The organism is Lactobacillus sp. B4007, assembly GCF_026535895.1.
In the GTDB taxonomy this organism is placed as follows: Bacteria; Bacillota; Bacilli; order Lactobacillales; family Lactobacillaceae; genus Lactobacillus; species Lactobacillus panisapium.
Genome location: NZ_JAFNPA010000003.1, coordinates 1 through 57671, shown reverse-complemented (window position 1 = coordinate 57671; position 57671 = coordinate 1). Strand labels below are relative to the sequence as shown.

51 protein-coding genes, 7 tRNA genes, 1 pseudogene and 1 riboswitch (1 of these 60 running past the window's edge) are annotated in these 57671 nt (G+C 37.4%); of the genes and pseudogenes, 13 read left to right on the top strand and 46 right to left on the bottom strand.

Translation table 11 applies throughout. The features are described from left to right. The 8 genes from polA to J3U54_RS05485 form a co-directional block, all read right to left on the bottom strand. Positions 1–1667, bottom strand: the 5' portion of a protein-coding gene (gene polA / locus J3U54_RS05520; RefSeq protein WP_267385386.1) for a DNA polymerase I. The gene continues 1009 nt to the left of window position 1, outside the view; the window shows 1667 of its 2676 coding nt (coding positions 1–1667); the start codon lies at positions 1665–1667; the stop codon falls past the left edge of the window. Positions 1668–1875: 208 nt separating this feature from the next. Further along, positions 1876–3147 (bottom strand): SLAP domain-containing protein, encoded by a 1272-nt coding sequence (locus J3U54_RS05515; RefSeq protein WP_267385385.1) that lies wholly within the window; start codon positions 3145–3147, stop codon positions 1876–1878. Positions 3148–3480: 333 nt separating this feature from the next. Next, positions 3481–4791, bottom strand: a complete 1311-nt coding sequence (gene murC / locus J3U54_RS05510; RefSeq protein WP_267385383.1) for a UDP-N-acetylmuramate--L-alanine ligase — start codon at positions 4789–4791, stop codon at positions 3481–3483. A gap of 332 nt (positions 4792–5123) precedes the next feature. Further along, a complete protein-coding gene (gene ytpR, locus J3U54_RS05505; RefSeq protein WP_267385381.1) occupies positions 5124–5771 on the bottom strand; it encodes a YtpR family tRNA-binding protein in 648 nt (215 codons plus the stop codon). A gap of 20 nt (positions 5772–5791) precedes the next feature. Continuing rightward, positions 5792–6112 carry a thioredoxin family protein gene (locus tag J3U54_RS05500; protein WP_103751889.1) on the bottom strand — a complete coding sequence of 107 codons (321 nt, stop codon included), beginning with the start codon at positions 6110–6112 and terminating at the stop codon, positions 5792–5794. A 32-nt stretch (positions 6113–6144) separates the two neighbouring features. After that, entirely contained in the window at positions 6145–6804 is a 660-nt protein-coding gene (gene trmB / locus J3U54_RS05495; protein ID WP_220232139.1) for a tRNA (guanosine(46)-N7)-methyltransferase TrmB, read from the bottom strand. A gap of 3 nt (positions 6805–6807) precedes the next feature. Further along, complete coding sequence (locus J3U54_RS05490; protein ID WP_267385380.1) at positions 6808–8007, bottom strand: ABC transporter permease; 1200 nt, start codon at positions 8005–8007, stop codon at positions 6808–6810. Beyond that, positions 8000–8740, bottom strand: a complete 741-nt coding sequence (locus tag J3U54_RS05485; RefSeq protein ID WP_103751892.1) for an ABC transporter ATP-binding protein — start codon at positions 8738–8740, stop codon at positions 8000–8002. Before J3U54_RS05485 ends, J3U54_RS05490 begins: the two co-directional genes overlap by 8 nt. Positions 8741–8830: 90 nt before the next feature. Between J3U54_RS05485 and J3U54_RS05480 the strand changes: the two genes are divergently transcribed. The 3 genes from J3U54_RS05480 to J3U54_RS05470 all read left to right on the top strand — a co-directional run bounded on the left by J3U54_RS05480 (position 8831) and on the right by J3U54_RS05470 (position 10639). Continuing rightward, the gene (locus J3U54_RS05480) at positions 8831–9262 is read left to right on the top strand and encodes an HIT family protein (protein ID WP_103751893.1); all 432 of its coding nucleotides are present in this window, start codon (positions 8831–8833) and stop codon (positions 9260–9262) included. Positions 9263–9271: 9 nt separating this feature from the next. Continuing rightward, entirely contained in the window at positions 9272–9613 is a 342-nt protein-coding gene (locus J3U54_RS05475; protein WP_103751894.1) for a hypothetical protein, read from the top strand. Between the two features lie 126 nt (positions 9614–9739). Beyond that, complete coding sequence (locus J3U54_RS05470) at positions 9740–10639, top strand: peptidylprolyl isomerase PrsA (RefSeq protein ID WP_220219939.1); 900 nt, start codon at positions 9740–9742, stop codon at positions 10637–10639. A gap of 49 nt (positions 10640–10688) precedes the next feature. Here J3U54_RS05470 and J3U54_RS05465 read toward each other — a convergent pair whose 3' ends face one another. Genes J3U54_RS05465 through J3U54_RS05445 form a run of 5 tightly spaced genes read right to left on the bottom strand, consistent with a single transcriptional unit; the run spans position 10689 to position 17791 of the window. Continuing rightward, positions 10689–11666, bottom strand: coding sequence for a 3'-5' exoribonuclease YhaM family protein (locus J3U54_RS05465; RefSeq protein ID WP_220219940.1), 978 nt, complete (start codon positions 11664–11666; stop codon positions 10689–10691). Continuing rightward, complete coding sequence (locus J3U54_RS05460; protein ID WP_267385378.1) at positions 11659–14160, bottom strand: AAA family ATPase; 2502 nt, start codon at positions 14158–14160, stop codon at positions 11659–11661. The genes J3U54_RS05465 and J3U54_RS05460 overlap by 8 nt, the downstream gene beginning before the upstream one ends. Next, positions 14141–15358, bottom strand: a complete 1218-nt coding sequence (locus J3U54_RS05455) for a metallophosphoesterase family protein (protein ID WP_267385377.1) — start codon at positions 15356–15358, stop codon at positions 14141–14143. Before J3U54_RS05455 ends, J3U54_RS05460 begins: the two co-directional genes overlap by 20 nt. Before the next feature lie 8 nt (positions 15359–15366). Continuing rightward, positions 15367–15717, bottom strand: a complete 351-nt coding sequence (locus tag J3U54_RS05450; protein WP_103751899.1) for a YlbF family regulator — start codon at positions 15715–15717, stop codon at positions 15367–15369. Positions 15718–15733: 16 nt separating this feature from the next. Then, positions 15734–17791, bottom strand: a complete 2058-nt coding sequence (locus J3U54_RS05445; protein WP_220219943.1) for a PBP1A family penicillin-binding protein — start codon at positions 17789–17791, stop codon at positions 15734–15736. Positions 17792–17876: 85 nt separating this feature from the next. Between J3U54_RS05445 and J3U54_RS05440 the strand changes: the two genes are divergently transcribed. Continuing rightward, positions 17877–18746 (top strand): RluA family pseudouridine synthase, encoded by an 870-nt coding sequence (locus J3U54_RS05440; protein ID WP_267385376.1) that lies wholly within the window; start codon positions 17877–17879, stop codon positions 18744–18746. A gap of 77 nt (positions 18747–18823) precedes the next feature. On the opposite strand, the gene J3U54_RS05435 is transcribed toward J3U54_RS05440, so the two are convergent. Together J3U54_RS05435 and J3U54_RS05430 are read right to left on the bottom strand one after the other, a co-directional pair. Beyond that, positions 18824–19738, bottom strand: coding sequence for a proline-specific peptidase family protein (locus tag J3U54_RS05435; RefSeq protein WP_103751902.1), 915 nt, complete (start codon positions 19736–19738; stop codon positions 18824–18826). Positions 19739–19774: 36 nt separating this feature from the next. After that, positions 19775–21544, bottom strand: coding sequence for an oligopeptide ABC transporter substrate-binding protein (locus J3U54_RS05430; RefSeq protein WP_267385375.1), 1770 nt, complete (start codon positions 21542–21544; stop codon positions 19775–19777). A gap of 187 nt (positions 21545–21731) precedes the next feature. On the opposite strand from J3U54_RS05430, the gene J3U54_RS05425 reads away from it, so the two are divergent. Next, positions 21732–23102, top strand: a complete 1371-nt coding sequence (locus J3U54_RS05425; protein ID WP_103751904.1) for a serine hydrolase domain-containing protein — start codon at positions 21732–21734, stop codon at positions 23100–23102. Positions 23103–23176: 74 nt separating this feature from the next. On the opposite strand, the gene J3U54_RS09075 is transcribed toward J3U54_RS05425, so the two are convergent. Together J3U54_RS09075 and J3U54_RS09070 are read right to left on the bottom strand one after the other, a co-directional pair. Next, positions 23177–23737, bottom strand: coding sequence for an FMN-binding protein (locus J3U54_RS09075; RefSeq protein WP_323848303.1), 561 nt, complete (start codon positions 23735–23737; stop codon positions 23177–23179). Positions 23738–23827: 90 nt separating this feature from the next. Beyond that, complete coding sequence (locus tag J3U54_RS09070; RefSeq protein ID WP_323848302.1) at positions 23828–25003, bottom strand: FAD-binding protein; 1176 nt, start codon at positions 25001–25003, stop codon at positions 23828–23830. A gap of 119 nt (positions 25004–25122) precedes the next feature. Here J3U54_RS09070 and J3U54_RS05415 point away from each other — a divergent pair, with 119 nt between their 5' ends. Beyond that, positions 25123–26043, top strand: coding sequence for a LysR family transcriptional regulator (locus J3U54_RS05415; protein WP_267385374.1), 921 nt, complete (start codon positions 25123–25125; stop codon positions 26041–26043). An 88-nt stretch (positions 26044–26131) separates the two neighbouring features. On the opposite strand, the gene J3U54_RS05410 is transcribed toward J3U54_RS05415, so the two are convergent. The 3 genes from J3U54_RS05410 to J3U54_RS05400 form a co-directional block, all read right to left on the bottom strand. Then, positions 26132–26908 (bottom strand): alpha/beta hydrolase family protein, encoded by a 777-nt coding sequence (locus J3U54_RS05410; RefSeq protein WP_267385373.1) that lies wholly within the window; start codon positions 26906–26908, stop codon positions 26132–26134. Positions 26909–27143: 235 nt separating this feature from the next. Continuing rightward, positions 27144–28007: an aldo/keto reductase gene (locus J3U54_RS05405; RefSeq protein WP_267385372.1), complete on the bottom strand. Its 864-nt coding sequence runs from the start codon at positions 28005–28007 to the stop codon at positions 27144–27146. A 301-nt stretch (positions 28008–28308) separates the two neighbouring features. Then, positions 28309–28836: an NAD(P)H-dependent oxidoreductase gene (locus J3U54_RS05400; protein ID WP_103751909.1), complete on the bottom strand. Its 528-nt coding sequence runs from the start codon at positions 28834–28836 to the stop codon at positions 28309–28311. A gap of 189 nt (positions 28837–29025) precedes the next feature. On the opposite strand from J3U54_RS05400, the gene J3U54_RS05395 reads away from it, so the two are divergent. Next, positions 29026–29595, top strand: coding sequence for a histidine phosphatase family protein (locus J3U54_RS05395; protein ID WP_267385371.1), 570 nt, complete (start codon positions 29026–29028; stop codon positions 29593–29595). A gap of 97 nt (positions 29596–29692) precedes the next feature. On the opposite strand, the gene fba is transcribed toward J3U54_RS05395, so the two are convergent. The 6 genes from fba to J3U54_RS05365 form a co-directional block, all read right to left on the bottom strand. Further along, a complete protein-coding gene (gene fba, locus J3U54_RS05390; protein ID WP_103751911.1) occupies positions 29693–30607 on the bottom strand; it encodes a class II fructose-1,6-bisphosphate aldolase in 915 nt (304 codons plus the stop codon). A 101-nt stretch (positions 30608–30708) separates the two neighbouring features. Continuing rightward, entirely contained in the window at positions 30709–32394 is a 1686-nt protein-coding gene (argS, locus tag J3U54_RS05385) for an arginine--tRNA ligase (protein ID WP_267385369.1), read from the bottom strand. Between the two features lie 258 nt (positions 32395–32652). Then, positions 32653–33297 carry a L,D-transpeptidase gene (locus J3U54_RS05380; RefSeq protein ID WP_103751913.1) on the bottom strand — a complete coding sequence of 215 codons (645 nt, stop codon included), beginning with the start codon at positions 33295–33297 and terminating at the stop codon, positions 32653–32655. Positions 33298–33364: 67 nt separating this feature from the next. Next, positions 33365–34207: an NAD(P)H-hydrate dehydratase gene (locus J3U54_RS05375; protein WP_267385368.1), complete on the bottom strand. Its 843-nt coding sequence runs from the start codon at positions 34205–34207 to the stop codon at positions 33365–33367. 2 nt (positions 34208–34209) lie between these two features. Further along, complete coding sequence (locus J3U54_RS05370) at positions 34210–35520, bottom strand: serine hydrolase (RefSeq protein WP_267385367.1); 1311 nt, start codon at positions 35518–35520, stop codon at positions 34210–34212. Positions 35521–35561: 41 nt separating this feature from the next. After that, entirely contained in the window at positions 35562–36287 is a 726-nt protein-coding gene (locus J3U54_RS05365) for a LysR family transcriptional regulator (RefSeq protein ID WP_267385366.1), read from the bottom strand. Positions 36288–36396: 109 nt separating this feature from the next. On the opposite strand from J3U54_RS05365, the gene gap reads away from it, so the two are divergent. From gap to J3U54_RS05350, 3 genes are all read left to right on the top strand, one after another. After that, entirely contained in the window at positions 36397–37416 is a 1020-nt protein-coding gene (gene gap / locus J3U54_RS05360; protein ID WP_267385364.1) for a type I glyceraldehyde-3-phosphate dehydrogenase, read from the top strand. A gap of 160 nt (positions 37417–37576) precedes the next feature. Next, a tRNA-Leu gene (locus J3U54_RS05355) sits at positions 37577–37660 on the top strand. Positions 37661–37730: 70 nt separating this feature from the next. Further along, a complete protein-coding gene (locus tag J3U54_RS05350) occupies positions 37731–37952 on the top strand; it encodes a PspC domain-containing protein (RefSeq protein WP_103751918.1) in 222 nt (73 codons plus the stop codon). A gap of 169 nt (positions 37953–38121) precedes the next feature. Here J3U54_RS05350 and J3U54_RS05345 read toward each other — a convergent pair whose 3' ends face one another. The 3 genes from J3U54_RS05345 to leuS all read right to left on the bottom strand — a co-directional run bounded on the left by J3U54_RS05345 (position 38122) and on the right by leuS (position 42764). Then, positions 38122–38469, bottom strand: coding sequence for a hypothetical protein (locus J3U54_RS05345; protein ID WP_267385362.1), 348 nt, complete (start codon positions 38467–38469; stop codon positions 38122–38124). Between the two features lie 142 nt (positions 38470–38611). Continuing rightward, complete coding sequence (locus J3U54_RS05340) at positions 38612–40255, bottom strand: putative polysaccharide biosynthesis protein (protein ID WP_374106519.1); 1644 nt, start codon at positions 40253–40255, stop codon at positions 38612–38614. A gap of 94 nt (positions 40256–40349) precedes the next feature. Further along, entirely contained in the window at positions 40350–42764 is a 2415-nt protein-coding gene (leuS, locus tag J3U54_RS05335) for a leucine--tRNA ligase (RefSeq protein ID WP_267385361.1), read from the bottom strand. Positions 42765–43023: 259 nt separating this feature from the next. On the opposite strand from leuS, the gene J3U54_RS05330 reads away from it, so the two are divergent. Further along, positions 43024–43692, top strand: a complete 669-nt coding sequence (locus J3U54_RS05330) for a phosphatase PAP2 family protein (RefSeq protein ID WP_103751943.1) — start codon at positions 43024–43026, stop codon at positions 43690–43692. A 65-nt stretch (positions 43693–43757) separates the two neighbouring features. Here J3U54_RS05330 and J3U54_RS05325 read toward each other — a convergent pair whose 3' ends face one another. The 15 genes and pseudogenes from J3U54_RS05325 to J3U54_RS05255 all read right to left on the bottom strand — a co-directional run bounded on the left by J3U54_RS05325 (position 43758) and on the right by J3U54_RS05255 (position 56296). Beyond that, positions 43758–44519: an NAD(P)H-dependent oxidoreductase gene (locus J3U54_RS05325; protein WP_220234699.1), complete on the bottom strand. Its 762-nt coding sequence runs from the start codon at positions 44517–44519 to the stop codon at positions 43758–43760. A 63-nt stretch (positions 44520–44582) separates the two neighbouring features. Continuing rightward, positions 44583–45859: pseudogene (locus J3U54_RS05320) on the bottom strand (MDR family MFS transporter). 637 nt (positions 45860–46496) lie between these two features. After that, positions 46497–47948 carry an MDR family MFS transporter gene (locus tag J3U54_RS05315; RefSeq protein ID WP_103751923.1) on the bottom strand — a complete coding sequence of 484 codons (1452 nt, stop codon included), beginning with the start codon at positions 47946–47948 and terminating at the stop codon, positions 46497–46499. Between the two features lie 18 nt (positions 47949–47966). Further along, positions 47967–49166, bottom strand: coding sequence for a methionine adenosyltransferase (gene metK / locus J3U54_RS05310; protein WP_103751924.1), 1200 nt, complete (start codon positions 49164–49166; stop codon positions 47967–47969). Beyond that, positions 49164–49247, bottom strand: a riboswitch (SMK box riboswitch). Its footprint overlaps the gene before it by 3 nt. 58 nt (positions 49248–49305) lie before the next feature. Next, positions 49306–49378: transfer RNA gene (locus tag J3U54_RS05305), tRNA-Val, on the bottom strand. A 4-nt stretch (positions 49379–49382) separates the two neighbouring features. Beyond that, positions 49383–49454, bottom strand: a tRNA-Glu gene (locus J3U54_RS05300). Between the two features lie 151 nt (positions 49455–49605). Continuing rightward, the gene (locus tag J3U54_RS05295; protein ID WP_267385359.1) at positions 49606–50898 is read right to left on the bottom strand and encodes a PTS sugar transporter subunit IIC; all 1293 of its coding nucleotides are present in this window, start codon (positions 50896–50898) and stop codon (positions 49606–49608) included. 6 nt (positions 50899–50904) lie between these two features. Continuing rightward, positions 50905–52320: a 6-phospho-beta-glucosidase gene (locus J3U54_RS05290; RefSeq protein WP_267385358.1), complete on the bottom strand. Its 1416-nt coding sequence runs from the start codon at positions 52318–52320 to the stop codon at positions 50905–50907. A gap of 3 nt (positions 52321–52323) precedes the next feature. Further along, positions 52324–53163, bottom strand: a complete 840-nt coding sequence (locus J3U54_RS05285; RefSeq protein ID WP_267385357.1) for a MurR/RpiR family transcriptional regulator — start codon at positions 53161–53163, stop codon at positions 52324–52326. Between the two features lie 217 nt (positions 53164–53380). Next, a tRNA-Val gene (locus tag J3U54_RS05280) sits at positions 53381–53453 on the bottom strand. A 308-nt stretch (positions 53454–53761) separates the two neighbouring features. Further along, positions 53762–53834 (bottom strand) — tRNA-Val (locus tag J3U54_RS05275). A 9-nt stretch (positions 53835–53843) separates the two neighbouring features. Next, positions 53844–53975 carry a hypothetical protein gene (locus tag J3U54_RS05270; protein WP_267385356.1) on the bottom strand — a complete coding sequence of 44 codons (132 nt, stop codon included), beginning with the start codon at positions 53973–53975 and terminating at the stop codon, positions 53844–53846. A 621-nt stretch (positions 53976–54596) separates the two neighbouring features. Then, complete coding sequence (locus tag J3U54_RS05265) at positions 54597–55370, bottom strand: GH25 family lysozyme (protein ID WP_267385355.1); 774 nt, start codon at positions 55368–55370, stop codon at positions 54597–54599. Positions 55371–55605: 235 nt separating this feature from the next. Next, complete coding sequence (locus J3U54_RS05260; protein ID WP_267385354.1) at positions 55606–55812, bottom strand: hypothetical protein; 207 nt, start codon at positions 55810–55812, stop codon at positions 55606–55608. Between the two features lie 226 nt (positions 55813–56038). After that, entirely contained in the window at positions 56039–56296 is a 258-nt protein-coding gene (locus J3U54_RS05255; RefSeq protein WP_267385353.1) for a hypothetical protein, read from the bottom strand. 255 nt (positions 56297–56551) lie between these two features. Between J3U54_RS05255 and J3U54_RS05250 the strand changes: the two genes are divergently transcribed. Both J3U54_RS05250 and J3U54_RS05245 read left to right on the top strand, forming a co-directional pair. Continuing rightward, entirely contained in the window at positions 56552–56899 is a 348-nt protein-coding gene (locus J3U54_RS05250) for a helix-turn-helix domain-containing protein (RefSeq protein WP_103751928.1), read from the top strand. Next, positions 56883–57290, top strand: a complete 408-nt coding sequence (locus J3U54_RS05245; protein WP_220219969.1) for a M56 family metallopeptidase — start codon at positions 56883–56885, stop codon at positions 57288–57290. The genes J3U54_RS05250 and J3U54_RS05245 overlap by 17 nt, the downstream gene beginning before the upstream one ends. A gap of 117 nt (positions 57291–57407) precedes the next feature. Here the strand turns inward: J3U54_RS05245 and J3U54_RS05240 are convergent. Both J3U54_RS05240 and J3U54_RS05235 read right to left on the bottom strand, forming a co-directional pair. Then, positions 57408–57499 (bottom strand) — tRNA-Ser (locus tag J3U54_RS05240). Between the two features lie 6 nt (positions 57500–57505). Next, positions 57506–57578: transfer RNA gene (locus tag J3U54_RS05235), tRNA-Asn, on the bottom strand. Positions 57579–57671 lie beyond the last annotated feature (93 nt).

Sequence of the window (57671 nt, the reverse complement as noted above, 5' to 3'; positions counted from 1 at the left end):
TTTTCAAACAGAATATGACCAAGTTGTTTCGGCGAATTAATATTAAATTCTTCACCAGCCTCATCATAAATCTGCTTTTCCATCTTTTTAAGTTCAACAGCAAATTCATCTTGCAGCTCAGTTAAAGTATCAGCCTGAACCTTGATTCCATTTATTTCCATAATCGCTAAAACGCGTGCCACTGGAATTTCGATACTTGCAAACAAATCATCCTGTTCATGCTCTTTTAGTTTGGCAAGCAGCTTTTCTTTCAAGGTTTCAATTGCTTCGACTTTGGTGGCTAAATGATTATACAGCACATCGTCATCAGTAGGAATCTTTTCACTTTTACCTTTGCCATAAACGTCAAGATCACTTCTGACAGTGTCATTCCCATACATCCGGCAGACTTCGGCCATGTCATCCGAATTATTTTCATTATTAATCAAATAAGAAGCTAGCAGCATATCATATTCAATCCCATGTGCGTGGATTCCCAAACGATTGAGCCCCACAGTTGTCCGCTTAAGGTCAAAAACATCTTTGCTAATTTTCTTATCTTCTAAAATCTGTTTTAGCTTGGCATCCTGTAATAGCGTTACGTCGCGACTTAGAAAAATCTGTTTGCTAATCTTAAAGGCAAAACCGACGAACTCGGCCAAATGATAATTTGGTCCCAGCATCCCTAAGTAAAAAATGACCTCATCGCCTTCATTAACCGTAATTTTAGCCAAGTTGTTCTTGGTTAACTCGGTGTATTCCATTTTGACATGCGAATCTTGGGATGTCTCATTTTTACTAGAATCACCGTCAGGAGTTAATTCACTCAAAAACTTGCGGAAATTCATTTTCTCGTAAAAACGCCGCAACTTTTGGTAATCAACCGGCCGTCTTTTAATATCATCAATTCCAATGGTTACTGGCGTATCACAGTTGATCGTAGCCAATTTTTTACCTAACAAGGCTTTATCCTTATCATTAAGCAAATTTTCTTTTAGCTTTGATGCTTTCATGTCATCAATATGATCATATAAGTTTTCAACTGAACCATATTCTTGAATTAACTGCGATGCTTTCTTTGGTCCTACTTTGGTGACACCCGGATAATTGTCCGAGTTATCTCCCATCAAGGCCTTCATATCAATAAATTCAGTTGGGGTAACACCATTAACTTCCTTCATATGTTCAGGCGTATAGGACTCAAGGTTCATCACACCTGACTTGGTTACCATCACCGTAGTGTGCTCAGAAGCAAGCTGCGTTAAATCCTTATCCCCAGTTACGACGGTTACATCAAAACCATTTTTTTCACCAATTTTTGCAAAGGTTCCGATAATATCATCGGCTTCATAGTTTTCTAATTCATAAGTCGAGATGCCTAAATCGTGCAATAGTTCTTGCACATATGGTAGCTGCTCAGAAAGTTCACCTGGGGTTTTTTGTCTGCCACCCTTGTAATCAGCATACATCTTATTTCTAAAAGTAGTTTTACCCGCATCAAAAGCAACTAAAACATGATCTGGCTGAACATTGTTTAAAACAACATCAAGCATATTCTTAAAAGTATAAATGGCATTTGTATGCAATCCTTCAGGGTTTCTGAAATTTTCAAGTTGACGATAAAGTGCATAAAACGCACGAAAGGCAACAGAATTACCATCAATTAAAAGTAATTTTTGATTAGCCATTAGATCTCCTCACAATTATCACTGGTCTTTAATTCAACTACCATTTTACCAGTTTTTACGGCATTCTGGCATAATACTGTTTTTATTCAGATTTGCTATACATTTTGGCCAATTAACTTCAATTCAAAAGCCAAATTTTAAATTTAGAACCCGTTTTTTGGCTAATAAAAAGCATTGAAAACTTAATTTCAATGCTCTAACTCGCTATTTATTGAATAAAATTCTGACGCTCTAACAAATATGGCGTACTGGTTCCTAACAACTGATCGCCTTTTTCTTGTTTTGGTGTGCAATTCAACACGTTACTATGAGCTTTTTGCAAAATTGCAGTCGCTTCTTTTACCTCGGCAATTGTGGCCTTTTCAGATTTTAAGGTATTTTGTGCTAATTGCAACGCATAACCAAATCTAAAACCACAAAGGGTAAAATTATTGTCTTTTTGGTATGGTGTAATCAATTCTTGATCAACTAAAGTCTGTAATTTTTGTTTATCTTCTTTAGTAGCAATTTTAGCATCCGCTTGCGCTTGTTCTGGAGTATTATTTGGTTTCAAGTATGGGCCTGAAATGTAATTTGTTCCCTCAACCTTAACATAAGTTAAACTTGGCGTAGCTGCTGGCTGATAATTTGCTAGCGAATAAAAACGTGGTTTAGCCCATGAATCTTTTAACAGGTAAAATAATTCAGCCTTCTTTTCACTAGAATTCCATAAATAAGTAAGTTTTTCAACTGGATACATGTCACCAGTGTTAAAAGTCGAATTTGCACTTTCAGTCGGAAGTGCTGTTGCGGTGATGTCATAAGTCCCAGCCGTTTTTAAAAAGCAGACATATGTAGCTTGCGTATACAGTTTCAAATTCTGCCGGGGGGTTACAGCCAAATCTTTCTTAGGAATAAAAGCTTCGATCGTTCCGCTAATTCTGTAATTAACTACAGGCTTAGAATCGGTCGTTAATGCAGCAATACTGTCTACTCGATAAGTTTTTCCGGGCTTGATAACCGTCTTATCTTTACCAATTCCTGCTGTATAAGGTTTTACCTTTTTAGCGATTTTGACCTTTGCCTCATGAGTATAAAGTGGCTTATTGTTAACTTGACCAACATTTACTGCCTTAACAAAGCCGCCTGAACCCAAGCTGTAAAAGTATTCTCCACCAATTTTATGGTAAGGCAACCATGATTGATGATAATTATCATCATTTAAAAGATAAAACTGTTTGTCATTATGCTCAATCGGTTCGATTTTACCGACGAAAGGTACACTTAAGCCCTTTTTTAAATGCGCCTTTTGCTTGCTTCCTTGAAACTTGCTTAAACGCTTACCGTGTTTATTATAAACATAGGCGTTATGTGCTAGTGTTATTTCATTAGTTTCTTCGGTTGCCTCGATTGGCTGGGCACCCAAACTTAAATTAGCTACCAAGCCAAGAGCAAACATACTGACTACTGAACCAATTGCTGCTTTTTGCTTTAATTTCATATAATATCTCTACCTGTTTTAGATTTTAGTATTAATTTTATAACAAAATCGAAATTAATAAAGAAAAAACTCACATAAAATTAAAAGCGAATAAGCGAATAAAGTATATGACTAGAAATCGAAACCATATTTTGACTAAACTATTTAAACAATAAACATTACTAGATTGACGGAACATAAAGTTATAACAACTTAAATAACAGACTGAGGGAGGGTATTTTAAAGCTATGACCAGCCAGCAACTTTGTTATGACAACATTAAACAAGAAAAATGGAGTTTACGTTAATTAAACATAAACTCCACTTAAACTATTAACAAAATTTTAGATACAATTACAGCAATTTTTCTAAAGCATCTTCATATTTCTGAATATCGCCTGCACCCATAAAAACAATAACACTATCTTGGTTTTGAGCTAAGTCAGCAATATTATCTAGATTAATAACTTCGGAACCAGGGATGTTAGCAACTAAATCATTACTGGAAATATCTCCACTTGCTTCACGAGCGGAGGCATATATCGGCGTAATGTATGCCTTATCAACACCGCCTAGAATTTCTTCAAAATCTTTTGCATATTTCTTTGTCCGGGTGAATGTATGAGGTTGAAAAACAACTACTAATCGCTTGTTAGGAAACTTTTGACGTGCTGCTTGAATTGTTGCTCGCATCTCAGTAGGATGATGAGCATAATCATCAATCACATTAATGTCACCAAAATCTTTTTCTGAAAAGCGTCTTTTGGCCCCTGTATATGACAATAACCCCTTTTTAATGTCATCTAATGGAATTTTTTCAGTGTAAGCAACAGCAATAACGGCGGTAGCATTTAAAATATTATGGTCACCAAATAGATGAATGGTGAACCTACCAATTTCCTTACCATGTGTAATAACAGTAAATTCAGCCCCCGCAGTCGTTCTGTTGACATCAACAGCCTGAAAGTCATCATTGTCCTCAAAACCATAAGTATATTTAGGGATCTTAGCTTCTAATGCCTGCAAACGCTCATTGCCTCCCCAAACAAACAAAGCCTTTTTAGTCTGATTAGCAGCAGTTTGAAAGGCTGAAGTATAGTCATCTTGGTCTTTGAAATAATCCGGGTGATCAAAATCAATGTTGGTCATAATTTGATAATCAGGATGATACGCCAAGAAGTGTCTACGATATTCATCAGCTTCATAAACAAAAAAGCGCGAATCTTTCACTCCCTTACCTTCCCCATCACCAATTAAATATGAGGTTGGAGCAGCTTCACCCATGACACGGGCAAGAATACCAGTTGTAGAAGTTTTCCCATGCGTTCCGGAAACACCAATACTTGTATGCATTTGAACGATTTCTTCAACAGTATCCGGATAACTTTGCCAGGCAATCTGCTTATCTTCACAAGCTTTAACCTCGACATTATCATTCTTAAAAGCATTACCTTTAACAATCACTTGACCTGAATCTTTAATGTTATCTGGCGAAAATTGTGTTACCGGTATGCCAGCTTTTTCTAGTGGTACCTGCGTAAAAGTATATTTTGCAATATCACTACCAGCTACATCATAACCTAAATCCTTAAGCAATAAGGCTAATGAAGCCATTCCGGTACCTTTAATTCCGATAAACCAAATTTGTTTATTTTTATCTAACATTTTCTAAGCTCCAAAATTCTATTTAACATCGTTTCTTATTTTACCATTACTACAATAAAAAGAGCTTAAACTCCCGAAAAACTGCCGGAAAAATTTTGACAGTTTAAGATCATAATTGTTCGCAAACGATAGTTAATTAGTACCATTGCGGTACATTAATTATACTTAGCTCTAAGTAAAACATCCGTTGTTAAATTTCAACTTTACCACCAAGACGGTAGTGGTCCAATTAGCTTTAGCACAAGCCAGTTAACTTGGAAATTTTTTTAACTATTACTACCACTAACTTTTTTCAAGCAAAAAAGGCCCCACATTGATGGAGTCTTTTTACTTTATAAACTAATTTTGCCGCTGGCAAGCAATTCATCACATTTCTCAGCGTCAAATGCATCCCCAACGGAGAAATCATCAGGTACAACCATGATGCCACGCTTTTGTGGTGCATGTTCTAAGCCTAATTCACGAGCAGAACAAATCATGCCATATGAATCAACTGACCGTAAATTACCTGGCCAAATCATCTGACCATTTGGCATTAATGTCCCTGGAAGGGCCACAACTACTTTTTGCCCTTGAGCAATATTGGGCGCACCACAAACTATTTGATGCTCCTCACCATTACCAACATCGATGGTTGTAACATGCAGGTGATCAGAATCAGGATGTTTTTCACAAGTTTTCACATAGCCGTAAACTAGTGTCGGCTTACCATAAGCAAGCTTATCATCAAAACCTGCATCGGCAAGTTTTTGATTTAAAGCAGCTAAATCCTTTTCAGAAAGTTTAACCTCACCATTTGGTAACTTGTCATAATCAATTACTTGGTCAACGTTAAAGAAATTGTAGCCTGTGACATTACCTTTTTCGTCAGTAATACGCGTAATATCTTCTTTTTCTTCGTATTCACTTTTACCTTGGCCTTGACCTAAAATCACAATCAAGGTATTAGGATAACTTTGTTTATTAATACTAGTAATCATTTACAATAATCCTCTTTCACTTAGTCAAGTGACCGCAAAAAGTCTTCGACTTCTTCCTTGGTTTTGCGATCCTTATTAACTAGTCTACCAATTTCTTGACCATCTTGGTAGACAACAAAAGAAGGAATTCCCATAATATTTAACTCTTTAGCGACATCTACTGCGCCATCACGGTCAATTTGATAAAATTTGCTATCAGCAAAATCACTTTCAATTTCCGGCATTAATGGGTCTAAAAAGCGGCAATCTGGGCACCAATCAGCTGAAAACTCAAGAACTACTCGACCAGTTTTGGTAATTTCAGCTAATTTTGCATCATCAAATTTTTTTATTTGTTCCATTTGTAAACCTCTCAATTCAAATCGCTTCTCAACTATTTTACTCCAAAGTCTGCATGGAGGGCATAAATTGGATTACCCTTAGCTGCAAATTTATGTTCATATTCAGTTTCAATATTTCGCGTCACAATTTCTTCATTTTCATGATGTAAATCAACGGAGACAAAGTCAAAGTGCATGCCAAAATTGTTCATGCTCAAAACAGAATAAGCATAAAGACCAGCATTATCTGTTTTAAATTCTAAATGGCCGTGTGGCGCCAAAATTGCTTGGTATTTTGCCAAAAAAGTCTTATAAGTTAAGCGCCGCTTTTCATGACGACTCTTTGGCCATGGATCACTAAAATTTAAGTAAATCGTTTCGGCGCTATGCGGGCTAAAAAATGAATCTAAATTAGCTGCATCAGCGCAAAGAATCTGTAAGTTATCGAGCTTCTTTTCCAGTTTTGTTCGTAAAATAATTCCTGCCGCCGTGATTTGCAATTCCACAGCAACAAAGTTCTTTTCAGGATGTTGTTCAGCCAGTGTTGTAATAAAGCGCCCTTTACCTGAGCCAACTTCAATTTCAAGCGGCCTAGAAATATCTGTAAATCTTTTTGACCAGTCGATTTTACTTGCCGGATCTGGTCGATCTAAGACGCTTTCTGGGTGTTCACCGACCAATTTAACAGCCCAAGGCTTATTTCGTAACCTCATTAATTATATCTTCCTTTTCTTGATTTTTGCGGGTAAATAAATCTGTCCGATTAGTAAGCTAAAGATGAGCAAGGCAACGCACGCTTCTAATAGGTTTAAATTAATTGGCAGCAATAGCAACCAAAACAGACTAATGATTAACCATTGTAAAACTAAAGCTAGTGCCAAAACGATTACTAAGTCTTTCCCACGATTATTTCGCTGTATTGGATATATCCGATACATAATATTATTATCAAATTCATTGGCCATTGGCAGCAATTGGTAAACCGTCAAGAAGATTACTAAGCATGACAGTCCAAGCGCCCATAACCAATTTTGCACAAGCCAGGAGACTAAAACGGCAAAAGCAGTCATCCGCACCAATAAGCTGATATTTTCGGGATTTCGTAGAAGCGATCTCCGATACAAAAAACGGTTAGGATTTTCACGTGCAAGTGATTTAGGCAATAAAAAGTCCAAGTACTTACGCCGCTTGATTGTCACTCTTTTTTCTTTTACATCGGTAAACATGCTAAAAGCACTGTAAACCCTGCTTTTGCGTTTTTGCTCTAATTCAACCGCATATTGCCAATCAAAAAGTGCATCATGACGCGGTTTAAAAATCAGTAGCCCGACACAAATTACCAATAAAAAGAGTACGACATAAAAAATTTTGACCGAAGTCAGACCTAAAATAAAAGCTAATAATAGCACTAGATTGACAGCTAGTAAGGATATTTTGCGATTAAAGAACAGATTATGCTCCATTATTTTCAACTGTAAAATTTTAGCAATAAAAACACCAAAAACAGCTAGAATGTATTCTAACGGTGCTATCTTTGCCTTAATAGTCGCAAATGGAAACAAAATTCCAGCCAGCAAAATAAGAATAATCCCAGGTACAACCAAACTATAATTAAACATTGGCTTTAAATAGTCATCTATCTGCTCATCTTGCGGCAGTAAAAACTGTAAATCAGCCGGTTTCAGCATCGTAACCAGTTTTCCAACCAATAGTGGCAGCCATAAAATTGCCCCAACCAAAGGACGATAAAACCAGCGCTGGCTTGGCATTGCTTTCATTGCCTGCGCATACCAAAACATTATGGCACCGAACAAAAAGATTAATGCCAAAATAAAAAAGTCATTAAATACTAAAACCAGATATTTGAGTGATTGTTGTAAATTGGATTGCAGTCTTTTTTGAGCTAATTTACGCATGTCTTTGCTCCTCATTCAAGATTTGGTAGATCTTGTCAAAGGAATCGGATTCATTCAAGCCATAATGCTTTCTAATGTCTGTTAAACTTCCAATTACCTCAATCTTGCCATTGTTCAAGACAGCATAGTTAGAAATTGCTTGTTCGGCGTCTGCCAATATATGCGTTGACATTAGTATCATCTTTTTCTGCGCCACCGCTTTTTTAATTAAATCAATCAGGTTGCTAACAGCAAGTGGGTCAAGGCCAGTAAAAGGCTCATCAATTACCAGCAAATCAGTATCTGCCAAAAAAGCAGTCACAATCATCACTTTTTGTTTCATTCCCTTTGAAAAATAGATTGGCATCCAATCTAGCTTATCATCAAGCCTAAACATTTTTAGCAGTTCATTGGCCCGCTTCCAAGCTTTCTTTTCATCTAATTGATAACTCATCATGGTGAGTTCTAAATGTTCTTTCAAAGTTAATTCTTCATACAAAACCGGAACTTCCGGAATGTATGCAATTTGCCGTTTAAATTCAGTCGGCTGTTTAATCAATTCAACCGAATTTAATACAATTTTGCCTTTTTGTGGTCTTAGTAAACCAAGAATGTGCTTAATTGTAGTTGATTTGCCCGCACCATTTAGGCCGATAATTCCTAATGCTTCACCTGGCTGAATTTCTAAATTAATATCTTTAATGACTGGTATACCAGTATATCCACCAGTCAAATGCTCTATTTTGAGAACCATATTTCCTATCTTTCTTTTAATGAATTTCCTCATTTAATATGATAGCATGATATTAATGGAAACTACATTTCAAAGTTAAGAGGTTTAAAGATGGCTGAATTAGATAAAGATTGTTTATTCTGTAAAATTATTCGTGGTGAAGTTCCTAGCTACACTATTTTTGAAAATGATGATGTCAAGGCATTCTTAGATTTGTCGCAAGTAAACCCTGGTCATACTTTGATGGTCCCAAAAAAGCACATTGCTAACTTTTTTGATTACACAGCTGACGATGCGCAGAGATTCTTAAAATATATTCCTGCGATTGCTAATGCAATCAAAAATTATGACCCTAAAATTACAGGGATGAATATTAGCACCAATAATGGCGCTAGCGCAAATCAGGTGGTAATGCATTCACATATTCATTTTGTTCCTCGTTTCGAAGGTGATGGTCTAAAAATCGTTACCAGAAACAACGAAGCAAACTATACTGAAGCAGATTACCAAAAAATTGCAGAGCAAATTAAGGCCCAGTTTTAAGGAGAAATTATGAAGAAATTTAGTCTTGGACTAGCAGTCGGTGCCGGATTTGGCATGGTTTTATCATTATTTAGAGACAAAAACGGTCGACGTCTTGGTCAACCAATTCAAGATCAATTTCAGGGTACAAAGGAAGATATCAGCGATTTAACGAACGCAATTGGGAGCTTGCAAGAAGCTCGCCAAGAACTAAATGCCTCGTTACCTCCTGTTAAAAAGAATCTTACTGAATTGGAAAAAGATATTCAATATTATCAAATGAGCATTTCGCGGATAATCGCCCAATTGCAGAAACAGACACAAAAAATTAGTGAAGATATTACACAAAATCTGCCAAAGAAATCGGAATAATGCTAAAAAATTATAAAGAAAGTTTGTTTTTTTAGTGAAAACGATAAAATTAAAAACTAGAGCTGCCAGTTTATGTTATATTAATTGACGGTGACTTAATTTATTAAGGATGTGGAGAATTACTTTATGAAAAAATATTTTAAGAAAATTGCTGCAGTAGCCGCTGTAGCCGGAATTGCTTTATCAACTGCTGCTTGTTCTAATGATGGCAAGACAGTTGCCTCCTACAAGGGTGGTAAAATTACCCAAAAAGACTACTACGATGAAATGAAGAAATCGCAAGCTGGTCAAACCGCTCTTGCTAACATGATTATTAACCATGTTTTGGAACAACAATATGGTAATAAAGTTTCCAAGAGTGAAGTTAACAAGCAATTTGATAATTACAAAAAGCAATATGGTTCCCAATTTAACGCTGTATTGCAACAAAACGGTATGACTGTTTCAGGCTTTAAGCAAAACCTTAAGACTAACTTACTTAGTGAGGCAGCTTTAAAAGACGTTAAGAAGATTTCTAAGAGTCAAGAAGACAAGGCTTGGAAATCATATCAACCAAAAGTTACCGTTCAACATATTTTAGTTGCCAAGAAATCACAAGCTGAGGATATCATTAAGCAATTAAAAGATGGTAAGAGCTTCAAGAGCTTAGTTAAAAAATACTCACTTGATACTGGTACTAAATCCAACGAAGGAAAATTACCTGCCTTTGATTCAACCGATTCAACTTTAGACCCAGCATTTAAGAATGCGGCATTCAAGTTAAAGACCGGTGAAACCACCAGCAGCCCAGTTAAATCACAATCTGGTTACCATGTAATTAGAATGATTAAACACCCTGGTAAAGGCACATTTGCTTCACACAAGAAGGAAATTGATGATCAGATTTACCGTTCAATGTCACAAGATCAAGAAACAATGCGTAGCGTAATTTCGACTGTATTGAAAAAAGCCGATGTTAATATTAAAGATAACGATCTTAAGAACGTCTTATCTTCATACATTTCTACTTCAGATGCAAAGAAATAAGCTTAGTTTAATCGCAAATAAAAAAGAAGTTCATTTGAACTTCTTTTTTTTACTCTAATTTTCTAGCTTTAGTTAACGGTTCATCCTTTTTTGGCCGATAAAATTTCCTGCCACCTTGGCTCATAATATTATCAGTAAAATTACCCGGCCGCGTATTTTGCAAGGCGTTGGTAATTGCATAAACAGCAGCATCCAAATCATCTATGCGGTGTAACAATTCGGCTTCCAATAACGCTGGTAATTTAGGTGAGCCATACTCAAATTTACCATGGTGCGATAAGACCATGTGCCGTAACAACAAAATATCCTCGGCTTCTAAATCGAAATTAAGTTCCTTAGCCGCCAGCATAATTTGTTCATCTATTAATACTAAATGCCCAACCAAATTGCCTTCAGTGGTATATTGCGTTGCGGCTGGGCCAGTTAATTCAAGAACTTTACCCATGTCATGCAAAATACAGCCAGCATATAAAAGCGACCTGTCTACCTGCGGATAGTTGTCGGCAATTGCCTTAGCATCCCGCAGCATTGACAGCGTATGATAGGCTAAGCCGCCTCTAACCGCATGATGATTGCTTTTTCCAGCGGGATAATCATAGAAACGCTCACCCCATTTTTTCAGTAAAAAACGAACTATGCGATTCCATGTCGGATTTAAGATTTCAAATACATACTGATTAATTTCCTCTTTCATGACAGAAATTTTTTCAGGTGCCGACTTAATAAATTGCTTAAGATCATAGCCTTCTTCAGGACCAACAACTCGTAAACTATAAATCTTGATCTGTGGTTGTCCTTGGTATTCCTCACGTTTGCCATCTAATTCAACAATGGTGCCAGCACTAAAAGTCGCAGCATCCTGATTATTGGCATCCCAAAAGTTACCACGAATTTCACCTGACGAATCGCCAAAAGACATTGCTAAATATAGCTTGCCCTTTTTCGTATGTCGCAGTTGTGAATTTTTAATTAATACAACTGCCTCCAATTCTTCACCATCATTATAATCCAGCAAACGTTTATACATTCTCGGTTCCTTTCCTAAAAGTTAGTGGCTGAATATGCAATTTTTCAACTAAAGTGGATTGCGCAGTAAAAATCAACACCTGAGTGTTTTGCGCTACTTGATCCAATAGTTGCTTAATCTGGTCAACTCGTTGATCATCAAAATTGACAAAGGAATCATCAATTAAAATTGGTAAGTTGATTTGATCTTTTATTTGCTGAACAAATGCTAGTTTTAATGCAAAGTACAGTTGTTCAGAAGTACCACGAGACAAATACTGTACCTTGATCTTCTTGCCATCATAACGAGTAACTGTTAGTTTCTTGTCAATTTCAATACTATTATACCGATTATTTGTTAATAGTCGCAAATATTCTTTTGCCAGTACTAACATTTTAGGAAAGCGTTCATTTGAAGCTAAATCTAGTGCCCGCGCAATCCATTTTGATACGGCTAAATCTGCTAAATATTCAGTACTTAAGTTCTGAAACTTAGTTTTTAGGTTAGCTAAATCTTGCTTAGCTGAAAAGACAGCGTTTGAATTAGCTAGGTTGGTCATCTTAACACTCAACTCAGCCTTTGTCGCTTGTAATTGGCGGATCTTTTCTTGCTGATTGGCAATTTGCTGTAATAAATCTTGAAGCTTGGATTGCAAAGCAGTATCTTGCTGAATTAATTTTAACTCAGCCATATCTTGCTTAAGATTTGTCGCTAAAACATTAATTTCAGCCTGGAGTTGTTCCTGCTTTAATTTAGCTGATTTAAGCGCCGTATAGCCCGCCATGTCAGTTACATTAGCAGCAGCAAAAAGTGCATTTAATTTTAAATCGAGCTCCTTAATACGAGAATCATTATCAGCAATTGTACTTTGCAAACTAGCTTTTTCTTCGCTACTCTGACGGGCAAGATTTTCCTGCGTTTCTAACTGGTCTAAAGCGATAAGAATACTCTCAAAGTCTGGCTGGACTTCTTGGTGAAGAAGTTGACTAATCTTATCAGCAAGTTTGCTAGACTGTAAAAGTAAATCTTCTTCTTGACTTTCAACTGCTTTTTCTTTTTGAATTTGTAATTGATATTGCCGCCACGCGTTAAGCAAATTCGGTAGATCCAACTGGTCCGGTTCTAATTCATACTTACTGGTAAAAGCGGCCCGCTGTTTTTGAGCTAAATCTTTTTGCTCTTCCTGCTGGGCCTTGACCTCCCTAGCCTGCTTTTGTTTAGTGAAACCACACATTCCACAGACAATGCCGCCAAGTAGCGCGGCTCCACCAAAAAGCGGTGAATTGATTACCAACAGGATTAAACCAAGAATGATGATTAAGCCAGAACCAATCAGCCAATATCTTCCATCAGTTTGAGTGTTTTGCCTTGAAGAGTCATCTTTTAAAGACAAGTTTTGGTAATCTGTTTGCAACGTAACCATTTGATCTTGACTAAAATCGGCTATTTTTGCCAATGCTGGGTTAAGAGTAACTAACTGTTCTTTTTCACTGGCAATTTGCTTCTGCTTTTGTAAACAAGAGCGATATTCTGAGCGCCATTGCAAAACTTCAGGCTTTTTTTGAACCAATTCATGCTCATTTTGGAGCGAATTATCTTGACCAGCAACTTTGGCAAGTCGTTTTTGCAAATTTTCCGTCTGTTTCTGCAAATTTTGCTTTTCTATCAGCAAATTTTGCGCTTTTTGATATTGTTGTTCATCAAAGGAAACAGTTTTTACTTCTTGCTTTAACTTGGTAAGTTTTTGGTAGCTCGGCAGTAATCTTTGCAATTGTTCAGCGTGCTTTTGTTTATCTTGCAACTTGGTTAAAAGTGCTTCCTGTTCAGTTAATTGTGCTTGCTGATCACTGAACTGCTTTTGCAATTCTTGGTAGTCGGAAAATTCTTCCTCTGCTTCATCGACCTTGATTTTCTGCTCTTTTAACTGCTTAAGCAACTGATTAAGCGGCGGATTAGTCCCACCTTTTTTAAATAATGTACTTGCTTTTTTGGCAAAATCGTCGCGCAGATCAATCAGCTTGTCACTATTAGCAGCGCCTAAATAATAAATGCGTTCAAGCAAATCTGTCTGTCCAATAGTGCCAACTTTAGCTAACATGTCTTGATTAAAGATAAAGCTGTCCGAATAAAATTCACCGTCAATATTTTTTAACTGATCAAAAAAAATATTTTCCGGAACAACCTGTCCATTACGCTTAACAGTTAGCGTACCAACTTTAGAGCCCTTGCCCGGTGCATACAGGCGTTCCAATTCAAATGTATTAGCCCGCTCATCCGTAAAAAACAATGATCCACCCATTGGGCTGACCCTTGCTAAAGGTTTATAATCTTCAAAAAAAGCAGAAGTATGCTTGGCTAGGTGAAATCCAAATAGAACTTGTTTAATAAAAGCAACAATCGTACTTTTACCAGCTTCATTAGCACCAAAAAAAACCGTGAGATTAGATTCCGGCAGTTCAAACGTAAAATCAGAGAATTGGCCAAAATTGACAACCTTAATCTTCGTTAATTTCATCGCTAATTCCTTTCAATTTACTATTCAGTTTGACCTCAGCAAGTTGTTGCACTTGCTCTTCGAAAAGCGTACTTTGGGCAAGTTCGGCCGCAAAATCATCTTTTTTAGCCCAATCATTACTGAAAGACTGAAACTCTTGCTGGTCAAAAACCTCTTTTTCAGCTTGCTTGAAATAAACCTGATCATTTTCGGCAATTTCTAGGTGACTGTTGCTGGCCAGCCGCACATCCACTAATTGTGATTCACAATCTAGTTGCTGCGAGATCATGTGCCAGAAATCACTTTCCTGGATCATTTCACGTTCTTTGGCACTCAGATACTCGGCACAAATAATTTTTAGGCAGTAATAAGTCGTTACCGAAGAAGTGAGATTATCGCAAATTAAAGTCTGCAAATCAGCTTGGGACAGTGGTTTTTGCAATTTGATAGCAACTTTTTGCCAGACAATAGGACAAGTAGGAATAAATTGAATTTTTGTTTCTTTTGTTTGCTCATTTATTTCGCCCAGATAACAGCCTTTTTCGTCTGTTTCATTGATATGACGCCCTTGCAAATTGCCGGGATAAACAATCCAAGGAGTAGTTGATAAAACTTGTCGCAAATGAATGTGCCCTAAAGCAAAGTAATCATAGTTTAACTCTTTTAGTTCGGTTAAATTAAATGGAGCATAAACATTTTGACTACTTTGGCCTGACTTTTCTTGTGCGTGCATTAAGCCAAAAGTATAATGTCTGCCTTTAGCTGGAAATTCACTAATCTTATTGGTAGTGATGTGATTTTTTAAGTAAGAAAAACCCGTGATCTCGTACTCAAAGCCATTAGCTGTTTGATAACTGACGGTTTCAACCGTTTCGCCATCACCTAATAATTTAAAATAGGGGCTTGCTGAAATTAATAAGTCTTCTTTTTTCATATGATCATGGTTTCCAAAAATCATGACCACTTGAATCTTGGCATCGGTTAGCCTAGCAATTTGTTGTGCAAAAAAGATTTGACTACTGGGATTAGGTCGAGCACTATCAAACGTATCCCCTGCGATCAACACAAGATCAACATTTTCTTGCAAGGCCAAATCAACGACTTTTGTTAATGACTGGTTAGGAGCGTCATGAATGGATGAAGAACTCCTAGATGGCAAAAAAGATAGCCCCAAAAAAGGACTATCTAAGTGCGCATCAGCAAAATGAATAAATTTCATTGTTGTATCTAGTTTCTAAGACCCTTGTATAGATCATTAATTGGTTGGGTAATTACTTTTTGAACTTCTTCAACTGTATTATAAAGGCCTTGTTCTGCCTCTAACAGCTTCAAAATTTGGGGATCTTTTTGAACTTGTTCATTTAAGTTCTTATATTCTTCCTGCATTTCTTGTGTCAATTCTTGACCTTGTGATTGAACGTTCATAATTGTATTTTGCATCTTGTCCATCTTCTTAAACAAATCTGAACTTTCTGCATTATTTTTAACTCCGTCAATTGCAACTTGTAAAGTCTTAAATTCATCAATTTCTTGCAAATCAGAAGCTAATTGATTGGTTGCGTCATAAATATTTACCATGATTAAATCCTCCTAATTATCGGTCAAAAAGACCCTTCAAATCATTATACCATTCATTAAGCTTTTCTCCCGCAGATCCTAAACCTTTTTGTATTTTTTCATTCAAGCCATTAGTCCAATCCGAATTAGAACCGTTGTTTTGAATAATTTGTTTAGGAGCCTGCTCAGTAAATTGATTTTGTGCAGTATAAGGAAGAATCCCTTCCATTTCTGCTTTGTATAATCTGGTAATCTCCGTTTCAGATACACCATGCATAAAGTGCTGTTTATTAGTGCGATCATAGCCAACCCAAGTAGCAACGACTACATCAGGCGTATAACCTACAATCCACTGGTCTTTGGTACCAAACCCATATGAATTTGGTACTTCCGTTGAGCCCGTCTTACCAGCAACGCGGTAACCGGCTGGTTGAGCCGATGTACCTGTACCACCAGCAAAAACGCCTAAAAGCATTGTGGTCATTTCTTTTGCTGTGCTTTCTGAAATAATCCGGTGTTTTCCAATATCGTGATTTTCGCCAATTACGTTGCCGCTAGCATCGGTAATTTTAGTAATGAAGTAGGAATTATTGGGAAGATTTCCCTTATTGGCAAAAGCAGAATATGCTCGCGCCATTTGCATAGGAGAAACTCCAGTTGATAACCCCCCTAGGGCCAAAGCAAGGTTTTGATCCTCTTTGGCTACTTTAATACCGAAATTATTGGCCGATTGGACACCCTTAGACACACCAATCCGGTCAAGTAACCAAACGGCTGGCACGTTTTTACTTTGTGCTAATGCCACATACATTGGGATCTTATTAGAATAACCGTTATCAACGTTATGCGGCTGATAGCCATTTTTACCAAAGCGCTGCAGTTTATTCGACAGCTGTGAATCATAATGATAGCCCTGCTGGAGAGCTGGTGCATAAGACACAATTGGTTTAATTGATGAGCCCGGCTGCCGTTTCATTTGGGTTGCACGATTATAACCGCGAAAGACGTGCTTTCCTCGTCCACCAATGACGGCACGAACAGCTCCAGTACTTGGATCCATCACCACACTGGCTCCTTGAGTCTTTGTTCCGTCAGAAGACCCCTGCGGAAATAGCCAGTCTTGAGCAAATTTTTCCTGAAGTTGCTGCTGATAATTTTGGTTTAACGTCGTATAAATACGAAGCCCCTTATTCATCACGTCTTCTTCTTTTAGACCGTAGCGATTAATCGCCTCATCGACCACAGCATCAAAAAAGTAGGGATAACGATAACCATCCTGATTATGATAGGTATCACGCAAAGTTAAACTTTGTCTTTGAGCTATTTGTGCTTGCTGTTTGGTTAGCTTATCATTCGAAACCATCAAGTCCAAAACCAAATTACGTCTTGAAAGCGAATAATTCAGATGATCGATTGGATTATATTTACTTGGATTCCGCAAAATTCCAGCTAAACAAGCTCCTTCGCCCACCGTTAACTGGCTAGCATCTTTACCAAAATATTTCCTGCTGGCATCCTGCACGCCCCAAACACCGTTACCAAAGTAAGCCTTGTTCAGATACATAGTTAAAATATCTTTTTTGGAGTAAACGTGCGTAATCTCAATCGCAAAAAATAGTTCTTCTACTTTACGTGAGATAGTTTGACGCTGTGTTAATAAAGCATTTTTGGCTAATTGCTGCGTTAAAGTTGAACCACCACCAGAAATTTGTCCTCGATGAATCACTAACCCTAAAGCTGCTCTAGCCATCCCCTTAATACTAAAGCCAGGATTAGTCCAAAAAGTTCGATCTTCAGTTGAAATTACGGCATTTTTGACGTTAGGTGAAATTTTATTGTATTCAACAAAAGTCCCCTTTTGCGAGTATAAAGAACCCGCCTTTTGATTTTTATGATCATAAATAGCCGTGGTTGTCGACAGGGATGCTTTTAAATTTGAGATGTTTGAAGTTTTTACTTTGACGGTATAATAAGTACAAACCAAAAAAGTGAAGGTTAGCAGGATCAAGATAATCCAGCGCCCGATATAAAAACGGTGATCAAACCGGTGCCACAAGCCACCAAGTCCGTTTCTCTTTGGTTCATTATTTTCCATTTTATCTGCTCCTTTTAGAAACAACTAAAATTGTATCATATCAGAAAGTATTACCTTTATTTTCAAAAAGATTTAATAAATATTTATGAGCTATTATTTTACACTTAATTACCCCAAAAATCTTAAACCATGTTCTGTCAGTGACTTGTTGCGGCAGCTTTTACTTCCGCGAAAATGGCGCCATTATCTGCGAATCAACCGTAAGGTTTTAATTAACGGCCAATACCGTTATTTTAATCAGCTTGTTTATCCAGACGAAAAAATTGACCTAATTCTTGATCATGTTGAGTCTGAACAAGGGATTTATTTACCAAGTGGAAAATTTCCTGACCCAATCTACGAGGATCACGACTTGCTAATTATTAATAAGCCAGCGGGTCAAAAGACTCATCCCAATCAGGGAGAAACCAATACGGCTTTAAATGATTGTGCCACTTATTTAAAATACACTCCCTACATTGTACACCGTTTAGATATGCTAACGAGTGGATTGCTTTTAGTGGCTAAAAATCCGGCCGTTGTTCCCATTCTTAATCGTGAATTAACAACTAAAATCTTTCACAGAGAGTACTTAGCCGTCGTCAATCAAACACGTAGCTTACCAGAAAAAGGCACAATTAACTTGCCGATTGGCCATGATCCAATGGATAAACGCAAAAGAATGATTCGCTCAGATGGTCTAAAATCCTGTACCCATTATCAAGTTTTACAAAAATGCTCCGATCAGACAGCACTTGTTAAACTGTCGCTTGAAACCGGTCGAACTCATCAGATTAGAGTTCATTTAGCCGCAATTGGCTGCCCAATTGTCGGTGATCCATTATATAATCCTCAGTGCAATCCAAATGACTTTTTACACCTAACAGCATTTCAGATGTCCTTGGTAAAGCCGTTTAGTTTCAATCAAATCAAAGTCAAATTGCCAAAAGAAAAAATTATTTTACTAAACCAATAAAAAAGCCATGAGAAATAGCTCATGGCTTTTTTTGACTTTAAAACACTAGTCACTTTTTTTATTTACACTGCAGTTAACTATTCACCTTTAAAGGTGCCAGCTTCAACTTCTCGAATAAAGTCCGCCACATGCTTATAGTAAACATCAGGGTTGTCAACCATGTGGTGATGTCCCGCATTTGGGGTAGTTACTAAACGTGAATTAGGAATTTCTTTTTGCATAATTCGAGCAGTTTCTAGTGGCATGGTATCTTCTTCGCCAAAGGTCAGTAGTGTTGGCATTTTAATTTCTTTGAGATACTTTCTGAAATGCCAATCCTTTAACTTACCAGTAACGACAAACTCATTATCACCTTGAAAAGCATGGTAGACAGGTAAACCACCGATTCGTTTAATATGGTAAAGCTTGCACGGCTGACGACGATCAAGAAAGTTAATGTTCAAAATCTGAACATCTTCTTGGTAACGCTTATTGTCATAGTCATTATTTTCTTCACATTCGCGCATAAAATCAATTTCCGTTTGTGGGAAAATCTCTTGTCTACGCCGGTTAATTGAAGCGATATAGTCATCGGTGTCATCAACCATTGAAGAAATAATTGTTCCTTTAAGGTGTTGACCATATTTAACGGCGTATTCTTGCGCCAAAAGTCCACCCCAACTTTGACCAATTAAATAGCAGTTATCAAGACCAAGCTTATCTCTAACTTCATCTACTTCATCAAGGAAATATTCATAGGTCAAATACTTTGCAGCAATTTCTGGATCATCATAATCTGGTTGATCAGAGTAAAGCGAACCAAGTTGATCATACATCGTAACTTGGACATTTAATCCCTGCTTTTTTAATTGATCAGCAGCGTCTTCCCAATATTCATGGTTACCACCGGGTCCACCATGCAATGCTAACAAGTGGATGTCACCTTCGCCTTGCGTACTCGTCCACAAATGGTAGCCGTTATCTAAAGTGATAATTTTTGATCCTGTTCTCATTATTTAGTCTAGTCCCCTTCTAGTCTTTTAATAAAATTATTTTGCGTAGCCAACTTTGTACCATAATGGGTGGCCGTTGTTGCCTTCTGAAGGCTTGAGTGAATACCCCGTAAGCTTATTATTGATAGCTGTAATTTGGTAAGAATTATCGATTGGAATGACATAAGCTTCGTCATTCATGTATTGTTGCCATTCGTGGAATTTTTGTACGCGGTACTTATGGTTAAATGCCTTCTGCGAATTCATTTCTGTCAGCAATTTATTATTTTTAGCAGTTACAAAACGGGCCATGTTAAATGGAGCTGATTCACTGTAGTAAGGATGTGGCGATGGTTCAGTTGGTGTTGACCAGCCACCGATATACATATCAATGCCCTTATCATCGTTTTGCAATTTGTCGTAAAACGAGTTGTGCTCAATTAAGCGTCCCGTGGCCAGCTGAACGTTTAAGCCAACCTTGTGCCATTGTTGAATATAGTTCTGAATGATTGGTTCCTTAGTTGCATCCCCACTCATTGCGGCTACATTAATTTTCAGTGGTTTGCCATCAGGCTGTACACGCCACTTGCCCTTCTTCTTATAGCCGGCCTTGTCGAGAATTTCATTTGCTTTCTTAAGGTTATAATCAAAGCCTTTGGCACTCTTATCGTAGTAATCACCAAAGATTTCTGGAATTAAAGTTTTCACCCTAAAGGTCAAAGAATATGTATAACGTTTATTCACGGCATCAACGTTCATTGCATAACCAATAGCTTGCCGCAAAGCCTTGTTATTCATCTTAGACTTTGGATTTTCAACGTTTTTGCTGAGTTTTTTATCCCATTTACCAACTTTAAAACCAAGGTAATGGTAAGCAATTGGAATTTGTGCCACAAAGTTAACGTCCTTGGTATCTTTTACTTGAGGCCATTGAGTGTTAATCACTGGAATCACATCAAATTTATGACTCTTGATAGCCTGTGAAGCTGAATTAGGGGAAACAACAGAAACGACGATTTTATCTAATTTTGGCTTGCCACGCCAGTAATATTCATTAGGAACCCAAGTGGCTGATTGTCCACGAACCAACTTTTCCATTTTATATGGACCAAAGAACAATGGGTTCTTTCTAATTTTATCAGAAGATTTTAATTTAGCGAAAGGAACATCTTTAAGGTAGTGATAAGGTTCAACCGCTTCCCAAAGCGACCGGCTACCTGCGTTAGACATACTTGGACTTAATTCCGTGAAATGAAGAACTAATTTACGACCATTTTCGCCATCAGGCATTTCAATACCAGAAATCGTTTTTGCCTTGCCTTCGTGATATTCTTTCAGACCTTTTAAAACTTCAAACTGGCTACTATATCGAGGACAAGCCGTATCCTTGTTTGCTAAGATTTCATAAGCATATTCATAATCTTTAGCTACGACTTGTTTACCGTCGGACCATTTAACACCTTTTTTAATATTAATGGTAATGGTTTTGTTCTTTTGATCCAATCTGCGTGTTGCTGCACCCTTATCAGTAACTTTGAAATGATCATCACTATCAAACAAAGTCTCTTGACCAGGAGAAGCCACCATTGAATCAACATCCTCAGAAGATAATTCCTGCGAAAAAATACCTGAAAATGGTGTATCTGTTTCGACTGCAATCTTAACCGTTCCACCTTGTTTGACTGCTTTTTTCGGAGTCTCAATTGGGAATTTAGAAACATTTTTAGTTTCGTCATTATTAGCATTATTCTTCTTACCACAACCAACTAAAGCAATTGCAGAAAGACTTAAAACACCAATTGAAGTTAACAACTTATTCTTTTTCATATCTTTTCTCATTTCCGTATAAATTAATTTTATTATGTTAATAAATATATCATACTAGTCAAATAAATACATCATAATTATGAAAAGAATATTTAATTTTGTCCCTAAAAAGAGTAAAATGGACTATAAAAGACTGTAATTTTACTATCCGCTTATGTTGGATTAGTAATTTACAAAAGGAGTAGTAATGGATAAACAAAAAATAAATGACTTTGCTGAAAAAGTAAGAGATACATTCAATTTGCCAAGTTTAGGCTTTGGAATCTATCACAAAAATGAGAGCTATAGCCATGTTTACGGCGATGCGAACGAAGATAGCTTGTATCCTTTAGCCTCAATTTCTAAATCCTTTTTGGCAACGGCAATTTGTCAATTAGCTGATGAAGGTAGAATCAGCCTAGATGATCCTTTAAAAAAATATTGGCCTGACTTTCAACTCGTTGATAAATATGCTCAAGATCATTTAACCTTTAGAGATGCACTAAGTCACCAAAGCGGACTACCTGCTCACGATTTAATGCGTTTTACTAACATGAATAAGCATGATCTAACTTTAAAAGAAAAAGCTGAACATGTCGGCTACTTAGAGCCTAACCACGAATTACGGGTTAAGATGCAATATAGTAATCTGGTTTATGCCGTGGCAACCTACGTAATGGAACAAGCAATCGGTCAGGATTACGGCTCATACGAACGTGAACACCTACTTAAGCCACTTCACATGAATAATACTTTCATTAATCATCATGAAGCGCCACGTGACAGAATTCCTAAGCCTTATATTAGAGATAATGATGTAACGCAAGAAGTTCCATTTATTGCACCTGGCAAGGTTGGCGGAGCCAGCAGCATGTTAGCAACAATTGCCGACTTGCTTACTTGGGGTGAATTCCAGCTAAAAACCCAAAAATCAACTTCAACTGAGGTTACTGCTCAACGTTATCAGCCACAATCAATCATGCCTCCTAGCCGAGCATACGGTGGTGCTAACTTCGGTGCTTATGGTTTAGGAATGATGATGGAAGACTACCGTGGTCACAAGTACTTTTATCACAGTGGTTCGTATATTGGATATTGTTCTTTCCTAGGCTTCGTTCCTGATCTTGACTTGGCATTTGTTGTGACTACCAACATGGATTCTACCGATTCAATTTTCGCTTTGGCTTATCAAACAATTGACGAGGCCTTAGGAATTCATGACACAGACTGGGCCGACAAAGTAAGTAAAATTATGGCAAAGAAAAACCAGGCAAGAGAAGATAATATTGCCAAGCTTAAAGGTAATGACTGCCATGCAGTTAAAGCAAAAGCAGAATTACTTGGTGATTACGAAAATCCAGGCTATGGTTTGGTTACTCTTTGTGACGAAAATGGCGAGCTTAAAGCAACTATCGGTAAATGGAATAATCCAATACTTGAAGGTGCAAATGGCAAAATGTACATTGAAGCTCGGCTTTACCAACATGAACTGATTCCGATTGAATTAGGTACTGATAAAATTTACTTACAATCAGATCCTGCACTTAAGAAGGCAACCGAGTTTGTTAAGGTAAACTAGATTCACAAATAAAAAACAGCGTGCGACAACACGCTGTTTTTTTGTCCAAACAAGTTTAGTTAACTTATTTTTATTTATTTAACTTTACTAAGTGAATCCTTGACGGCTTCTTTAATTGCCCTACTAGTTTGCGAAGCACCGGAAACCGCATCAACATTGTACGTATTTTTCGCCACAATCTTTTTCGGTAGTTCCTTAATAGCCTTTAGACCATAATCATCACTTTCGGTCTGCTTTAAAATTCCAACGTTCTCAATGTTTCCTTCATCACTAACCGTTGTTCGCACAACAACGCCGTCACCCATGCCCTTATTACTATATCCGAGATACTGATTCTTACCTAAGGTATAGTGGTTATGGTCTTCATCACTTTCGGCTTGGAAGTCAGGATTAATTTTAGCGTCAGTAAAATTACCACTACCAGACACTGGTAAATCCTGTTTAAGGGTTGCAGCGTTCTCACCTACAATTTTTCCAGAGATCAGACAATCGGCAATATTGCCACCAGTTGTATATTTATTAACAAATGGTGAGCCTAATTCACCCGCTTCATACAGATGTGGAATTGGATTGCCATTCGGATCGACGACCTGACAATGACCGTTTCTTCGTCCACCGCCTTGCGTATTCAGCATATTTTGTCTAAGCGCAATTGCATAGTAAGGACCAGTAGAACTAAATTTGCGCAAAGTTTTTGGATTACGGTGAAAAGCATAATCTTTGCCTTACTCCGCCATAAAGTTAAATTCAGCAATCGTTTCTTCTAGTATTGCCGGATTTTTAGTAATTTTTTGAGCTAATTCTTCGATTGAATCTGCTTTAATTGCTTTATCCAAATAGCCTGGAACCTTTAAACCATCATCAGGTTCATTCTGTAATTCATCATATTTTTTCTGATCAAAAATCATATAAGGATGAGCCTGATTGAGTGGAACTACCCAATCGCCGTGATTATAAATGTGACCGTGACGGTTCATTTCGGCTTCGTTAAAGTACCTTGTACCATCATCACCAACTACAATTACACTACCAGTTGAACTTTCTTGCCAGAAGACATTAAGTGCATAAGTAGAACGGACACCTTTATTTTGTTTTAAAGACAATCCGTGGAATTGACCCAGTGATTCGAATGAGCGCATATTCCATAATTGCGCGTTTACTTCCTCAAGCATTTTAATTCCGTCACCTTGATTATATAAAGAACCAATTGGTGCAAGATATGGTGCTTGCAGGAAGGTCTGAATCATCTCTTGGTTGTTTTCAAAACCACCAACAGCTAAAACGACACCATTGTTAACTTTGATGTTGCGTAAAACATGTTTAAGTTCAATTTGAACCCCAATAACAGTTTTACTTACCCCATCTTGAATTAAGTGTTTAGCAGGAGAAGCATACCAAATATCAATTAAGTTAGAGCGGTCTAAAACTTTTTGCCGCAAAATTTTCCATAAAGCCGCATCATCTACTCCTTGATGCACTAAGTAATCATCATAAGAATCAGCATCAGGCAGTTCCGGATATTCCGTCACATAAGCGGTTGAAGGTGTACCCGCCAGCATTTTTTTCATGCTAACTGGCTCGACATCTAGGTATTTTCTGAAGTAGTCACCCATATTGGCCATTCCTTCAATTAGGTTAGTAAAGGCTGCTTGATCTGGCTTAAGAGGTGCGGCTAAATGCTCGTGGTAATTTTTTAATGCCTCATAGTCCTTGCCAGCACCAACCATCTGACCAGCATACCGGGTGTTGCCACCCTCATGGCCTTCTGGCGCACTATCAACCAATAGAACTTTAGCACCGTTATCTGCGGCAAACCGGGCAGCTGTCGCTCCTGCTCCACCAAAGCCCAGAACAGCAACGTCATATACAGCATCCCACTGAAAATCTTGATTATGACTCATGATTTTGATCTCCTTATTAATATTTTTGTTGTTTACGCTTTCATTAAACACTATAATATTAACTATGTGAAATACTTAATTATTGAAATTACTATTACAAAACAGTTATAGGATCAAGAATGAATAATCGCTTACTAATTTTTTTAGAAACACTTGAAAACAGTAGCTCTATTTCTGAAGCCGCCAAGAAGCTTTATCTTACGCAACCTTATCTGAGTCGAATCATTAAGAAATATGAACAAAAATATCATGTTTTACTCGTTAGCCGTGAGTCACATCCAATCCAGTTAACGCCTGCTGGGCAATTACTCATGAGTTATTTGCGCGAAAGTTTACAATTAGAAAATCAATTAAACCAAGAAATGAAAAGATTTACTAAAAACGAGTTTCCTACTTTAATAATGGGTATTACCCCACCTCTTGGCGAAAATTTTAATTTAACTATTTTACCGAAGCTGCTAGCTAAGTTTCCTACCTTAAAAACCGAAACATTAGAATTAAGCACGGCGGATGCCGAAAAAGCATTCAAAGACGAGCAGATTGATTTATTTGTCGGAAATGAGCTGCAACTGCCTAACGTCAAAAGCCAAAAGCTGCATCGTGATACTCAAGTCTTGGTACTAGGGAAAAATTCCAAACTATACCAACCAAATAAACAAGAAGTTCATATTTCTGGGACTAAATTACAAACGCTCAATCAGGAAAACTTTATTGTCGTTGATGGAGAAAGACGTTACCAAGAAATTATTAACACGTATTTTAGCAATAATGGTATTCAAATTTATCCCCAAATTCATGTCAGAGATTCACTAACAGCACTAAAACTAGCCGCACAAGGGTTAGGTAATATGACGACGAGTATTGCTGCAGTCAAAACTAAAAAATACCAACATATCAATTACGTTAAATTGCCTCAAGATGAGGTTAAAATCAACTTTACCGTTTCTACTTTAAAAAATGACAACTATTTAATGGCGGAAATAGCAGAAGTGATTTCTATTTTAAAACAAACATTTACGACTAAAATTTTAGTTAGCTGAAAACGAGTATTCAGATCAACAAAAATAGGTAGATTAAGTCTTAAACTACCTGTTTTGTTCATTTTGCTTGCGGAGAACGTGGCTTTAATTAAATGTGCTCTTTTAGCCAAGGCACAACCTTACCAATAACTTCATTTAACTTTGTAAAGTCACCTGATTCTACGTTATAAGTATGATCTGAATTATCGACAGTAAAATAATCAACATTCTCCATGCCACTATTTTTGATGAAATTCAAGCTAATCTCTGGGTTCAAAGTTGGATCAGTAGTCGCTACACCAACTAAAATTGGATTAGTAAATTTTTCAATATTGTTATTAAGAGTTGCTTTAATGTCTGCATCAAAACGAGGATATAATAATTCAACTCTGCCATCGGCTGTATGGATAATACTATAACCCAGATTTTGCATTTGCTTTTGATCATAACCAACATTAATTGGTTCTTGCGTATTAATTGCGCCATTCAACGAAATTATTACTTTAGCTGGCAAAGTCGAGCAGGTGAAAGCTAAGCGTCCACCCAGACTGTGGCCTAATAGACCAACGCGCTTACTGTCTACTTCTCTTAGGGATTGGAGATAATCAAAGCTAGCTTTAACTTCTTCAATCATAACTTTCATTCCATATTGTTCTCTTGAGCAAAGATTTTCACCCATGCTGCATAAATCTATTCTAGCAGCTACTATTCCTGAAGCAGTGATACTTTGGCTAATTCTTTGTAACATGTGGTTATCATTGCTCTTACCTGACATGAATCCATGAATTAATAAAATCGCAGGAAATTGATTACCACTGTCGGGGACATCGATTAACATTGGCACTTCATGATCTTGACACTTTACGAATTCTAGTCTTTCTTTCAATTTGGAAACCTCCTTATTTTTATAACAAGTAAAAAATTGTTGCTATTTATTCATAAAATATATGATAGCACCAAAAAATCACGTTAAATGATTCAATTATTCTATGATTTATTAAGTTTCTGCCACACTCCTGCCAGAAAAAGCAACTAGGAATTTAATAAATATTGCGGTGATTGTTGCTAATAAGACCAAACAAAAACCACTTTGTCAGTTTTAGTAACAAAGTGGTTAATTCTTAAAGCTTTCCGCCAAATACTGGAAAATGACCTGCTTCCCCATAATCAATTGCATTAATTTTTTGCAGGGTTTGCATATCTTCGGTACTTATTTCAAAAGCAATTTCCGTATTTTGCTTAATGTGATCAGCTCGCGCCGCTTTAGGCAACACTACCGTATTTAGCTGCCAATCATATCTAATACAGAGTTGGGCCGCTGATACATGATACTTATCGGCCATTTGGGTTATTACCGGATTATTCAAGGCTGCTCCATGGGCAACGGGTGAAAATGATTCAACAACAATTCCCTGTTTTTGTGAAAAAGCAAGCAAATCTTTCGGTGTTGCACCAATGTGACACAAAATTTGGTTTACCATCGGTTTAGTCGCACCATTTTTAATTAAATTAGTTAAGTCATCCGGCTCAAAGCTCGACACACCAATTGCACGCAACTTGCCTTCCTTCATTGCATCCTCTAATGCACGCCAAGTTGCCAAATTACCTTCAAAATGGCGATCAGCTGATTGATTAACTTCGTTCCAAGGCTGCGGATTGTGAATAATCATCATATCTAAATAATCAAGTCCCATTTTCGCCAAAGATTCATCAATTGACTTCTTGGCATCGGCGTAATTTTTGATTTCGGCGGCAACTTTTGAATTAACAAAAATTTGTTCACGCGGAATACCAGAATTTTTTATTCCTAATCCCACTCCGGCTTCGTTACCATATGCTTGCGCAGTATCAATGTGCCGGTATCCAAGTTGAATAGCTGTTTCGACCACTTGGGCAACCTGATTATTATTAATTTCCCACGTACCTAATGCTAATTTAGGAATTTTGACTCCATTGTTTAAGGTTAATGTCTCATCTAAAATCATCTTATTCCTCCTTGTTTAGGATTAATTTTCAATTAGAAGTATAGGACTTAAAGTACGCTTTAAGTCAAGATTTTTTTGGAAATCATTATCTAATGCTTAGAAATATGCTTCTATTTATTTGCAGAGTATGGATTGGCAAAATCAGGATTATTTGAATATGCTAATTCAAATGCTTGCTCATTTCGAATAAGCAATAATCAGTTTCAACTCTTTATATGAAAAGCAATTTCTTTTTTTGTGCAGCAATTACCTTGTTTATTCCATTTTTACCGGCTTTAAACTTAACTCGGTAAAAAAATGCCTACTTCGTTATTGTTTCGATGTACTCTTGTGCACGTTTAGCCAATTGAACATCATCTAAATGCTGCATGACACCTTTGGTGACAAAAGGAGGCATGAATATAGTCCCAATTAAGTTGCTAGTTGCTTTAAAAGGAGATAATAATTCTGCCATTGTCACGTGAAATGCACCATCTGACTGATAGTTTTCTGCTGGCGCTCCAGCAGAAACAACTAACTGCAATTCTTTGCCATGCAGTTTATCACCATTAGTTCCATAGGCCCACCCATGTTCTAAAACGACATCTTCCCATTTTTTCAAAAGGGCGGGGCTACTATACCAGTAAAACGGAAATTGCAAAACGATGCGGTCACTTTGCTCTAACAGCTGTTGTTCCTGACTAACCTCAATTTGGCCCTGAGGATACAATTGGTATTCATCATAGATAGCTACATTTGGCAAAGATTTCTCTTGCAATTGTTTGATGAAAAAAGCGTTAACGCGCGACTGAGCAAGATGTGGATGGAAAACTAAAACTGTTACTTTCATAAACTCTTATCTCCTTATATAAAGATATTAACAATTATTTTTTAGTTTAAGCCGTTCATCAAAGCATGTAAAATACTTATCTTTCATCATTTGGTATGCGCAAAACGCATAAGTGAAAAATAGCATAACTTTTTACTTAGTCTTCAGGTAAAATAGAAAATAGCTGTTTACTAGGAGAAGAGGAAAAATATGAAATCATTATATTTAGTAAGACACGGGCAAACATTATTTAACGTTCAACACAAAATTCAAGGCTTTTGTGATTCACCACTCACACCATTGGGAATTCAGGAAGCAAAAGCTACTAAAAAGGAGTATTTTGAAAAAGAGCATGTCCAACTGGAGGAAGCTCATTCTTCTACCTCTGAACGAGCAATTGATACACTCAAAATAATTACTGATTTGCCATTTGAAACAAATAAAAACTTGCGTGAATGGAATTTTGGCACTTATGAAGGTGAAGGCGAGCATTTAAATCCGCCACTTCCCTACAATGATTTTTTCGTTCAATTTGGCGGCGAATCGCAGAAGGAATTAACAGCTCGCATTAACCAAGAAATTACAAAAATTGTGCGCCAATCACCTAATAAGCATATTTTAATTGTGTCACATGGTGCTGCCATCGCTAATTTTTATAAAGTCTGGGAAAAGTACAATACATTCAAAAGGACTGAAAGAATTAAGAATTGTTCCGTCTTAAAATATGACTTTGACGATGATATTTTTCGGTTAAAAACAATGTTTAATCCAGATTGTTAGCTTGCAATGTCATTGCAATTTAGTCGTTTATTTTTTAATAAAAAAAAGCTAGCTCCATTCAGGAGTTAGCCTTTTTAATTTCATTACAACTCGGTAATTATTCTAAGTTTAATGAGCTCTTGTCAAAAGCAGCTGACTTAATCTTGTCGTCAATTGAAGGAGTACCAAGCCAAGTGATCATTTCCTTCATTGCATCAGTGATTGCTTCAGTACCAGGAAGTAAAAGCTTACGTGGGTCATAACCCTTGTTAGCCTTGTCTTCATCCTTGTGAGCTTCGAAGTATTCACGAGTTGCTTTTTGGAATGCTAATTGGAATTCAGTGTTGATGTTAACCTTTGAAATTCCAAGTGAGATAGCCTTCTTAACTTGTTCTTCAGGAATACCTGAACCACCGTGCAATACAAGTGGAACAGAAACTGCATCAGCAATTTCCTTCAAACGATCGAAGTTAAGACCCTTCCAGTCAGCTGGGTAAACGCCGTGGATGTTACCGATACCACAAGCAAGCTTGTCAACACCAGCAGCAACGAAAGCTTTAGCATCTTCAACAGAAGCTAATTCTCCACCTTCAGCACCTTGGTTTTCACCAATCTTACCGATTTCAGCTTCAACGGAAATTCCACGTTCATGAGCCAATTTGACGATTTCCTTAGTCTTAGCTAAGTTTTCGTCAGTTGGTAATGCGTGACCGTCAAACATAACTGATGAGTAGCCAAGTGCAATACATTCCTTAGCAGCTTCAAAGTCACCGTGATCCAAGTTCAATACGACTGGAACTGAAATGTCCATTGCGTCCATTGAATCTTCAACGATATCCTTAGCAATCTTGTAGCCACCCATGTACTTAGCAGCACCCATTGAAACTTGGATTAAAACTGGGGTTCTAGTTTCCTCAGCTGCTTGCAAAATTGCACGTGTCCATTCCAAGTTGTTAGTGTTATAAGCACCGACTGCATAATGGTTTTTACGAGCATCTTTAAAGATTTGGTTACCATTATCTAAATAAGCCATTAATAAATTACCTCCTATTAATCTTACAGTCACATTGTACCGTAATAACGAAGTCTTGAGCAATCTTTTAATCGATGTAAGCGTTATTTTTTAAATTTTTTTTACATTTCTTTAGGAGCGTTAACACCAAGTAGTCTGAGGGCCTCAGTCAGGACAATTGAGGTCGCCTGAACTAACGCCAATCTCGTGTTAATTTGCTCATCTTCGATCAAGATTTTAACATTAGCATAGTATTTATTAAACTTCTTAGCTAAATCCAAAGCATACTTGGCAATAACAGATGGTTCAAATTTATCACTGCTGCGCGCAATGATTCTTGGGAAATCGGCTAATGCTTTGGCAACGCTAAATGACCAATCATCCTTAACTGGTGCAGCATCAAGTTTAGGCTCTTGACCTAACTTCGCAGCTTTACGTAATACACTCTGTGCCCGCGCATTGGTGTATTGAACATAAGGACCAGTGTCGCCTTCAAAGCGAACAACTTCATCTAAGTCAAAGTCAAAGTTTTCTACCCGATCATTTTTAAGATCATGGAACACAACGGCTCCTACACCAACATCATGAGCTACTTGTTCTTTGTTAGCTAAAGCAGGATTTTTCTCATCAATTTGCTTACGAGCTAAGTTAACGGCATCCTTTAATACTTGGTCAAGGAAAACGACGTTACCCTTACGGGTTGATAGTTTTTTACCATTTTGCGTGATTAAGCCAAATGGTACGTGGTAAATTTCATCTGCCCAATCATAACCCATTTTCTTCAAAACCGTTTTAAGTTCAACAAAATGGTGAGCTTGCTCATTACCGACAACATACAGCATTTTAACGAAATGGTAAGTATTCATTCGGTAAATAGCGGCAGCCAAATCACGGGTTAAGTAAATACTGCTACCGTCAGATTTCACAATCATAGCTGGGCTTTCGTCTTCGCCCATATCAACTACCTGTGCCCCGCGTGATTCGTGAAGCAAACCTTTTTCCTTTAATTCATCGATAACAGGTTGCATCTTATCGTTAAAGAATGCTTCACCCTTGTATGAATCAAATTCGACGCCCAATTCTTTGTAAATCCGCTTAAAGTCCTTTAAGGAAACGTCACGGAACCATTGCCATAATTTAACTGCTTCAGGATCACCATCCTCAAGTTTTTTAAACCATGCACGACCCTCATCCTCAAGCTCAGGGTGCTTTTCAGCCTCCTCATGAAACTTAACGTAATACTTAAAGAGGTTCATGATTGGATCTTTTTTGACATCTTCCTCATTACCCCAATGTTTATAAGCAGAAATCAGCTTACCAAACTGGGTGCCATAATCACCTAGGTGGTTAATCTTAATTGGAGTATAGCCAACTTTTTTCAATGTTTCCGCAATTGAATTACCGATTACAGTTGAACGCAAGTGTCCCATTGACATTGGCTTAGCAATGTTGGGACTTGACATGTCAATAGGAACATTTCCTTGCCCTAATTTTTGATCACCATAGTGCTGTTTTTCTGTCAAAACTTCATGCAAAGCTTGCGTAATTAATTTTTCGTGGTTAATTGCGAAGTTAACATACGGACCAACAGCTTGAATACTGGTAAAATCGCTGCTTTCAAGATTGGCTGCAATTTCTTGAGCAATCTCAGCCGGATTTATATGCATAACTTTAGCCAGAGTAAATGCAGGGAAGGCATAATCACCCATCTTTTCGTTCTTTGGCCGTTCAATAAGTTGGTTGATTTTTTCTTTAGGCAAATCTACTTGACTGGCAACAAGATCAACTACTTTACTTTTAAAGTCCATTTTTACCTCCAAATTCCAATAAAAAAGCCTCTTCCTTTAATTCCAAAGGAAGAGACGAGTTTTTACCCGCGGTACCACTCTATTTGATACAAAGTATCCGCTTATTATTTTTGTTAAATTACTGGTCAGGCACGCCTTCAGTCATCCTCCTAACCCGACTCTCATCAACTCGGACTCGCTTACTAGGATAAATGCTTACTACTCCTAACCTCTCTCAAAAATTGATTATAACAGGAAATGACATTCAAGCCAACACTTTTAATTATTTTTGACGATTACCTTTGTGCCAGTGGGAATATTTTTCATTATCCACCGTGCATCTGAAATACTCAACCTGATACAGCCATGAGACGCGGATTTAACACCCAATTTTTTGGCCTCTTTGCGATTATACTTTCCATTGCTTTTAGTTGGAACCGTATGAAAGAGGTAGACATTATCTTTATCCCAGCTAGTCCAATAATTAGCACCCTCATTTAATTCTGGATTATAAAAAGAATCTCCCCGATTATCCTGAATCTTAAAAGTCCCTGTGGGCGTTGTCGATTTGCCCTTTTTAAAGAGCCCTCCACTTGCCAGCATCGTGTACACTACCTGATTTTCACGCAAAATATAAACGCGATTGCCCCGAAGAGAAACACGAATGGTTAGATCATTTTCAAGCGGCTTAATTTTAGGATAAGCTTTTGTTTCGCTGGGTTGATGCCAGTCATAAGGCACCCGCAGATCTTGCGGATCCTTATAGGGACGAAAAGATGCTGCCGTCTTCTTAACCTGCATTTTCTGATTTTCCTTAGGCTTTTCTTCCTTCGGACTTGACGGCATCGAAACACGAGCTAGACTGATTGCACAGATTAGTAGAACAAATAGGCCTGTTAGCGGCTTTAATAGGCTATTTTTCATACTAAATCAACCTCCTCGAGAATTATTTATACTCTATTTTACAATATTTGCTAGTTTAGCCAAAAACTTAATCTACAAACTTAAGCATAAGTTTAGGTAAAAGCGCACTAATTTTGGTTGGTTGTACAACATATTCATCTTTAGCAATTAGATCACCAGCGAGTGAGTGCAAATACACAGCTGCCAAAACGGAATCAATATTGCCACCAAATTGCGCAGTAAAGCCACCAATTATGCCGGCTAAGGTGTCGCCCATGCCGCCACAAGCCATCCCTGGGTTACCAAGAGGATTAACGAAAACATCCTTATTTGACGTATAAACTTTGGTATGATTGGACTTTAAAACTAAAATAGCATTTTGCCCTGGAAACAGCTTATTTAATGCCGTCAAATTAGCTGCATCCGTTTGATAAGGTATCCTAATTTGACTAAGTCTCTGCCATTCCATTTGATGAGGAGTCAAGATTACTAACTTCGCATTTTGCGGGGCCAGCGACCGATTTTGACTAATCAAATCCAGCGCACTAGCGTCTAAAATAAGCGTTTGCTGGTTAGTCACTACTTGACCTAGCTGCAAAAGAAGCTTTTGCGCAAATGGGGTAGCCCCTAATCCTGGTCCACAAACAATGACATCCATGTTTTTTATTAATTGCGGCAGATCACTGCTGCGCCAATCAACATACATCACTTCCGGATCGCGCGCATGTAGAGCATTTAAATTAATTGAATGGCAAGCAACAGAAACTAGACCAGCGCCAGATTTCAGTGCACCTTCTGCGGCCATAATAATTGCACCACCGTAATTTTCACTTCCACCTATTAATAAAATTCGTCCGTAGTTTCCCTTATGGGTGTTGCTTTTTCTTTTGGCTATAACCTTGGTTATAATAGATTGCTTAATTTCTGTCATTGTTATCCTCCAAAAAGCCGGTGCCAAAAACGAAGCAAGAAATTAACCTGTTTAGTGGATTGTAACGCTTTTGCCGGTAGTTTAATTCCGTCAGGTTCTTGGATAGAAATTAGTTTAGTTGACCCCGATTTAAAGCTATATGAACCAACCGTTTGATTTTGGGTTACCGGAGCTTCTATGGTGTCCTTAGTTAAATTAACCGTTAATTTTTGGCCATTTTTTGGTCCCCAGATTACTCGTCTTTGCTTCATGCCGATATCAACTTGCTTGTTAGCGCCATTATGAACATTAATCTTGCTGGTACCCATAATCACTTCATTTTGATTAAAAACAATGGGTTGATAATTACGGTAAACATACCGCAGCAACCTGCCAGTTTGCTCAAAACGTGCTGGGTCAAGACTATTAGCATGCCTTGCTCCCATTACCACGGTAATTAGTCTTGCATCACTATCTTTTGCCGTTCCAATAAAACAAGCACCAGCGGCATCAGTAGTTCCCGTTTTTAGACCATCAACTTTTAGATCTTGCTGGTATTGGGACAAGCCTTTAAGCATCCAATTAAAGTTAGTCATGAGTGTTTGGCTTCCTTGATCATTGAAGTTTAAATGAGCAATTCTTGTTGTTTCAATTATTTCGGGGAAGTCAGTCAACAAGTGCTGACCAACGATTGCTATGTCTTTAGCTGACATCTCATTTTCTGCGTCTTTATCAGCTCCTGGGTAGGCATCCGTCCCAACACTTTTATTGGGCAAACCGCAAACAGTATAGATCTGGGCGTCATTAATGCCCCATTTTTTTAATTGCTGACGCATCTGCCGAACAAACGCAACTTGCGAGCCACTGACGGCCTGAGCAAGCAACATTGCCGCTCCATTAGCAGATTCGATTAGGGTCGCTTGGTATAGCTGCCTGATTGTATAAGAGTGCCCCATTTTTAGTGGCACATTAGAAAACTGCTTATTATTGGCAACCTTGACAATCTGCTTAGTTGGCTTTACTTCAGTATCCCAACTAAGTTTTTGCTCTTTAATTGCTTGTAAGGTTAAATAAGTCGTTACTAATTTGGTCATTGAAGCAATTGGCAATACCTGGTTAATATTCTTGCCATAAAGCAGTTGCCCCGTTTTACTATCAATTGCAATTGCCGATTTAACATTGAGATTTAATTGCTCAGACTGATAATTATTTCTGACTTGAACTGATTTAGGTTGAGCTGGCGGTTCACTACTAGGACCTGTTCCACACGCAGATAGTGTCACAATAGCCAATAAGCTGACCACAACTGTTTTTAAATTTCGCCTTAGGTTCATAAGTTCTCCTTTGAAGTGAAAAAATTTTAGCAAGTTCTAGATTAAATTTGATACTGATAACAATAATAGGGAATATTAAAATTATGATCATTAACCTTTTGATAATCATTGTCAATCAAATATTGTGGTAATAATGCAACTGCCTCTCCCCTTTTTACCAATTGCATAATTGTTTCAAGCGAATCAATTTCTAACAATCTCGCTTTGTCAGGACATAACTTCAGGGTTAGTTTTCTAAACGGACAAGTTAAATCACTATTGATTGCAATCGGACAGGTCGATCCATCTTCTTGTTTTCCTTTCAAAAAGCACGCTGGTAAATTAGCTGTTTGCTTTAACCGATAATTAGGCAAGTCGAATTGGTTAAAGGTCACCACTACATCGTAGTATCTTTGCATTAGTTCCGATTCCAATTGGTTACTTTTCTTAATGGTAACTGCATAATCAGTAATAAAAAATTTCTTCTTAGCGATTAAAAAGTTAACTAGTAATTCCGATGATAAAATCGTTTTTCGAATAACTAACGTATCTTGCAGTTTTTGCCAATTTCGGAGCGCTTTAACAGCAAAACGATATACTTTGTCTCCGTTATCCGTCGGAGCCACACCTTGATTTGAGCGAACAAATAAAGTTGAATTCAATTCATGTTCAATTGCCTTTAAGCGTGCTGTCAAATTAGATTGTGCATAGCCTAATTCTTTAGCAGCTTTATTGATAGATTTAGTTTCATAAATTGTCTTATAAATATTTAAGTCATTAAAATTCATCTTGTCACATTATCACTAAAAGTGATAGCCCTATTAACTTTTCGGCTTATGCAAAGCCATTTTCATTCATTATACTATTTTTTGTAATCAAAGAAGGGAGAAAAATCTTATGACTACAAAAATTGGTATTAATGGTTTTGGCAGAATTGGTCGTTTATCATTACGGCGTATTTATGACATTAAAGATAATAGTTTAGAAATTGTTGCGATCAACGATTTAACTTCACCAGCAATGTTGGCTCATTTATTGAAGTATGACACGGCTCATGGTCAATTTAATCATGAAGTTGCCGCAACAGAAAATGCAATCGTAATTGATGGCCAAAAAATTCCTGTTTACGCTGAAAAAAGCGCAAGTGATATTCCTTGGGTTAAAAATGACGGGGTTGAGCTTGTACTAGAGTGTACTGGCTTTTACACCTCAAAGGAAAAGTCCAGCAGTCACTTAAAAGCCGGCGTCAAAAAAGTATTGATCTCAGCACCTGCCGGTGACATGAAGACAATCGTTTATAACGTTAATGACGATACCTTAAATGCGGATGATCAAATTATTTCTGCTGGTTCATGTACTACTAACTGCTTGGCTCCGTTAGCCAAGGCTATTAACGATGAATTTCAGATCAAAGCTGGAACAATGACAACCTTACATGCATATACTAGTTCACAAATGCTGCAAGATAGTCCCGATCGTCACAGTGATGTTCGTAATGCACGTGCCGCTGGCGCAAATATTATTCCCCATTCAACTGGTGCTTCTAAAGCAATTGGCCTAGTAATCCCGGAATTAAAAGGTAAGCTAACAGGAATCGCTCTCCGTGTTCCTGTGATCACTGGTTCAATAACAGAATTAGCGGTTACCCTTGCTAAGAACGTTACTGTTAATGAATTCAATGCCGGAGTCAAAAAGCACACAATTAACAATGCATCATTTGGCTGCAATGAGGATAAGATCGTTTCATCTGATATTATCGGCAAGGAATTTGGTTCTGTTTTTGATCCGACAATTACCCAAATTGCTACGGGCACCGATTATTCACAAGTTATTAAGGCTTATGCGTGGTACGATAACGAATCAGGGTTTGTAGCTCAAATGATCAGAACATTGCAAAAAATAGCTAAATTAGGCTAAATCGTTCTAATTAGAATCTTTTTTACCTTTTTACTGAAAATTGATATAAAAAGCCATTTCTTAGTTAGTTTAAGAAAATGGCTTTTTTGTCTTCTAAACTTTAAATTTTAATGACATCCCCGCGAAAATTTGGTATTATAATTAATGTATTTTAAAAGAGGCCCCGATGGCGGAATTGGCAGACGCGCAGCGTTCAGGTCGCTGTTTAGGTAACTAAGTGAAAGTTCGAATCTTTTTCGGGGCATTAAAAGAAAAGCTAATCATTCGATTAGCTTTTTTTGTAAAAAATTTATTAATATTAAGGAGGAATTGGCATGCAAAAGCGTTTAACCAAATCAAGAGATAAAATTTTAACTGGTGTATTAGGCGGAATCGCTGAATATTTTGGCTGGGATAAAGCTTGGACTAGAATCGGCGGCGCAATGGTTATTTGTTTTACCGGCTTTGGGTTAATCGCCTATATTGCCGCAGCAATTGCTATGCCGGACAAAACGCGTGCTGATGACATTCCTTCTGGTGAATATCGTCAATACTAATTGCGTTTACCTATTACTCTTGTTAAAATGAAGTTCCTTGGCAGGGGCACAAGCAAAAACATCATAAGTTAGTTTTTGCTGGCTACAAGAATTTTAGTAATACTAATATTTCTGCATCAAAGAGCATGAGTTCTCAATTATTGAACCCATGCTCTTTTTTGAATTTGACTCATAATTTAATTTCTTTAATTCGCCAAAAAAGCAGAATTTCTCGTTGCATATAGATTCCCACTCCCTTGCCGTTAATATCAGCGACATAGTAGCCAATATTTTCTGAGCCACCTTGAAAATCAGTCACACTGTCACAATGAGTGTCTTTTTTTAAATGTAATAAATATGACCTAGTTTTCTTATTCGCTGCAACTTGGCGCATCCTCTTAGTATCATGACTTTGCAGCATTTGGTTAACCTCAAATTTTGCCGAAAGCGGAACCCACGAGTTTTGGTAAAAAAACCAGTAGAAGAAAGCACCAAAAATAAAAATAAAGATAAAAATTCCTTTTTTTCTGATATTCATGATTTTTTCTTTTTCCATCAATTAAAACAGTATTTGTTAAATATTATTGCAGTAGTTAACTGATCTGTTAATCGAATCACCTTAAACTTAGTAAAAAATAAAAAAGCATTGAGTAATATTCACTCAATGCTAATTATTAATTTTATGCTTTTATATGTAGCTTAGCCAAAAGCGGCACAATTTTATCGCCTAAGATCTTTTGCGCTAAGTTCGATTTAATCGCCGCAGCGGCGTAGAAGATTCCCCCAACTAGCACTGCAACAACGACAATAATTGGAGCTTGAAGGCGACTAGCAGGACTCAAGAAGAGCTCAAGCACTTTTTCAACGCCAAGAACGATCAGGAACATAATCAACGAAAAACCGGTAATTCCAATAAAACGTCTGCTTGTGCGTCCTTGGTTGAAATCATAGACTACTTCTAGGTGTTTAAGAGCCAAAAAGATAATCACAAACATCCCTAAATTAGTGGCTACAAGTGGTCCAAACACTTTAAACACGTAAATCATCGGATATTGCACAATCAGTTTAATGATTAGACCTAACACTAGATACTTAATTGCCAGGCCATTCTCTGATAATCCCTGCAGAATTGCCATTAATACCGTAAACATCCCCAATGTAATCGAGGTAAAGGCAGACAAATAAAGAATATTAGAGCCCAACTGATCAAAACCATAAAAAATGGTGTAAATTGGCGTAGCAATGGCTGCCATACCAAACGCAGCCGGAATCATTACGAACAAAAACAAATCTAGTGTGTTGCCGATCTGTTTAGAAATCCCGGCAAAATCATGCTTAGCATGTGCAGCGGATAATAAAGGTATCGCAGTTACCGCCATTGCACTAGCCAAGGAAACAATAATCATGATTAGCTTATTAGCATTCAGCGCAAATAACGCATACCACGTTTCAATCGTGTTGTAACTAGCCTTGACCACACTAGCAATCATTGGGTGGAAAGTATATTGATCCACTAGGTAAAATAATTGAATTCCCGCATCAATAATAATAAACGGAATTGCTTGCTCAATTATCTCTTTAAATAAGGCTGCTGTCGAAACCTGAATTTCGTTTTCGGAATTTTCAACTAGGTAATTTAATTTTTTTCTTCTGGAAAGCAAGAACCAGCATAAAATCAAAATACCAAAAATTGCACCAATAGCAGCGGCGAAGTTGGATTGAACAACTGCATCAACAAAATTACCGTGCTGCACTTGCATAATTACATAAGCAGTTAAAAGCATCCAAGCAACCCGGGCAAATTGCTCAACAAACTGCGACATTGCCGACGGCATCATATCAGCGTATCCCTGAAAATAACCCCGCATAATGCTTAACACGGGAATGAGCAGGATAGCATAAGACAAACTGCGCATTACCGCAACTTGGCGTGGATCGCTACGAGACCCATTCGAAGCTAAAAATGGTGAAGCAAAATACATAATCGCTGCTGATACAACACCCAAAACAATCATCAAGACAAGACCACGGTGAAACAATTTGCGCCCTACGCCATATTCATTTAGGGCATTATACTTAGCCACTTGTTTGGCCACTGCTCCCGGGATTCCTGCTGTCGAAATTAAGATAAAAATACTATAAATGTTATAACTACGCGCAGTTAAAGCATTAGCGATATTACCATAAGGTGACATCCAGATAAACCACGGAATAATGTAAAGTGCACCTAAAATACGTGAGGTAATTGAGCCAAAAGTCATCCACGCGCTACCCTTAATAAAGGTATCTTGCGTATTTTGTTCTTTTAAATTATTTTCTTTCATCAATTTTCCCTAAATTCGTGTACTAACTATTTTATTTTGAATGAAAAACGACAATTAACAATCAATATACTTATCACTTTAGGAAAAATTAACTTTATTTAGCAACAATATTGACAATTTTATTTGGTACCACAATTACCTTTTTGATTTCCTTACCAGTCAAGAATTTTTGGACATGTTCAAGTTCTAAGGCTTGTTTTTGCAAATCCTCTTGGCTTGAATCCTTGGCAGCTGTGAAATTACCGCGCAATTTACCATTAACTTGAACCATAATATCAACTGTTGATTCAACAAGCTTAGCAGGATCATATGTTGGCCACTTAGCAAAAGTAACAGATTCGTTATGACCAAAGATTTGCCAAATCTCTTCCATCATGTGTGGTGCGATTGGTGCAATCATCGTAATAAAACCTTCAGCGTATTCCCGCGGAATAGTTTTAGCCTTTTGAGCAGCGTTGATGAAGACCATTAACTGTGAAATAGCGGTATTGAAATGCAAATCATTAAAGTCTTCTGTGACCTTCTTGACAGTTTCATTGTAGATTTTATCCAAAGTACCATCATTTTCGGCCACAATATTTTCTTGTGGAATTGCCTGTAAGTCAAGATCGTTAACAAACAAACGCCAGATTCGGTCAAGAAACTTCTTGGTTGAAGCTGGGCCATTGTCATCCCAATCAATTGAAGCATCAAGTGGTCCCATGAACATTTCATACATTCTTAGACTGTCAGCACCATATTCGTCGATCACATCATCAGGATTAACAACATTCCCCTTTGACTTAGACATCTTGTCATGGTCTTTAAGAATTAGTCCTTGATTGTATAAACGTTGGAATGGCTCTTCATTTGGTACCACGCCAAGATCGTATAACACCATATTCCAAAATCTAGCATAAAGAAGGTGTCTAACGGCGTGTTCTGCCCCACCAATGTATAAGTCAACTGGCGTCCACTTCTTTAACAATTCGTAATCTGCTAATTTGTTATCATTATGAGGATCAATATAGCGTAAGAAGTACCATGAAGAACCAGCCCAGTTAGGCATTGTGTTCGTTTCCCGTTTACCTTTGCGGCCATTTTGATCAACAACATTAACCCAATCCTTCAAGTTAACTAACGGACTTTCAGGTGTACCTGATGGCTTAATATCAGTTGCATGTGGCAATACAAGTGGCAGTTCATCTTCGGGAACAAGAGTAGTTTCGCCGTCTTCCCAGTGAATAACTGGGATAGGCTCGCCCCAATAACGTTGCCGACTAAATTCCCAGTCGCGCAACTTGTAGTTAACCTTTTGCTTACCGGCATTGTGTTCTTCAAGCCACGAAACCATTTTTTCTTTTGCATCTGCCACATTAAAGCCATTTAAGAAGTCTGAATCAATGTGTGGTCCCTCACCAGTGAAGGCCTCTTTATTAATGTCGCCGCCTTTAATAACCGCCTTAATTGGCAAATGGAATTTTTGGGCAAACTCATAATCACGTGTATCGTGAGCGGGAACTGCCATAACAGCGCCGGTTCCGTAACTTGCCAGAACGTAATCAGCAATCCAGATTGGAATTTCCTCATTATTGACCGGATTAATAGCGTAAGCACCGGTAAATACACCAGTCTTATTTTTATTTAAATCGGTTCTTTCCAAATCTGATTTGGATTCAATTTGCTTAATATAAGCATCAACGTCAGCCTGGTGACCAGCAGTAGTAATTTTCTGGACCAACTTATTTTCTGGGGCTAAAACCGCATAGGTAGCACCAAAAAGCGTATCAGGTCTAGTACTGAACACATCAAATGTTTGATCAGAATCCTTAATCTTGAATGTAATTTGAGCCCCAACTGAACGACCAATCCAGTTACGTTGCATTTCTTTAATATTTTCTGGCCAATCAAGATTATCAAGACCAGCAAGAAGACGGTCGGCATATTTAGTTATCCGAAGCATCCATTGTTTCATGTTCCGGCGATAAATTGGGTAGCCTCCACGTTCGGTTTTACCATCAACGATATCTTCGTTAGCAACAACAGTTCCTAAATCTGGTGACCAGTTAACCGGAACTTCGGCTTCATAAGCAAGACCGTGCTTATACATTTGTTCAAATGTCCACTGCGTCCATTTGTAATATTTTGGATCACTTGTTGAGATTTCTCGGTTCCAGTCATAAGAAAAGCCTAACTTATTTAGTTGTCTCTTAAAGTTAGCAATATTGTCCCTAGTTACGACAGCTGGGTCTTGACCAGTCTGCAATGCATATTGCTCAGTTGGTAAACCAAAAGCATCCCAGCCCATTGGGTGCAGCACATTGTAACCCTCACTACGCTTCATTCGCGCAATAATATCGGTTGCCGTATATCCTTCTGGGTGCCCTACGTGCAATCCCTTACCAGATGGGAATGGAAACATATCTAAAACATAATAATTTTTCTTTTGCGGATCACTACCCGTTTTAAATGTTTGATTTTTTTCCCAATAATCTTGCCATTTTTGCTCAACTACTTTGTGATTGTACATAAACATTTCCCTCATAAAAAAAGTCCTATGAAATAAACTCATAGGACGAATAATCGCGGTACCACCTAAGTTTCACGTAAATTAACGTGACCCTCACAAGCCCCTTAACGCGGATAGCAAACGAAAGATTTAACCTAGGCTCAGTTCACAATATATTTTTCAAGTCTTGCACCAACCGACTCTTCTCTATAGAAAAATAAAATTGCTACTAGTTCCTAACCTTTATTTTTTGATCAATAATGATTATAATTTACCACAAATGCTAAAAAAAACAAGGGGAGAAAGATATTTGAACACTACAGATCATTCGAAAAAAGATACAATCATACCCGCGACCATATTTCTACTTATCTACGCGGCTTGGGCAATTCTGGTTTCCTCTGGCAACCAATTTATCCATCAGTTTGATAAATCGTTAATTGGTTTAATTTGTAATAACAACCCTGCTATCATAAAATTCGCAACCACTTTTACCAACTTGGGCAATACTAGCGTTATTATGGTTGCGACCATTATTCTGGTAATTGTTTTAGGTGTTTTTCGCAAATACGCTTTCGCGGTTTTTACAGCGGGAACAATGATTGCAGCTAATGGTTACAATTGGATCATTAAACATGCGATTGGTCGGCAGCGACCAATGGTGCACCACCTTGTTGAAGCGCATGGTTACAGTTTTCCTTCAGGACACTCCGTGGGAAGTGCCACACTTTTTGGCATTCTGATCATTTTAACCATCTTGCTAGTTAAGAAGAAAGGACTTAAAACCATTCTGTGTATCATTTGGCTATGTTTCCCCATACTAATTGGCTACACGAGAATCTTTGACCATGTTCACTATCCATCCGATGTTGTCGGTGGCTTTTTAGAGGGTATCTCCTTCTTACTAATTGGGTATTCATTTTTATACCATTACTATTTAGATAAATGAAGATTAAGTCGTTTTAAATAAACGGCTTTTTTATTTGCTCTTTTTCTTGAAAACAGCTAAGAACATTATTTGATAACACTAAGCAAATCACGCTGCAGGTGTTCTTGTAAAACCGCGTGAAGTTCAGCCAATTGGTCTTGATAATCCGAACTGAAATTTCGTGGGCTTTGATCATTTACAAACCGACCGGCGTTTGTCATTCCCCAAAATTGAGCGGTATCGTCATCAAAAACTTTAAATGCATTCATGTATTTATCCCAGACTTGATCGTTTTGACCAATGCCATCACCAACATAACCTTGACCACCACCAAGGTAGCCGCAATTCATGATGGTATACAGATATTTCCCGCTAAGTAACCCGGTTAGACCATTTTTACCTGCTTCATAGGCAAATCCAGCAGCAAAAACTTTTTCAATATAGCCCTTAACAATACTTACAGGGGCATCATGCCAATTGGGATAAGCAAAAAGAATCACATCTGCCTTCTTTACAAACGACTGCTCTTGAGCAAGGTAAACCGGTGCTTCACCTAAGCCATCTTTGACATAGTAAAACTCTTCTTGGTGTAAAACGGGATCATAATTGAGATCATAGAGATCGCGTAATTCAACTGCCCAATCATTTTCCTCTAAATAGCGCATAGCGGTATAAACCAAATCATAAGTTAAACTATATTTTCTTGGTTCTCCGACAATAAACAAGGCCTTTTTCTGATTAGGCTTACCGTTAAAACCGTGTGGTGTATATGGCTGCTGCAATTCTTGCGGTACCACTGTCCCAGAAGTTCTTATTTCTCCGTTTAAAATTTTTTGAGCTAATTCCATTTAATTATTTCTCCTCTACTAGTTTTACCTTAACGGCAAATTTTTTAGTTTTAATGATAATTTTTATGCCTGCTGTTTGTTCTTACTTTGATAGATACTATTAAAAAGCAAGGCAAGAATGATTGCTACTAGTGAAGCCACAAATACTCCCTTTAAGGCACTGAACAATACCTGACGCAGCTGCGGAACCAAATTGGCTGCTAGCTCCTTGGCTTTAGCCGATGAAACAATTTTGTTCATCATTGCCTGATTTAATTGTGGGTGCTTGGCTAACTGTTTAGCAACCACCGTGTTAAAGGTAATACCAAAGATTGACATCATCATTGTTTGTCCTAAAAAGCGCATCAAAGTATTAAACGATGTGGCGACGCCCACATTACTTGGTTCAACTAAAACTTGCGCCTGTACTTGGGAAGCAGGAATTACGACACCAAAGGCAACGCCATTAATCCCAGCAATAACGTAATAAGTCCAGACGGGCGTAGTAATCGGTAAGATTAAGAGTACGCAATCTACTATTAAGATAATTGCTAATACCCCATAGAAAGTCTTCCGAACACCCCAACGTTTGAGCAGTCTGCCTACCAAAAATGAGCCAACAACCCAAAGAAGTGAGCAAGGAGTTACCGCAAAGCCTGCTACCGTGGCACTGACACCTTTAACTCCCTGCATCCAAGTCGGAAGATAGAATTCAAAGCCGGCAACAACACCACCAATTAATAATGTTGTCATGTTCATAGCCAGAAAGTGCCTTTAAGATCCAGTTTGACCTTTGTTTTAGCTCGTGATTCATTCATAAAGATGATTACCAAAATTAAGGCAAGAAGACCAATGGGTACGTTGATATAAAAGACCCAGTGCCAGGATAATTTTTGGATAACAAAACCACCTAAAAGCGGCGCAATAATGGATGCTACTAGCCAAAAACCGGAATTGAGTCCTAACATTTTAGCTCGTCTTTCTGGTTCATACATGTCAGCTAGGATAGTCATCGCAACAGGCTGAACAGCACCGGAGCCCAACCCTTGAATAACTCGAAATAAAATTAACTGAACCATGTTATGGGCTAAGCCACAAAGAGCTGAACCAACTATAAAAAGCGTTATTCCAAATAGAAAAATTGGTTTACGTCCAACACTGTCTGCCAATTTGCCAAAAATGGGTGTTGATACCGTTATCATGAACACAAAGATTGCAACAACCCAATTCATAATTTTTAAACCATTTAGACTTGAAACAATCGTGGGCATTGCTGTTGAGACAATTGTTCCTTCGATAGCAGTCATAAAGGTGGTCAAAAATACGGCAAGCGTTATGACCATTACATTAACTTTTTTCAAAATTCTTCCTCCTTAATCTCAATTTGTTGCTTAAAAATTGCCGATTTTAACTTAGTCTCCCGACTTTAAGTCAAAAAGCTGGCATGATTATCTGCTTATTTACTCCCACTTATTAATATACTAATCAGACCATTTCTATATTATTAATTGTCATCCCCTCTTTATTAGTTAATTCAAGCCATAATTCATTATCATTAATTATCATTTTTGATCACGTAAATATATCACAAAATATTACTATGATAAACACATTTTAATATTGCCATTAGGTCAAGTAAAAATTACTAGTAGAAGCTTTTTTGATAACTAATTGACTATTGTGAGTTATGTAACAGCAATAAATTAATATATAAACATATTTATAATCTTGAATTTATAAAATTTAGAAATCGTTTTCTTTAAATGCTATACGCTTACCGGTTTTTCTGCTATTATTTAGCCATATCAGATTATTTGTTAACGCCTATTTTTCTTATTATTAATCACTCTTTTAATGCTGGCTTTTTGTTTATTAATTATGTATTAATTCTTACTTTGTATCTATCAAAACAATACGTACAGCTAATTTTTGCAAAACAAAAAGGGAATCGAAATTCGATTCCCCAAAATTGTTAATCTTCAGTTTTAATACTTTAGGTTAATTTTCTTGTTTCTTTTTATAAATGCAGTTGAAAATAATTGATAGGACAATTGCTACAAGTGATACGGTATAGACTCCCTTAAGAGCACTAAACAGTACTTGACGCAATTGAGGAATCAAATTAGCTGCTAATTCTTTTGCTTTTTCTGCCGAAACTATTTTGTTCATCATTGATTGTGTTAGGTTTGGGTGTTTTGCTAGCTGACTGGCAACGATTGTATTAAAAGTAATACCATAAATCGATACCATCATCGTTTGTCCTAAATAACGCATTAACGTGTTAAATGAGGTTGCCACCCCAACATTATTTTGATCAACCAATACTTGTGAGCGAACTTGCGCAGCGGTCATAACAGAACCAAAGGCGAACCCATTCATTGTGGCAATAATACAGAATACCCAAAATGGCGTATGTACCGGTACGATTAAGAGCATGCAATCAGCAAGCAGCAGCAGCGTCAACATGCCGAAGAACGTTTTGCGCACGCCCCATCTACTGAGCATCCCGCCAATCAAAAATGAACCAATCACCCACATCACTGAACTTGGTGTAACCGCAAAACCAGCAATTGTAGCAGACGTACCTTTAATCCCCTGCATCCAAGTTGGAATATAGAATTCGAAACCAATCACAACGCCTGAAATAAACAGCGTAATCATGTTCACTGCCAAAAATTCTCTACCTTTAAGCATCGTCAAAGGCATTATTGGATCTTCAGCCCGCTTTTCTTCATGGTAAAACATCATTGCACTAAGAATAATTAAAGCTGCTAAAGCCAGTAAAATAATTGGACTAAGTGAACTTAATTCTTGCAAGGTAAACATTAAAGTTAGTAATAAAACTACTAGCCAAAATGTTCCCTTAACATCCAACTTGGTCTTCTTCTTCGCTTTTGGTTCACTTAAGAACACAACAACGAGTAAAAAGGCAATTAAACCAATTGGAACGTTAATGTAAAAGACCCAGTGCCATGAAAGGTTTTGGACAATAAAACCACCGAGTAATGGTGCGATTACCGATGCCACTCCCCAAAATCCGGAATTGAGTCCTAACATCTTAGTCCGTTTTTCCAAAGTATACATGTCGGCAATGATCGTCATTGCAACAGGCTGAACAGCACCAGAGCCTAGCCCCTGAATCACCCGAAATAGAATTAATTCTAGCATGTTATTGGCTTGTCCGCAAAGTGCAGAACCAATGACAAAAAGAGCAATCCCAAAAAGAAAGATTGGCTTACGGCCTATGCTATCAGCTAATTTGCCGTACAAAGGAGTGGAAACAGCTGTCATAAACAAAAAGATTGAGACAACCCAATTCATAATTTCTAATCCATTCAGATCAGAAACAATAGTCGGCATTGCAGTTGAAACGATTGTACCCTCAATGGCGGTCATAAACGTTGTCATAAAAATTGCAAGCGTAACTATTGGTACATTAGTCTTTTTCAAAATTACTGCTCCTTCAATTTACTTATTTTCCTTAACAAAATCCAAAAGTGCTTGAATTTTATCGGTTTTCTCCCATGGTAAATCGATATCAGTACGACCAAAATGACCGTATGCAGCCGTTTGCTCATAAATTGGGCGTCTTAAATCTAGCATTTTAATTATGCCGGCAGGACGCAAATCAAAGACGCTTCTAACCGCCTTAGTCAGCAATTCATCACTTACTTTGCCAGTATTTGCAGTATCAATCATGACAGATACGGGGTGAGCTACTCCAATAGCGTAAGCTAATTGGACTTCACACCGCTTAGCTAGACCAGCTGCAACAATGTTTTTAGCAACATAACGAGCAGCATAGCTGGCACTACGGTCGACTTTTGTCGGATCCTTACCTGAAAATGCGCCGCCACCATGACGAGCATAACCACCATAAGTATCAACAATAATCTTTCGCCCAGTAAGACCAGAGTCACCCTTAGGTCCGCCAATTACGAACCGACCAGAAGGATTAATCAAAAATCTGGTTTCTGCATCAAGATATTTGGCAGGAATAACTTTTTTAATTACTAAATCAATCATTGCTTGCCGAATATCTTCATTACTTACCTGGTCATCTGTTTGCGTCGAGATAACAACAGTATCAACCCTCTTAGGCTTATTGTTGTCATCATACTCTACAGTGACTTGCGCCTTCGCATCAGGTCTGAGCCAAGTCAAAGTGCCTTCTTTACGCAACTTTGCCACTTGGCGCATTAACCGGTGTGCCAAAGAAATTGGCAACGGCATTAATTCGGGTGTTTCGTCAATAGCAAAACCAAACATAAGCCCTTGATCACCAGCACCTATTTGGTCAAGCTGATCATTATCAGACTTATCTTCCCGCGTTTCGAGTGAGTGATCAACACCACCAGCAATGTCAGGAGATTGCTCGTCAATTCCAACTAAAACAGCGCAATTATTGCCGTCAAAGCCAAGCTCTGGCTTGTCATAGCCAATTCGCAAAACAGTCTTTCTGACAATACTCTGGATATCAACATAAGCACTAGTTGATATCTCACCAAATACATACACAATGCCAGTATTGACAATCGTCTCGCAGGCTACATGTGCATCCGGGTCTTGAGCAATAATTGCATCAAGAATCGCATCGGAAATTTGATCAGCAACCTTATCAGGATGCCCTTCAGAAACTGATTCTGAAGTAAATAAACGTTTTTCCATAATAGTCCCCCTTAATAGACGTTAGCTATTCGGTTACAAGGCATCTCCAAATCTTGGATCCTCTCAGGACTTGAACCGATAAATTATTCGTTCTTTTTGTAAAAAAAAGACTACCGTAGTTTCGGTAGTCCTAGAACGATGGAGGATACAGGGCTCGAACCTGTGACCTCCTGCTTGTAAGGCAGATGCTCTCCCAGCTGAGCTAATCCTCCAAAGTGACCCGTACGGGATTTGAACCCATGTTACCGCCGTGAAAGGGCGATGTCTTAACCACTTGACCAACGGGTCATGTTCTGAATCAAAGCACATTCAATAGTATACTAGATAAGCGCCAAAATGCAAGAAGAAAATGCCAAAAAATTACAACTTTTTCAAAAAAGCGCTTTTATCCTTGAAAAAGCAAAAAACTCAATGCCAATTTTGACATTGAGTTTATTTATTATTCTTTACTTTGTTGCTGCTGCAACAGAACTTGATCGTACTTTTTAATAAAAGGCCAATAAACAATTGCGGATAAAGCAATAATAACAAACTGCCATAATGCGGTCCGCCAGCCACCAATCAAGAATCCTGAAATGATTGGCGGTGTTGTCCAAGGAACCATCACGCCGGAAAACAATGGTAAAACACCAATTGCCATTAACCAGTAACTAAAAATCCCAACTAAAGTCGGAAAAAGAACAAATGGCACTAGCAGATACAAATTCATTACAATCGGTACCCCAAAAATAACCGGTTCGTTAATATTAAAAATATTAGGAAAAAGCGATAATTTGCCAAGCTCCTTTAAAGTAGACGATTTAGCAAAAAAAGTCATATAAATGACAAGTCCCATCACAATTCCAGCACCAGTCATACAAAGATAATTATCCCAAAATTGCTGCGTAAAAATATGGCCACCATTAGCAATGGTTAATTTCTTTCCTGTCGCTAAAATTGCCTGATTTGCAGACATATTTGACTGAAGAATAGGCGTCAGGATTGCACCACAAATGGCACCCCCATGCACTCCGCACCACCAAAGAAGAGACATTACAATTGTCATAATGACGACTCCGCCAAGAGAATCCGTTACTCCCTGCAGTGGAACTTGAATTGCCGAGTATATTAATTCTGCAAAACTTGTTTTTGCCAAAAAACTGAAACAAGCACAAATCGCACCCGCCACGATCAAAACTGCACCGGTCGGAATTAATGCCATAAAGGAACTTGCAACTGCAGGCGGTACTCCTGCCGGTAGTTTAATTCGCCAATTTTTTTTGATGCAAAAACTATAAATATAACCTGCTAAGAGCCCAATAATAATTGCGCAAATCATCCCTTGACCAGCAGTCCAGGTCTTAGAAATCACATTTGGAATAATCTGACCAGCTTTGGGCTTAATATCAGGTGGCAGTACCATAATAAATGCACTCAATGCAGCCAAACTGCCGGAAAAAGGAGAATCTATCTGCTCATTTTTAATATAGGTATACGCGATTCCAACGGTCGCAAAAATTGCCATTAAGGAAAACGATGATTGATAAATCTGATTAAAGATCGCAGCCCAACCACTTGCAGTAATCGCATTTGCAACTGCAGGAATTGGAATGTTTGCCAGTAACATAAAAAGTGAACCAACAATTAAAAACGGTAGGACAAACATCATCCCGTCTTTTAATGCCTTGATAATTTTGGTATTGCTAAATTTGATAACACTTGGGACGATTTTTTGATTAATATAATTACTCATCTTTATTTACCCCACTTGATCGTCTAAACAGTCACCGTTGGTCGAAATAACATGTTGATACCATTTAAAAGATTTTTTACGATAAAAGCCTGCTGCGCCTTTTTTCACTTGCTCTAAGTCAATATAGATAAAACCATAGCGCTTTTCAATTTCACCCGTAGAAGCGCTAATAATATCTATTGCAGCCCACGGTGTATAACCAATAACATTAACACCATCAATTTCAATGGCTTTGAGCATTTGGACTATGTGCTCTTGTAAATAATTAATTCGATAATCATCATTCACCGTTTCGTCCTTTAGTTCATCAAATGCACCTAAGCCATTCTCAACGATAAAAAGCGGCTTCTGGTATCTTTCATAAGCTAAATTCAAAATATAACGTAAGCCGACCGGATCAATGGCCCAATCCCATGCACTTTTAGGTACGTGTGGATTAGCTTTTTCAACATAAGTATTTTTTTCGTCATATTCAGCAATAGTTGATTTGTAATAGCTAAATCCCAAAAAATCGACTGTCCCCTTTTTTAAATTTTCTAAATCCTCATTTATGATGTCTAAATTTAAATTTTGTTTTTCCCAGTGCTTTAAAGTGTATTTTGGGTAAGTTCCCCTAATTTGAACATCGCTAAAAAAGAAACGTCGATCCATTGCCTTCAAACTAGCAATTTGATCTAATGGCTTACAACTGGCTGGATAAATTGGACCTAAATGCAACATACAGCCAATTTGATTTTGCGCATCAATTCTTTTACCTACTTGTACCGCTAATGCGCTGGCCACAAACTGGTAATGCACAATTTGATACATTGTCTGCTCAACATTTTCATTTTCACGGTAAACTACTCCTGCGCCAGTCCATGCGTTAAATGGATTATCTGTATCGATTAAATTGTTAATTTCGTTAAAGGTCATCCAATATTTTACTTTTCCGCGATAACGCTTAAAACAGACTTCGGCATACTTGAGAAAGAAGGAAATCATCTTCCGATTGCGCCAGCCACCATATTTTTTGGTTAAATAATACGGCATTTCAAAATGTGATAGCGTAACGACTGGCTGAATCTGATACTTTAAACATTCTGCGAAAACATCGTCGTAAAACTTTAACCCAGCTTCATTAGGCTTTTCTTCATCTCCTTTAGGAAAAATTCGCGACCAAGCAATACTAAGCCTAAAGCACTTAAAGCCCATCTCTGCAAAAAGCTTGATTTCAGCTTTGTAGTGATGATAAAAATCGATGCCCAAATGATTGGGATATTCCTTACCCGGTAAAATGCCAGCTGTAATTTCACGTGGCTTTTTAGCGCTCCCCTTTGTCATTACATCGGCTACGCTCAGACCTTTACCAGCAACATTCCAGGCGCCTTCATACTGATTAGCGGCAACTGCGCCGCCCCATAAAAAATTTTTGTCTAACAATTTTTATTTATCCTTATTCTGTTCAACCAATTCCGATAACTTCTGGATCTTGTCGTAATTATCAATCATTTTCATCGACATCAACACGTTGAACAAGTATTGAATTGATGTGACATACACAATATTACTAAGATCCATCGTATTTCTTGTTGTTTTAATGACCATCGTTTCGTCGCAAACTTGGCAAATTTTTCTTTTGACTGAATCACAGACTACAACCACGATGTAGTTTTCGCCTTTCAGTTGTTTGGCAATATCATACATATGAGAATTATTACCCGTATGGGTTAAAACAAAAGCAAGTGGTTTTGAGCCGCAGTTTTGAAAAATTTTTGCGTGCATTAAATTTAGCGAATTATATGCTTGGGCATCTACCCCAACCTCTTGAAAATTCCAACAAAACAATTGTGCCAATGGGTAATTCAAACCATCACCGTAAATTTCAATCCTTTGAGCTGCATTTACTAAGTGAGCCACTCTTTCTAATAATTCAGTATCAAAAAGATCCTTGGTATAAGACAAAGAATTTTGCTGAATAGTCGCAACTTTGGCTAAAACATCATTTGGTAGCTCTTTACCAGAAAATGAACTGCTTTTGAGATCATTCTCCAATTCAATAATCGTCGGCAGTTCCACTGCTAACTGATATTTGAATTCGGTAAAGCCGCTCATTCCGGCTTTTTGACAAAGACGAATCACGGTCGATGAACTAGAGTAACTGGCTTTAGCAATTTCGTGAACTGTCATTCCCAAAACCTTTTGAGGATTAGTGCTTACGTACTGTAAAACTTCCCGTTCTTGACTAGTTAATTGGTCATTATGCAACAAGTTGTCTAAAATCATAATTTTCCTTTCGGCGCCTAGATTAATTATTCATTTGACAAAATCATTATATCTTGCAATCGCTTTCTTATTCAACGTGATCATGGTTTTTGGCAGAATTATCCTATTTTTCTGCAATTTAGCAGCAAATTCTGGCATAAAAGTCCAAGAATGATTTTAAATAACAAAAAAAGCGAGAAACGCTATCGCTTCTCGCTTAAAAACTTTTTTAATTTAATGGAGGATACAGGGCTCGAACCTGTGACCTCCTGCTTGTAAGGCAGATGCTCTCCCAGCTGAGCTAATCCTCCAATTTGTCATCATCCAATGACTACTCTTAAAACTTTAGCATACAAAGGATAACTTGTCTATTATTTTTAGCAAATTAATTAACAAAAGCTAATTTTTAATCAAGTATTGACATAATAATCCTACCTAGAACTAATTACATCGTTTCTAAAATAGCTTATGCTAAGTCCTTCCATTAATGATTTTAATAATTAACCAGTAAAAAATTTATGGCAAATTCTTCCAAAGTCTATCTCTAAAACAAGATTTTCGGCTCGTCAGATTATTAGATAACAAAAAAGCGTAGCCAAGCTACGCTTTTAAATTATAATGGAGGATACAGGGCTCGAACCTGTGACCTCCTGCTTGTAAGGCAGATGCTCTCCCAGCTGAGCTAATCCTCCAACTTTGTATCATGAAATGATTACTTTTAAAAGTTTAGCACACAAAAGATAACTTGTCCATGCTTTTTCAAAATTTGGCTTTTCGGTTACTGTTAAAATCAAGCTGGCAGCTTTATTATCTAATAAGATGTAATCAGTCATCTACTAAGCTCTTTTTAACAATTTTGCAGGCGATTATTTAAATTATTAATAATTTAAATAAATAACATCAACAATTTAATAAAGATCTGAAAGCGTTTGTCACACAATGGTTTTTAACATAAAGTCATGACAAAATGTTTAAGCATTTTTCTCTTTTAAGTTGCTCATTAAATCCACAAGTGCTATAATTCTAGACGAGTTGACGTAATAGCGATATGTCAGCTTACATATATACTTTACTTTATAATTTCATGTTAATATATTAACTTTCTAAATAATTAACGTAATTGAATATTATTCTTATACAATTATGGTTAATAACATACAAAAAAAGCCTTCATCAGCTTTACACAGCTGAATGAAGGCTTTTTACTTTTCTTTAAAGCAAAGACAATTTAACTACTTAATTTGATAAATTTAATAATATTAAAAAGATAATTCTTACTTTTTAATTAATAAAAGAGACAGGTCATAACAACTAGCGAGAATTAAAATAGCACAAATGCCCGATTCCCAGTTACATAAACAGGCTTACCATGATATTTTTCTGCTAATTCAAAAAATCTTCCCTGACGACTTACAAAGCGATAAACCTTGTTAGTTGTTAATTGATATGCTTTTTTACTGTTGGCAGTTGGATGATAGAGTGCGTGTGTTAAGTAGTACAACCTTAACCCGACCACCAATATTGTCGTGTGTAGCAATCGGATTGGATTTAGTTATGCCGGCTCGGCCATCAACCCATTGGTTTTTACCGAGCTTAAGTGCACCGCCTTTTTCATCTAGGACTTTCCAGATTGTATTGTATTTTAATGATCTAATACTATTTTTTAAGTTCGCACTATCATACAAATTACAACCTTTCTGATTAGTCACAACAAATACACGTTCAATGTCCCATTTGGCTAACGGGTGAATTGATTCCTTCTTATTTACGTCTTTTTGCAAAGAAGTTAGATTAAGGCTAGTTTTTAACGGCAGCACATTAATGTTGCCGTCAACGTTTAGTCCCCTATAGTTGCTAGTGAATTGCCAGATGGCCACACCGTCCATGCTTGGGAAGTAAGCCATGTTGGCAGAGTTAACTGCTGCCATTGTCGGATAGCTTGCCACCCATAAGCACTTGCCGTATGCCTTGACGATGCTTCTGTAATCTACCTGGTTACGCATTGCCGATGCTCCAGAATAGAACAATGGCACATAACCGTTGCTTTTAATCACGGCCATTGCCGCTAAGATTGCTGAAGTGCTGCTCGAGACACCACAATAAATATTATTGCCACTACCATTTTCCCAATCGACAGCCAGGTATGTACCTTTGGGCAACCCCAGCTCAACTGCTTTCTTGCAAGCAAATTCGGCCTCAGTTTTAGCCTTGGGCCAATAATGCAGCAATGGCAGCTACTTTCTTTTCGGCTCTCGTTGTGTCATCATGAGTTGCCTGTTGGGTAACAATGTATTGTGCCACATCATAAAGCCTCTTATCTTATCGGCCACGGCAGTATTGTGCTGCCGTGTATAAAAATAGATAGCTACAATACCTACAGCAATCGGCACAATGTATGGTAATACTGCTTTTAGAATATTAGTAATTTAAGTCATTTTAATTCTCGCAAAAAAATAACGCCTATTAGCGCTTTCTCAATTCTTCTTCAAGTTTTTCAGTTTTTTCTTTCTGTTTGTAGTAATCTTTTTTAAACTCATCCCTTTCTGCTGTTAATTCTTTAATAATCGCCTCGTAATCTGCTTTGTTATATTTGTGGGTTACGGCAAGCACTGTACCAATTGTGCCAAACAAGCCAACCATTACTTGTAATAAATTGATTAAATCATGCAAGTGATCATCCCTTATCTCATATATGCTTTTCTTACAATCACGCAAAAAAATGTTAGTCAATAGTATGTGCAATTTTCATCTAACTATCACGAAAGGCAAGCTTAATTTTAGCCACCGCTAAGCTATAACAGCTTGACTCAATTACTACCTGGAAACTTTTGAAACCATTACTAAAAATTTTGGGTTCGTGATCTTTAACTGCTACATAGCGAAACTTAGACTTAGGCTACAAATCATAATTAGAAACCATTTGTCTAACTAAGTAAAAGGACATTCCTGTCTTTGCAACAATATCATGCAAATTAAAGCCTACTTTTATCAGACCAATTACAACTTTCTCATATATAGTCAAATCAATATTGTCATGGGCAGTAATGCCAATTTGCTCATGTATTTGATGCGAGATGGGACTGTTATCTGGAACTAAGTACAATGAGCCGTAATCAGCTTCGAGTTTATGGATTAGATAATATGTTATTTTCAATTCTCCTTTCACTGCAAATGTGTTATTAATTGCTCAAATAGTTACAATATTCATCATTCGTGATAAAATTTAACTATGACAAATAAAATAAAACTAATAATAAAGCTGTAGCGTCAATAAGCAGTTATAATATTTAGTTTTATTTTTAATTACTTAATTACTTGATGAAATCAATTATCAATCACTTTGATTAAAAAGTCAACTTTTTAATCATTTGCGATAATTTTACTTGATGGAAACATGAGGAAAACTGAAATGACTACTTTAGATCGAATTAAGGTAATTGCAAAAAAGAAAGGTTGGTCATCCTTGCAAAGTCTTGCGCTTAAAGCAGGAATTGGTGCCAACAGTATTTATCGCTGGGATAAGCAAACACCCAGTACAGCAAGTTTGAAAAAAGTGGCTAATGTCTTGCATGTCTCTGTTAATGATTTACTCGGTGAATCAAGTCCAACAGAAAAAACAGTCAAGCGAATTGACTTGGCTGACGACATTCCACTTGCTTATAATGGAAAAGCGGTTCCTGAAAAATATCTTGATATAATCCGTAACCTAATGGACTCTGATTTTAAAGAAGGCAAAAAAGGTGGAAAATTTAATTAAATACATGCTAAATTATGCATTTGACCATGGAATTAGTTACGCGTTATTAGACCAGATTGATCCTGATTATCCTTCAGTTTCTTTTACTGATATTGGTAGAATGGTTATTAATCTCAATTGGAAAAAGCAAAACGAAATACCTTTTATGATTGGTCATGAAATTGGCCATTTTGCCAACGGCGATAAGGGAACTTTTTACTATATTAATTTGAGTACACCGGTTGAACATCAGGCCGATTTATTTTCACTAAATCTAATCTACAAATATGCTTCAAAGCAGTTCTATACATTCGATGAGCCCGGACCTTTCATGCAGCAGTTCGCTATTCCCTATCGTCTAGAAGGAGCTACTTACAAGTTGTTTCAGAAAAATAACGATTTAATCTTCTAAAAACGCAAAAGGCAGTCAAGATAAACTTAACTGCCTTTTTCCTTTAATTAATTATATATTTTACCAATTAAAAAATAGTTACTAAAACTAAAATTAGTAACTATTTAACGTGTATTACGGAGTGTGAGAGATTTGAACTCTCGATACAGGATTAAAACCCGTATACATGATTTCCAATCATGCTCCTTAAGCCACTCGGACAACACTCCATAAAGCTCCGGCTGTCAGACTCGAACTGACGACATCTTGATTAACAGTCAAGCGCTCTACCAACTGAGCTAAGCCGGAATATTAAAAAAGCACGGCAGCTTCCTACCCTCGCAGGCAGTCTCCCACCAACTACTCTCGGCGTGAAGAAGCTTAACTGCTGTGTTCGGCATG

Coding starts and splice junctions, on each gene's coding strand:
- metK (WP_103751924.1), bottom strand. CDS start 49,166: ATGGAAAAACGTTTATTTACTTCAGAATCAGTTTCTGAAGGGCATCCT.
- J3U54_RS05405 (WP_267385372.1), bottom strand. CDS start 28,007: ATGATTTTAGATGAGACATTAACCTTAAACAATGGAGTCAAAATTCCT.
- J3U54_RS05455 (WP_267385377.1), bottom strand. CDS start 15,358: ATGAAATTTATTCATTTTGCTGATGCGCACTTAGATAGTCCTTTTTTG.
- J3U54_RS09070 (WP_323848302.1), bottom strand. CDS start 25,003: ATGAGTCATAATCAAGATTTTCAGTGGGATGCTGTATATGACGTTGCT.
- trmB (WP_220232139.1), bottom strand. CDS start 6,804: ATGAGGTTACGAAATAAGCCTTGGGCTGTTAAATTGGTCGGTGAACAC.
- J3U54_RS05340 (WP_374106519.1), bottom strand. CDS start 40,255: ATGAAAGAAAATAATTTAAAAGAACAAAATACGCAAGATACCTTTATT.
- J3U54_RS05370 (WP_267385367.1), bottom strand. CDS start 35,520: ATGAACCTAAGGCGAAATTTAAAAACAGTTGTGGTCAGCTTATTGGCT.
- J3U54_RS05485 (WP_103751892.1), bottom strand. CDS start 8,740: ATGGTTCTCAAAATAGAGCATTTGACTGGTGGATATACTGGTATACCA.
- J3U54_RS05480 (WP_103751893.1), top strand. CDS start 8,831: ATGGCTGAATTAGATAAAGATTGTTTATTCTGTAAAATTATTCGTGGT.
- J3U54_RS05395 (WP_267385371.1), top strand. CDS start 29,026: ATGAAATCATTATATTTAGTAAGACACGGGCAAACATTATTTAACGTT.
- J3U54_RS05400 (WP_103751909.1), bottom strand. CDS start 28,836: ATGAAAGTAACAGTTTTAGTTTTCCATCCACATCTTGCTCAGTCGCGC.
- J3U54_RS05470 (WP_220219939.1), top strand. CDS start 9,740: ATGAAAAAATATTTTAAGAAAATTGCTGCAGTAGCCGCTGTAGCCGGA.
- J3U54_RS05330 (WP_103751943.1), top strand. CDS start 43,024: ATGCTAAAAAAAACAAGGGGAGAAAGATATTTGAACACTACAGATCAT.
- J3U54_RS05350 (WP_103751918.1), top strand. CDS start 37,731: ATGCAAAAGCGTTTAACCAAATCAAGAGATAAAATTTTAACTGGTGTA.
- J3U54_RS05380 (WP_103751913.1), bottom strand. CDS start 33,297: ATGAAAAATAGCCTATTAAAGCCGCTAACAGGCCTATTTGTTCTACTA.
- argS (WP_267385369.1), bottom strand. CDS start 32,394: ATGGACTTTAAAAGTAAAGTAGTTGATCTTGTTGCCAGTCAAGTAGAT.
- J3U54_RS05415 (WP_267385374.1), top strand. CDS start 25,123: ATGAATAATCGCTTACTAATTTTTTTAGAAACACTTGAAAACAGTAGC.
- ytpR (WP_267385381.1), bottom strand. CDS start 5,771: ATGATTACTAGTATTAATAAACAAAGTTATCCTAATACCTTGATTGTG.
- J3U54_RS05270 (WP_267385356.1), bottom strand. CDS start 53,975: ATGACTGATTACATCTTATTAGATAATAAAGCTGCCAGCTTGATTTTA.
- J3U54_RS05440 (WP_267385376.1), top strand. CDS start 17,877: ATGAGCTATTATTTTACACTTAATTACCCCAAAAATCTTAAACCATGT.
- J3U54_RS05500 (WP_103751889.1), bottom strand. CDS start 6,112: ATGGAACAAATAAAAAAATTTGATGATGCAAAATTAGCTGAAATTACC.
- J3U54_RS05515 (WP_267385385.1), bottom strand. CDS start 3,147: ATGAAATTAAAGCAAAAAGCAGCAATTGGTTCAGTAGTCAGTATGTTT.
- J3U54_RS05295 (WP_267385359.1), bottom strand. CDS start 50,898: ATGAGTAATTATATTAATCAAAAAATCGTCCCAAGTGTTATCAAATTT.
- J3U54_RS05490 (WP_267385380.1), bottom strand. CDS start 8,007: ATGCGTAAATTAGCTCAAAAAAGACTGCAATCCAATTTACAACAATCA.
- J3U54_RS05450 (WP_103751899.1), bottom strand. CDS start 15,717: ATGGTAAATATTTATGACGCAACCAATCAATTAGCTTCTGATTTGCAA.
- J3U54_RS05430 (WP_267385375.1), bottom strand. CDS start 21,544: ATGAAAAAGAATAAGTTGTTAACTTCAATTGGTGTTTTAAGTCTTTCT.
- J3U54_RS05325 (WP_220234699.1), bottom strand. CDS start 44,519: ATGGAATTAGCTCAAAAAATTTTAAACGGAGAAATAAGAACTTCTGGG.
- J3U54_RS05375 (WP_267385368.1), bottom strand. CDS start 34,207: ATGACAGAAATTAAGCAATCTATTATAACCAAGGTTATAGCCAAAAGA.
- J3U54_RS09075 (WP_323848303.1), bottom strand. CDS start 23,737: ATGCTGAATACGCAAGGCGGTGGACGAAGAAACGGTCATTGTCAGGTC.
- J3U54_RS05345 (WP_267385362.1), bottom strand. CDS start 38,469: ATGAATATCAGAAAAAAAGGAATTTTTATCTTTATTTTTATTTTTGGT.
- J3U54_RS05285 (WP_267385357.1), bottom strand. CDS start 53,163: ATGATTTTAGACAACTTGTTGCATAATGACCAATTAACTAGTCAAGAA.
- J3U54_RS05465 (WP_220219940.1), bottom strand. CDS start 11,666: ATGTATAAACGTTTGCTGGATTATAATGATGGTGAAGAATTGGAGGCA.
- gap (WP_267385364.1), top strand. CDS start 36,397: ATGACTACAAAAATTGGTATTAATGGTTTTGGCAGAATTGGTCGTTTA.
- J3U54_RS05475 (WP_103751894.1), top strand. CDS start 9,272: ATGAAGAAATTTAGTCTTGGACTAGCAGTCGGTGCCGGATTTGGCATG.
- J3U54_RS05435 (WP_103751902.1), bottom strand. CDS start 19,738: ATGAGAACAGGATCAAAAATTATCACTTTAGATAACGGCTACCATTTG.
- leuS (WP_267385361.1), bottom strand. CDS start 42,764: ATGTACAATCACAAAGTAGTTGAGCAAAAATGGCAAGATTATTGGGAA.
- J3U54_RS05365 (WP_267385366.1), bottom strand. CDS start 36,287: ATGAATTTTAATGACTTAAATATTTATAAGACAATTTATGAAACTAAA.
- J3U54_RS05460 (WP_267385378.1), bottom strand. CDS start 14,160: ATGAAATTAACGAAGATTAAGGTTGTCAATTTTGGCCAATTCTCTGAT.
- murC (WP_267385383.1), bottom strand. CDS start 4,791: ATGTTAGATAAAAATAAACAAATTTGGTTTATCGGAATTAAAGGTACC.
- J3U54_RS05425 (WP_103751904.1), top strand. CDS start 21,732: ATGGATAAACAAAAAATAAATGACTTTGCTGAAAAAGTAAGAGATACA.
- fba (WP_103751911.1), bottom strand. CDS start 30,607: ATGGCTTATTTAGATAATGGTAACCAAATCTTTAAAGATGCTCGTAAA.
- J3U54_RS05250 (WP_103751928.1), top strand. CDS start 56,552: ATGACTACTTTAGATCGAATTAAGGTAATTGCAAAAAAGAAAGGTTGG.
- J3U54_RS05445 (WP_220219943.1), bottom strand. CDS start 17,791: ATGGAAAATAATGAACCAAAGAGAAACGGACTTGGTGGCTTGTGGCAC.